This window comes from Saccharopolyspora shandongensis, from assembly GCF_900106995.1.
GTDB lineage: Bacteria > Actinomycetota > Actinomycetes > Mycobacteriales > Pseudonocardiaceae > Saccharopolyspora > Saccharopolyspora shandongensis.
This window is the reverse complement of the sequence record NZ_FNOK01000033.1, coordinates 1-57,671: the sequence shown is the minus strand read 5'-3', so window position 1 is coordinate 57,671 and position 57,671 is coordinate 1. Positions and strand designations below refer to the sequence as shown.

Annotated in this window: 46 protein-coding genes and 3 pseudogenes; 23 read left to right on the top strand and 26 right to left on the bottom strand. The window is 66.1% G+C overall.

Going from position 1 to position 57,671, the window contains the following annotated elements; all coding sequences use genetic code 11:
* Positions 1 to 190 precede the first annotated feature (190 nt).
* Together BLW84_RS28730 and BLW84_RS50395 are read right to left on the bottom strand one after the other, a co-directional pair.
* Positions 191 to 1,219 (bottom strand): adenosylhomocysteinase, encoded by a 1,029-nt coding sequence (locus tag BLW84_RS28730; protein ID WP_218157503.1) that lies wholly within the window; start codon positions 1,217 to 1,219, stop codon positions 191 to 193.
* 47 nt (positions 1,220 to 1,266) lie between these two features.
* Positions 1,267 to 1,362, bottom strand: a pseudogene (locus BLW84_RS50395) (hypothetical protein); the annotation flags it as partial.
* Positions 1,363 to 1,973: 611 nt separating this feature from the next.
* Here BLW84_RS50395 and BLW84_RS28725 point away from each other — a divergent pair.
* The 5 genes and pseudogenes from BLW84_RS28725 to BLW84_RS28705 all read left to right on the top strand — a co-directional run bounded on the left by BLW84_RS28725 (position 1,974) and on the right by BLW84_RS28705 (position 5,521).
* Complete coding sequence (locus BLW84_RS28725) at positions 1,974 to 3,395, top strand: MFS transporter (protein WP_093271432.1); 1,422 nt, start codon at positions 1,974 to 1,976, stop codon at positions 3,393 to 3,395.
* A 4-nt stretch (positions 3,396 to 3,399) separates the two neighbouring features.
* The gene (locus BLW84_RS46545; protein WP_143061134.1) at positions 3,400 to 3,714 is read left to right on the top strand and encodes a hypothetical protein; all 315 of its coding nucleotides are present in this window, start codon (positions 3,400 to 3,402) and stop codon (positions 3,712 to 3,714) included.
* A pseudogene (locus BLW84_RS28715) lies at positions 3,711 to 4,318 on the top strand (histidine phosphatase family protein). The gene BLW84_RS46545 and the pseudogene BLW84_RS28715 overlap by 4 nt, the downstream one beginning before the upstream one ends.
* A 34-nt stretch (positions 4,319 to 4,352) precedes the next feature.
* Positions 4,353 to 5,072, top strand: coding sequence for an HAD family hydrolase (locus tag BLW84_RS28710; RefSeq protein ID WP_177226741.1), 720 nt, complete (start codon positions 4,353 to 4,355; stop codon positions 5,070 to 5,072).
* Entirely contained in the window at positions 5,051 to 5,521 is a 471-nt protein-coding gene (locus BLW84_RS28705) for an adenosylhomocysteinase (protein WP_093271421.1), read from the top strand. Before BLW84_RS28710 ends, BLW84_RS28705 begins: the two co-directional genes overlap by 22 nt.
* A 187-nt stretch (positions 5,522 to 5,708) precedes the next feature.
* Here BLW84_RS28705 and BLW84_RS28700 read toward each other — a convergent pair whose 3' ends face one another.
* Positions 5,709 to 6,524 carry an AfsR/SARP family transcriptional regulator gene (locus BLW84_RS28700; RefSeq protein ID WP_218157502.1) on the bottom strand — a complete coding sequence of 272 codons (816 nt, stop codon included), beginning with the start codon at positions 6,522 to 6,524 and terminating at the stop codon, positions 5,709 to 5,711.
* A 436-nt stretch (positions 6,525 to 6,960) separates the two neighbouring features.
* Positions 6,961 to 7,623 (bottom strand): class I SAM-dependent methyltransferase, encoded by a 663-nt coding sequence (locus BLW84_RS28695; protein WP_177226740.1) that lies wholly within the window; start codon positions 7,621 to 7,623, stop codon positions 6,961 to 6,963.
* 283 nt (positions 7,624 to 7,906) lie between these two features.
* Between BLW84_RS28695 and BLW84_RS28690 the strand changes: the two genes are divergently transcribed.
* On the top strand, positions 7,907 to 9,187 hold the full coding sequence (locus BLW84_RS28690) for an FAD-dependent oxidoreductase (protein WP_093271414.1): 1,281 nt from the start codon (positions 7,907 to 7,909) through the stop codon (positions 9,185 to 9,187).
* Between the two features lie 296 nt (positions 9,188 to 9,483).
* Here BLW84_RS28690 and BLW84_RS28685 read toward each other — a convergent pair whose 3' ends face one another.
* From BLW84_RS28685 to BLW84_RS28650, 9 genes are all read right to left on the bottom strand, one after another.
* Positions 9,484 to 11,034 (bottom strand): SagB family peptide dehydrogenase, encoded by a 1,551-nt coding sequence (locus tag BLW84_RS28685; protein WP_143061132.1) that lies wholly within the window; start codon positions 11,032 to 11,034, stop codon positions 9,484 to 9,486.
* The gene (locus tag BLW84_RS28680; RefSeq protein ID WP_093271409.1) at positions 11,031 to 12,017 is read right to left on the bottom strand and encodes a lantibiotic dehydratase C-terminal domain-containing protein; all 987 of its coding nucleotides are present in this window, start codon (positions 12,015 to 12,017) and stop codon (positions 11,031 to 11,033) included. The genes BLW84_RS28685 and BLW84_RS28680 overlap by 4 nt, the downstream gene beginning before the upstream one ends.
* Positions 12,010 to 14,634, bottom strand: coding sequence for a lantibiotic dehydratase (locus BLW84_RS28675; protein ID WP_093271407.1), 2,625 nt, complete (start codon positions 14,632 to 14,634; stop codon positions 12,010 to 12,012). The genes BLW84_RS28680 and BLW84_RS28675 overlap by 8 nt, the downstream gene beginning before the upstream one ends.
* 16 nt (positions 14,635 to 14,650) lie before the next feature.
* Entirely contained in the window at positions 14,651 to 16,213 is a 1,563-nt protein-coding gene (locus BLW84_RS28670; protein ID WP_177226739.1) for a SagB family peptide dehydrogenase, read from the bottom strand.
* A gap of 19 nt (positions 16,214 to 16,232) precedes the next feature.
* Positions 16,233 to 18,227: a TOMM precursor leader peptide-binding protein gene (locus BLW84_RS28665; RefSeq protein ID WP_177226738.1), complete on the bottom strand. Its 1,995-nt coding sequence runs from the start codon at positions 18,225 to 18,227 to the stop codon at positions 16,233 to 16,235.
* A complete protein-coding gene (locus BLW84_RS28660) occupies positions 18,227 to 20,278 on the bottom strand; it encodes a TOMM precursor leader peptide-binding protein (protein ID WP_093271399.1) in 2,052 nt (683 codons plus the stop codon). The genes BLW84_RS28665 and BLW84_RS28660 overlap by 1 nt, the downstream gene beginning before the upstream one ends.
* Before the next feature lie 376 nt (positions 20,279 to 20,654).
* Complete coding sequence (locus BLW84_RS47770; RefSeq protein ID WP_177226737.1) at positions 20,655 to 20,828, bottom strand: thiomuracin/GE37468 family thiazolyl RiPP peptide; 174 nt, start codon at positions 20,826 to 20,828, stop codon at positions 20,655 to 20,657.
* A 342-nt stretch (positions 20,829 to 21,170) separates the two neighbouring features.
* Positions 21,171 to 22,082, bottom strand: coding sequence for an alpha/beta fold hydrolase (locus tag BLW84_RS28655; RefSeq protein ID WP_093271396.1), 912 nt, complete (start codon positions 22,080 to 22,082; stop codon positions 21,171 to 21,173).
* Positions 22,083 to 22,132: 50 nt separating this feature from the next.
* Positions 22,133 to 23,233 (bottom strand): thiopeptide maturation pyridine synthase, encoded by a 1,101-nt coding sequence (locus BLW84_RS28650; RefSeq protein WP_093271394.1) that lies wholly within the window; start codon positions 23,231 to 23,233, stop codon positions 22,133 to 22,135.
* Positions 23,234 to 23,428: 195 nt separating this feature from the next.
* Here BLW84_RS28650 and BLW84_RS28645 point away from each other — a divergent pair, with 195 nt between their 5' ends.
* Both BLW84_RS28645 and BLW84_RS28640 read left to right on the top strand, forming a co-directional pair.
* Entirely contained in the window at positions 23,429 to 24,643 is a 1,215-nt protein-coding gene (locus BLW84_RS28645) for a macrolide family glycosyltransferase (RefSeq protein WP_093271391.1), read from the top strand.
* Entirely contained in the window at positions 24,636 to 25,397 is a 762-nt protein-coding gene (locus BLW84_RS28640) for an FkbM family methyltransferase (protein WP_093271388.1), read from the top strand. The genes BLW84_RS28645 and BLW84_RS28640 overlap by 8 nt, the downstream gene beginning before the upstream one ends.
* A gap of 166 nt (positions 25,398 to 25,563) precedes the next feature.
* Here BLW84_RS28640 and atpB read toward each other — a convergent pair.
* A pseudogene (gene atpB / locus BLW84_RS28635) lies at positions 25,564 to 26,344 on the bottom strand (F0F1 ATP synthase subunit A).
* Positions 26,345 to 26,627: 283 nt separating this feature from the next.
* Positions 26,628 to 27,260, bottom strand: a complete 633-nt coding sequence (locus tag BLW84_RS28630) for a maleylpyruvate isomerase N-terminal domain-containing protein (RefSeq protein WP_093271386.1) — start codon at positions 27,258 to 27,260, stop codon at positions 26,628 to 26,630.
* Positions 27,261 to 27,550: 290 nt separating this feature from the next.
* Between BLW84_RS28630 and BLW84_RS28625 the strand changes: the two genes are divergently transcribed.
* Positions 27,551 to 28,063, top strand: a complete 513-nt coding sequence (locus BLW84_RS28625; RefSeq protein WP_218157501.1) for a MarR family winged helix-turn-helix transcriptional regulator — start codon at positions 27,551 to 27,553, stop codon at positions 28,061 to 28,063.
* 283 nt (positions 28,064 to 28,346) lie between these two features.
* Here BLW84_RS28625 and BLW84_RS28620 read toward each other — a convergent pair whose 3' ends face one another.
* Complete coding sequence (locus BLW84_RS28620; protein ID WP_093271381.1) at positions 28,347 to 29,843, bottom strand: MFS transporter; 1,497 nt, start codon at positions 29,841 to 29,843, stop codon at positions 28,347 to 28,349.
* Between the two features lie 50 nt (positions 29,844 to 29,893).
* On the opposite strand from BLW84_RS28620, the gene BLW84_RS28615 reads away from it, so the two are divergent.
* Positions 29,894 to 30,592: a TetR/AcrR family transcriptional regulator gene (locus BLW84_RS28615; protein ID WP_093271378.1), complete on the top strand. Its 699-nt coding sequence runs from the start codon at positions 29,894 to 29,896 to the stop codon at positions 30,590 to 30,592.
* A gap of 1,126 nt (positions 30,593 to 31,718) precedes the next feature.
* Here BLW84_RS28615 and BLW84_RS48490 read toward each other — a convergent pair.
* The 3 genes from BLW84_RS48490 to BLW84_RS28600 form a co-directional block, all read right to left on the bottom strand.
* Positions 31,719 to 31,964 (bottom strand): hypothetical protein, encoded by a 246-nt coding sequence (locus BLW84_RS48490; RefSeq protein ID WP_218157499.1) that lies wholly within the window; start codon positions 31,962 to 31,964, stop codon positions 31,719 to 31,721.
* 110 nt (positions 31,965 to 32,074) lie between these two features.
* Positions 32,075 to 32,947, bottom strand: coding sequence for a lyase family protein (locus BLW84_RS28605; RefSeq protein WP_425441766.1), 873 nt, complete (start codon positions 32,945 to 32,947; stop codon positions 32,075 to 32,077).
* A 44-nt stretch (positions 32,948 to 32,991) separates the two neighbouring features.
* Positions 32,992 to 35,178: a GmrSD restriction endonuclease domain-containing protein gene (locus BLW84_RS28600; RefSeq protein ID WP_093271373.1), complete on the bottom strand. Its 2,187-nt coding sequence runs from the start codon at positions 35,176 to 35,178 to the stop codon at positions 32,992 to 32,994.
* A 1,026-nt stretch (positions 35,179 to 36,204) separates the two neighbouring features.
* Here BLW84_RS28600 and BLW84_RS28595 point away from each other — a divergent pair.
* Complete coding sequence (locus BLW84_RS28595) at positions 36,205 to 38,649, top strand: type I restriction-modification system subunit M (protein ID WP_093271370.1); 2,445 nt, start codon at positions 36,205 to 36,207, stop codon at positions 38,647 to 38,649.
* Complete coding sequence (locus tag BLW84_RS46530) at positions 38,646 to 39,992, top strand: restriction endonuclease subunit S (protein WP_143061131.1); 1,347 nt, start codon at positions 38,646 to 38,648, stop codon at positions 39,990 to 39,992. Before BLW84_RS28595 ends, BLW84_RS46530 begins: the two co-directional genes overlap by 4 nt.
* A gap of 650 nt (positions 39,993 to 40,642) precedes the next feature.
* Here the strand turns inward: BLW84_RS46530 and BLW84_RS28585 are convergent.
* Positions 40,643 to 41,335, bottom strand: coding sequence for an integrase core domain-containing protein (locus BLW84_RS28585; RefSeq protein WP_245761448.1), 693 nt, complete (start codon positions 41,333 to 41,335; stop codon positions 40,643 to 40,645).
* A gap of 27 nt (positions 41,336 to 41,362) precedes the next feature.
* On the opposite strand from BLW84_RS28585, the gene BLW84_RS28580 reads away from it, so the two are divergent.
* The 6 genes from BLW84_RS28580 to BLW84_RS28560 all read left to right on the top strand — a co-directional run bounded on the left by BLW84_RS28580 (position 41,363) and on the right by BLW84_RS28560 (position 48,734).
* A complete protein-coding gene (locus BLW84_RS28580; protein WP_093271365.1) occupies positions 41,363 to 41,620 on the top strand; it encodes a hypothetical protein in 258 nt (85 codons plus the stop codon).
* 651 nt (positions 41,621 to 42,271) lie between these two features.
* Entirely contained in the window at positions 42,272 to 44,269 is a 1,998-nt protein-coding gene (locus tag BLW84_RS28575) for an ATP-dependent nuclease (protein ID WP_342743183.1), read from the top strand.
* Positions 44,266 to 46,068, top strand: coding sequence for a UvrD-helicase domain-containing protein (locus BLW84_RS28570; RefSeq protein WP_093271361.1), 1,803 nt, complete (start codon positions 44,266 to 44,268; stop codon positions 46,066 to 46,068). The genes BLW84_RS28575 and BLW84_RS28570 overlap by 4 nt, the downstream gene beginning before the upstream one ends.
* 96 nt (positions 46,069 to 46,164) lie before the next feature.
* Positions 46,165 to 46,842, top strand: coding sequence for a hypothetical protein (locus BLW84_RS49350; RefSeq protein WP_245761447.1), 678 nt, complete (start codon positions 46,165 to 46,167; stop codon positions 46,840 to 46,842).
* The gene (locus tag BLW84_RS48480; protein WP_245761446.1) at positions 46,842 to 47,231 is read left to right on the top strand and encodes an integrase core domain-containing protein; all 390 of its coding nucleotides are present in this window, start codon (positions 46,842 to 46,844) and stop codon (positions 47,229 to 47,231) included. Before BLW84_RS49350 ends, BLW84_RS48480 begins: the two co-directional genes overlap by 1 nt.
* 612 nt (positions 47,232 to 47,843) lie before the next feature.
* On the top strand, positions 47,844 to 48,734 hold the full coding sequence (locus tag BLW84_RS28560; protein WP_143061130.1) for a hypothetical protein: 891 nt from the start codon (positions 47,844 to 47,846) through the stop codon (positions 48,732 to 48,734).
* A gap of 375 nt (positions 48,735 to 49,109) precedes the next feature.
* Here the strand turns inward: BLW84_RS28560 and BLW84_RS28555 are convergent, their stop codons facing one another.
* The 4 genes from BLW84_RS28555 to BLW84_RS28540 all read right to left on the bottom strand — a co-directional run bounded on the left by BLW84_RS28555 (position 49,110) and on the right by BLW84_RS28540 (position 50,881).
* Positions 49,110 to 49,442 carry an RNA polymerase-binding protein RbpA gene (locus BLW84_RS28555; RefSeq protein ID WP_093271356.1) on the bottom strand — a complete coding sequence of 111 codons (333 nt, stop codon included), beginning with the start codon at positions 49,440 to 49,442 and terminating at the stop codon, positions 49,110 to 49,112.
* Complete coding sequence (locus tag BLW84_RS28550) at positions 49,439 to 49,948, bottom strand: hypothetical protein (protein ID WP_093271354.1); 510 nt, start codon at positions 49,946 to 49,948, stop codon at positions 49,439 to 49,441. Before BLW84_RS28550 ends, BLW84_RS28555 begins: the two co-directional genes overlap by 4 nt.
* 112 nt (positions 49,949 to 50,060) lie before the next feature.
* Complete coding sequence (locus BLW84_RS28545) at positions 50,061 to 50,270, bottom strand: hypothetical protein (protein WP_093271350.1); 210 nt, start codon at positions 50,268 to 50,270, stop codon at positions 50,061 to 50,063.
* A 203-nt stretch (positions 50,271 to 50,473) separates the two neighbouring features.
* Positions 50,474 to 50,881, bottom strand: a complete 408-nt coding sequence (locus BLW84_RS28540; RefSeq protein WP_093271347.1) for a hypothetical protein — start codon at positions 50,879 to 50,881, stop codon at positions 50,474 to 50,476.
* A 253-nt stretch (positions 50,882 to 51,134) separates the two neighbouring features.
* On the opposite strand from BLW84_RS28540, the gene BLW84_RS28535 reads away from it, so the two are divergent.
* Both BLW84_RS28535 and BLW84_RS28530 read left to right on the top strand, forming a co-directional pair.
* Positions 51,135 to 52,460 (top strand): NsdA family TPR-like regulatory protein, encoded by a 1,326-nt coding sequence (locus tag BLW84_RS28535; protein ID WP_245761445.1) that lies wholly within the window; start codon positions 51,135 to 51,137, stop codon positions 52,458 to 52,460.
* Positions 52,457 to 53,338, top strand: coding sequence for an aminoglycoside phosphotransferase family protein (locus BLW84_RS28530; RefSeq protein WP_093271566.1), 882 nt, complete (start codon positions 52,457 to 52,459; stop codon positions 53,336 to 53,338). Before BLW84_RS28535 ends, BLW84_RS28530 begins: the two co-directional genes overlap by 4 nt.
* Before the next feature lie 163 nt (positions 53,339 to 53,501).
* On the opposite strand, the gene BLW84_RS28525 is transcribed toward BLW84_RS28530, so the two are convergent.
* The gene (locus tag BLW84_RS28525; RefSeq protein ID WP_093271345.1) at positions 53,502 to 53,723 is read right to left on the bottom strand and encodes a DUF397 domain-containing protein; all 222 of its coding nucleotides are present in this window, start codon (positions 53,721 to 53,723) and stop codon (positions 53,502 to 53,504) included.
* A 5-nt stretch (positions 53,724 to 53,728) separates the two neighbouring features.
* Complete coding sequence (locus tag BLW84_RS28520) at positions 53,729 to 54,622, bottom strand: helix-turn-helix domain-containing protein (RefSeq protein WP_093271342.1); 894 nt, start codon at positions 54,620 to 54,622, stop codon at positions 53,729 to 53,731.
* 1,092 nt (positions 54,623 to 55,714) lie between these two features.
* Between BLW84_RS28520 and BLW84_RS49345 the strand changes: the two genes are divergently transcribed.
* The 3 genes from BLW84_RS49345 to BLW84_RS49985 form a co-directional block, all read left to right on the top strand.
* Positions 55,715 to 55,915, top strand: coding sequence for a hypothetical protein (locus tag BLW84_RS49345; RefSeq protein ID WP_245761444.1), 201 nt, complete (start codon positions 55,715 to 55,717; stop codon positions 55,913 to 55,915).
* Positions 55,916 to 56,578: 663 nt separating this feature from the next.
* Positions 56,579 to 56,938, top strand: a complete 360-nt coding sequence (locus BLW84_RS28500; RefSeq protein ID WP_245761443.1) for a hypothetical protein — start codon at positions 56,579 to 56,581, stop codon at positions 56,936 to 56,938.
* A gap of 419 nt (positions 56,939 to 57,357) precedes the next feature.
* Positions 57,358 to 57,671 (top strand): helix-turn-helix domain-containing protein (locus BLW84_RS49985; RefSeq protein ID WP_342743182.1); only part of this gene is annotated, 314 nt, incomplete at its 3' end.

Genomic DNA, 57,671 nt, shown 5'->3' with positions numbered 1-57,671 from the left:
CGTCGGCCCCGTGGCTGTACGAGAGGAAGCGTCGTACTCGAAGCGATTCGCCGGCGGCTTGGAGTCGCCGCGCATGCCCACACCCCCATGTGGTCCCGCGCGTGATCGCCGGAGCACGCTGCGCGTTGCCGGGACGGTCCCGCCCCGGCCGTCGGGACGACCAGGGCGGGACCGCTGCCGAACGCGACGATCAGGTGCCGACTCGCCAGTCGGTCAGGTACCGCTTCTGCTGGTCGGACAGCTCCTCGATCTCGACGCCGTAGGCGTCCAGCTTCGCCTTCGCCACGCGGTTCTCGATGTCCTTCGGGATGCCGTGCACGCCCGCGGGCAGCGACGCCGCGTTGGCCACCAGGTGTTCGAGCGCCAGCGCCTGGGTCGCGAAGGTCATGTCCATCACCTCGGCCGGGTGCGCCTCCGCCGCCGACTGGCCGACCAGCCGGCCCTCGGCCAGCAGCAGTATCCGGTTGCCCACCGGGAGCCGGTATTCGACGCAGTTCGGGCGGAGCTCGGTGACCTGCTCGGCCTCCTTGCGCAGGTCCTCGACGCCGATCTCGATGTCGAAGTGGCCGGAGTTCGCGACGACCGCGCCGTCCTTCATCTTGCGCATGTGCTCGATCGTGACGACGTCCCGGTTTCCGGTGACCGTCACGAAGATGTCGCCGTGCTCGGCGGCGCGCGACATCGGCATCACGGTCAGGCCGTCGAGCACGGCCTCCAATGCCCGCACCGGGTCGACCTCGACCACGATGACGTTGGCGCCCATGCCCCTGGCGCGCATCGCGACGCCGCGACCGCACCAGCCGTAGCCGACGACGACGAAGGTCGAGCCGGCGAGCAGCATGTTGGTCGCCCGCAGGATGCCGTCGATCGTGTTCTGGCCGGTGCCGTAGCGGTTGTCGAACAGGTGCTTGGTGGCCGCGTCGTTCGTCGGGAACACCGGGTAGCGCAGCGCGCCGTCGTCGGCCATGTTCTTGATCCGGAGGACGCCGGTGGACGTCACCTCGGTGCCGCCGATCACGTCGGTGAGGAGCTCGGCGTGGTCGTTGTGGATCGTGGTGGTGAGGCCCGCGCCGTCGTCGACGACGATGGTCGGACGGGTCTTGAGCACCGCCTGGACGTGCCCGTAGAACGTGTCGCGATCGGCGCCGTACACCGCGAAGACCTCGGCGCCGATGTCCCGCTGGATCGAGGCGGCGACGTCGTCCGGTTGGATCCGCACAGCGCGACCTCGGCGCCGCCCGCGACCAGCGCGCGCACCATGTTCGCCGTCTCCGTGGTGACGTGCAGGCAAGCCGCGATGCGGTGACCGGTGAACGGCTTCGCCTCCGCGAACTGCTCGGTCAGCGTGCGCAGAACCGGCATGCGCCGCGACGCGAAATCTATCTTGCGTTGTCCTTGATCGGCCAGCGCCAGATCGTGCACCATACCCACCGAAAAGCCCTGCTCTCCTCAGTCACGTCAGCCTGGAGCGCACTCCGGAAAGATCGGGGTGCACTCATCCCCGAAAGGCCGCCACGTCATTTTTCACGGGGCGCCGGCGTCGGAGAAGACTCCCGGGACATTGAGCGGGTGAATTCACATTTCTCCAACACTGGAGCCGACCCTGCAGCAGCCCCGCAATGAAGTCGAGCGCGCCATTTGCCCGACCGGCAAGAACGCGTTGCCGAACAAAACCGACATCTGCTGGTTCTTCCACCTGCGCCACGCTGGGCGGTTAGCGGGAGCGAACTCCACGTTCACCCATTCGCTGCAACGCATTACGCGAACCGCCGTCGGAGCGAGCGGAATTCTCGGACGCCCCACACCGAAGCCGAAAGAGCGCACACCGATGTGCGTCAATCGCCAGAACGAGTGGAGCGAAGGGTCAAATCGCATATACAGGGACTTTGGAATATTCCCGACAAAGACCACTGCGGCAGCCGCATTCGCAGGCCATCGAGGCTAAATCGGCCAGCGGAACGCCCCGGACAGCGATGAGCGCATTTCACGAGAGGCCGTCGGAAACCTCGCCCGCTCCCTCGCGCGCGACTAGGATATCCACCGGGTCGCCAACGTCGGCGAAATCGCCACCGGTACGCCCTTCCCGGCTGATCCATCACCTAGGCCGGAACGGACGAGAACACGACAAGGCCACCACCCGGACCGCCAGTCGTTTCCCGCCGCCGATCTCGCAGGAGGTAGAAACAGTGCAGTACGTGGCCATGCTTCGGCAGAAGTATGTCGCTCACCTGCTCGGATCAAGCATTGTCGGCAGATTGCCGAACGGAATGGCTCCGATCGCGATCGCCATCCATCTCCGGCAGCAGCAGGCCGGTTACGCGGTCGCCGGTCTTTTCACCGCGATTTACGCCTTGAGCACCGCGGCCGGTTCCCCACTGCTCGGCAGACTCGTCGACCGGTTCGGCCAACCGATTGTCATGCTCATTTCCGCCGCCGGCTCGGCGATCGGGTTCTTCGCGGCCGCGTTCCTCCCCGTCGACGACTATTTGTTGCTCGGCGCCTCGGTGGTGCTGGCGGGCGCCCTCACCCCGCCGTTGGAGGCGTGCCTGCGCAGCCTGTGGGCGGACATCCTGCCCAAGGAACAGCTCGAAGCCGGCTACGCGCTGGATTCCTCCACCCAGCAGGTCATCTTCATCAGCGGCCCGCTGCTGGTGGCCGGCGGCATCGCCGTCGCACCCTCCGAGTACGTCGTGCTGGCGACCGGGTTGTTCGGCCTGATCGGCGTGGTGGTGTTCTGCCTCGCCCCGCCGGCCTGGCGCTGGCGGCCGGTGCACGCCGAACGGCACTGGCTCGGCCCGCTCCGCTCACCGCTGCTGACCGTCGTGCTGGTGTGCAACTGCGGCGTCGGCGCGGCCATGGGGGCGTTCAGCATCCTCGCCGTCGCCTACTCCGAGCACGTGTCCCTGCCCACCATGAACGGCGTGCTGCTGAGCGCGAACGCGGTCGGCGCGATGATCGGCGGCATCGTCTACGGCGCCAGGGTGTGGAAGAGCCGGGACAGCAAGCGGCTGCTGGTGCTGCTCGGCACGCTGGCCGCGCTGTACCTGCCGCTGATGCTCACGCCCGGCGCCATCGCGATGACCGTCCTCGCGTTCATCGGTGGGCTCTTCCTCGCCCCGGCCCTCACCTGTTCGTACGTGCTGGTGGGCCGGATCTGCCCGCCGGGCACCGTCACGGAAGCGTTCGCCTGGCTGGTGACGATCTTCCTGGTCGGCAACGCGGCGGGCGCGGCGACGGCGGGCGCGGCGGTGAGCTCGCTACCGATCAACCTCTCCTTCGGCGCCATGGCGCTGTTCGCGCTGATCGGGTTCGCGATCTACGTCGTCGGCCTGCGACTGATCGGCCCCGAATCATCAAGCACCCCAACGGAATCCGAGCAGTCGACCGCCCGCTGAGGCGGTGGGACCGCTCGCGCTCGCCGGCGCGGGCGGCCCGCCGCTGTTCGACCACCGCGTCCAGCAGCGTCGCGACTCCGCACTCCTCGTTGGTCGGGACGACGAGGTCCGCCGCCGCGAGCACGGAGTCCGCCGCGAGCCCACCTCGGCCCTACATCGCGGCAGGCCGCGCGGCGGCTACATCGGCGGCACGACGGCGTTCGCACACAAAATGATCCCCCAACGCACTTCGCCCGCTCCCGGCCGCCTCCTGCTCATCCCGGCACGCCCAGACGCGATGCACCGTCGAAGGCAGGTTCAGCGGCGCGCGCGACGCTGACCGCCACCGGCGAGACCAGGGCGCGGCACCTGGCCGACCATCCCGCGCTCGACGGCATCGACCTCGTCCCGAGCAGCCCCGCCACCCGGGCCAGGACGACCGCCGATCTGCTGACTCGCGACACGGATAAGTACGAAGTGGACGATCGGATGTGCGAATTGTCCTTCGGTTCTTGGGATAGCAAAAACCGTCCGATTTGGACGGATACGAGTGCTGCGAATCCTGGAAGCGCAATCCGGCGCCGCACTGCCCGCCGGGCGGCGAATCCGGCCTGGAGGTGGCGGCGCGAGTGGTCGCGGCCGTCCGCGACGCGCTCGAACGGCACCGCGCGGTGGCCGCGGTGACGCACAAGGCCCCGGTCCGGCTCGCCGCGTGGTTCCTGCTGGGCATTCCGCTTTCCCGCTACCGCGATCTGGCCGCGGCACCGGTCGGTTCGGTCACCGAGCTCACCTTCGGCCAGGACCGCGGGCGGCTGCGCGGGCTGGGCGATGTGTCCCACCTCCCACTCGAATGGCGTAGGAATCCGGACGGCACCGGTCCGGGACCGGCACCTTCTGGTAGTAGCTCTCCCCGTGAACGCTCCGCGCCAGAACACGTCCGCTGATTCCGCCGATGCCGCGTGTGGAAAGGAGAACGACTTGACGCGCTTCGCCGAGATCGACCACATCGTGTGGGACTGGAACGGCACGCTTTTCGCCGACACCGCCGCGCTGATCGACGCGACGATCGACATCTTCGCCCGGGCTGGGCTGCCGACCGTCACGCGAGCCCGGTACCAGGAGCACCACACCCAGCCCATCCCGCTGTTCTACGACCGGCTCGCCGAGCGCGATCTCAGCGACGAAGAGCAGCAGTGGCTGGCCGAGGCGTTCCAGGAGACCTACGTCCGCTACCGCCAGAACCTCGGCCTGCACCCGCAGGCCCGCGACGTCCTGCGGCAGTGCGCCGACGCGGGCTTCGCCCAGTCGCTGCTTTCGATGTACCCGCACGAAAAACTGCTGCCGCTGGTGGAGACCGCGGATATCACCGCGTTCTTCCGCCGCATCGACGGGCTGCGCACCGACGAGGCCGCGAAGAAGGCCCCGCACCTCCGGCGGCACCTCGCCGAGATCGGTGCGCGCCCGGAGAGTGTGCTCCTCGTCGGCGACAGCGTGGACGACGCGCTGGCCGCGCGGGAATGCGGCGCGCACTGCGTGCTGTACCACGCGGGCCGAGACGCGCTCCACTCCCGGGAGCACTTCGAGGCGCTGGACGTGCCGATCGCCGAAAACCTGCGCGACGCCGTGACCGCGCTGCTCGGCCACCGACAGCCGAACCAAGACACCGGGAGGCCGACGTGGACCACCACGACACCGTGACCGTTCCCGATTCCGGCGGCGTCGCCGACGAGATGGCGTGGATCCAGCGGAACTCCCCGCTGCTGGACTCCTACGTCCGGGGGCTGGTCGGCGACGGCTCCTTCCAGGGCCTGCGGGTGGCGGTCGCCCTGCACATCGACCCGAAGACGGGATTCCTGGCGACCGTCCTGCAGGACGCCGGGGCCGAGGTCGTGGTGGGCGGCAGCAACCCGCGCACCACCCGGGACGACGTGGTGGCGCACCTCCGAGAGCGCGGGATCGAGACCGTGGGGCGGCGCGGCGAGCCGGTCGAGGACTGGCGCGCGGGCCTGCTGTCCATCGGCGACTCGGAACCGGACCTCGTCCTCGACGACGACGTCGAACTCGTGGTGCTGATGGCCGAGCACCAGCCCGAGAAGCTCGCCAGGGTGCGTTCGACGCCTTCGAACCGGACGGCCGATACGGCCTGACCCAACAACACCGCCCCGGCGTCGGCCCAGAACTCATCCTCGCCCAGCTCGGCCCGGCAGAACTCGGCGCGGCCCTGGAAAACCGGATCGCCGAAGTCCGCGCCGTCGGCTGAAGGGCGCCCCCAGTGCTCGTGAGTGGTTGTTCCGGTAAGAACCGGAGCAACCACTCACGAGCACTCAGATCACTTCAGACCGTCCGCGGGAGTCCGCGTTCGACCGGGAAGTACGTCGACACCTCGATTCTCGCTGGATCCTCGATCAATTCCTGCCGGAGCCGCTGCAGGCAGGCCGACGGTTCGCCACCCAGCGCCCGGCTCAGGTCCTCGAACACCTGCAGCGCCCGGGGCACCGCGCCCGACCGCTGGAGCGCGATCATCAGCAGTGCGCTGGTGTTCTCGTCGGCCGGGTGCGCCGCCACCAGCGTGCGCAGCTCCGGGATCAGCGCCGCGTGCCTGCCCAGGTGGAGGTCCGCGACGATGCGCTGTTCCAGCACGCGGGTGCGGGCATCTTCGATCGTCGCGGCGGCCGCCGCCAAGACCCGGCCCATCGGCACGTCCACCAGGACCGGGCCGCGCCACAGGTCCAACGCCTGGCCCAGGTACCTCGCAGCGCTCTCCGCATCGCACTTCTCCAGGGCGGCGCTGCCGCTCGCGGCCAGCCGGTCGAACTCGGCGAGGTCGAACGAACGCGATGCCGCCACGAGCTGGTAGCCGTTGTAGCTGCGGGCGAGCAACTCCTTGGCCGTCTGCTTGCTGCCGACCGGCAGCGAGCCCTCGATCCGCCGCCGCAGCTGCAACACGTACGTCTGCAGCGTGGTCGGTCCGCTGCGGGGCACCGCATCGCCCCAGATCTCCGACATCAGGGTCGATGCGGAAACCGCGCGCCCGCACCGCAGGGCCAGCAGGGCGAGCACCTGCCGCGGCTTCCCGGCGGTCGGCACGATCGAACAGTTCCGCAGCCGGACCGAAACCGGCCCCAGCACGTTGATTTCCAGTAACGGCATGCCCAGCAACCATCCGCCTACGAATTGGACGAAGTTGTCAGCCGGGACGGGTGATCGCAGCAGCGATCACGCCCGCAACGCGCAGCACGTCCCGAGGTCCCCTGTCCTCCGTCCGGGCAGGATCAGCCGTGGTGCCGGGGAAGACCGGGTGAAGCCGCGACGAAGTGCGTCACCTGGACGCCGGTTCGCCGGGCATCGCGGCCGCCCGCTCGCGGCCGCGCCGATTCGCCGATGCCGTTCGCGTCAGGGTCTGCCGTGAACATCCGGGACGGGGCGGGGCACATCGCCGCCGCCGGGCGCGCCCGGTGAAATCCCCCAGCAGATCACAACTCCCATGCCAACGCCCTCCCGCTCGTCCCCAGGAAAACCCGCGCTACCCGATCACCTTACCCGGCAGATCGCCCGGGCGTCGCCGGAAAATCCCGCCGGCGCTCGCTCAGGCTGCTTTCGCGGCGGTCAGCACCAGCACGAGCGGGCGGCCCACCAGCCACGACGCCCACGGGACCTCGTCGACCATCTGCTCGTCACCGGAAAGCTCGTGCCGCTGGACCTCGGTGAAACCGGCGCCCGCGATCCAGCCCGCATAATCGTCCACTGTGTACGGATGGGCGACCATCTTGAACACCTCCCCGGCGTCCTCGAACTGCGCCGACATCCCGGTCGCCGCCATCTCGGGGTGGAAGACGGAGAACACCAGCCGCCCGCCCGGCCGCAGCACCCGGTGGAATTCGGCGACCGCCCGCGCCGGCTCCTCCAGGTGCTCGCCCAACAGGGCGCACAGCACCGCGTCGAACTCGGCGTCGGCGAACGGCAGCGCCTCCTGCAGGTCGCCCTCGAAGAGCGGGACGCCCGGATGGCTGTGCCGGGCCACGTCGAGCATCCCGGCCGAGAAGTCGACGCCCTGCGGCTCCGCGCCCGCGGCGAGCATCGCGCCGAGGTTGCGCCCGGTTCCGCAGCCCGCGTCCAGGATCCGCTCCCCCGGCTTCGGCGCCAGCAGCCCGATGCTGTGCCGGGAGTCCAGCGACACCACCGGATTCGGCGTTCGTTCGTACGTGCTCGCCCATCGGTCGTATCCGGCTTTGGTCGTTATCTCTTGCATCTGCATCCTGGACCGCCCGAAGGTAATGTGAAACAGTCAGCGGGGGGGAACGTGGTCGAGCCGGGGGGCGAAGCGCACCGAACCGCCGAAAACCCGTGGCACCCGGTCGAAAACATTGCACCGCGATGACTGTCGGCCGATTGCGCGGACCGAGCCGGTCACGCGCAATCGAAGCCTACCGGCCGGGCATTCGGTGGGCAACCGAACGGGTGGCCGCGATCGGCACCCGCGCCCGCTCGACGCGATCCGGGGAATCCGGGAACTACCAGGAGGCCAGCAGGAAATGCCGGAAACATCGTTAAGGGTTCTCGTCATCGGCGGCGGCATCGGCGGCCTCTGCCTGGCACAGGGATTGCGCAAGGCCGGGGTGGACGTCGCGGTCTACGAACGGGATCGCACCCGCACCGATCGCCTGGAGGGCTACCGGATCCACATCGACCCGCACGGGGCGAAGGCGCTGCACGCCTGCCTGCCGGCGGAGACCTGGGAGACCTTCGTGCGCAGCACGGTGGACCTGGGCAGTTTCCGGTTCCTCACCGAGGATCTGCAGGAACTGATGGTGATGGAGCAGGACGCCCGCGGCGCCGCGGGTTCCGGGCCGACCGAGCGCTCCCACGCGATCGACCGGGTGACCCTGCGCGAGGTGCTGCTCGCCGAGCTCGACGAAGTCCTGCACTACGACAAGAAGTTCGAACGCTACGAGCGCGGCCCGGACGGCGAGATCACCGCGCACTTCGCCGACGGCACGACCGCCACCGGCGACGTCCTGGTCGGCGCGGACGGGGTCAACTCCCCGGTGCGCAAGCAGTACCTGCCGCACGTGGAGCGGGTGGACACCGACGCCTACGGCATCGGGCTGAAACTCCCGCTCACCGAGGAGGTTCGCGCCTGGCTGCAGCCGCCGCTGTCCACCGGGCGGAGCATGATCATGGCGCCGGCGCCGTTCTTCCTGTCCATCTCGGTCTTCGACCGCACGGCCGCGATGGACGACCTGCCCGAGACGCGCGGCGACGACGCCTACGTCGGCAGCGCCTTCGTGATCCGCCGCGGCGCGTGCCCGGCCAACATCGAGGCCCTGGACGGGCCCGAGCTGAAGGGCCTGATCGAACGGCTCGTCGGCGACTGGCACCCGCAACTGCGCAGGCTGATCGCCGAATCCGATCCGGAGAGCGCGCTTCTGGTGCCGTACAAGACATCGGTGCCGGTCAAGCCGTGGGAGACCACCAACGTCACGCTGCTCGGCGACGCGGTGCACAGCATGTCGCCGGTCGGCGGCATGGGCGGCAACACCGCGTTGCGCGACGCGGATCTGCTGTGCCGCCAACTGGTTTCGGCGCGCGACGGCAAGGTGGCGACCACCGAGGCGATCCGCGCCTTCGAGGCGGGGATGCTCGAATACGGCTTCGCCGCCGTGCGGAAGGCGCTGCAGTACCAGAAGCAGGGCTTGCAGAGCAACAAGGTCGCGGTGTCGCTGTCGCGGGTCTTCTTCCGCGCCATGAACGGCATGATGCAGCGGAAGCGGCAGCCGGCACGGGAGCCCGCCAGGTCGGGCGCCAGGAGGTGACTTCGGTCCCCGGGAGCGGCGGCGCACCCACCGCTCCCGGGTCGAGGAGTCATCTTGGACGTGCTGGAATGCGGTAGGGCGGGTTTTTGAAGCGGCGAAGGCGCTTAGCCCACCCTCGCAACTTGCACCGCCGCGGGTTCACGGTGCCCACCCCTCCGGGGTTCTCCCAGCGAGGACAGCCCCGACGTGGTGAATTGGCATTCATGAGTCGGGGATCCCACAGCGAGAAGGCGACAGCAACTCCCGCGGGGGGCCGCTACTCGCACCGCCACGCAAAACGGGCCCGGTAAACAGTCTTAATGCCAGCCCGCCTCGTAGAAGTCTCCTGGTGCGCGGCCGGAGCCGATCATCACCTGGAGCAGGCTGGTGAGGCCCGTTCCGTCGATTCCGAGCAGGCGGTTGGTCTGCGGCACGTGGTAGCCGAGGCTGGCGTGGCAGCGCAGCCCGAGCGCCGCCGCGGCCAGGTAGAGCCGCTGCGTCAGGATTCCGGCTTCCATGTTCTGCATCCGGTACCAGCGGTCGCCGTGCGCGCGGAAGCCGCTCTCGTACTCGCCCACCGGGTAGATGCACAGGTTCGTGTGGGTGAGGTTGAAGAGCTTGATCAGCAGCGCCTCCTGGAGTTCGCCGCCGATTCCGGGCGCGGCGCGCACGAGCTCCAGGTCAGCGCGCTCCGGCCGGTAGCGGTAGACGCCGGGCTCCAGGCCGGAAACCCGGTTCACCGCGCAGAGGAGTGCGGTGTGCCGGACCGCGGGTGACGGCCCGTCGAGATCGTTCCGGTAGCCCTCTGCCGCCGCCGCGAGCAGCGCCGCCAGCGCGTCCTGGCCCAGGTCGGACGGGGTGAAGTAGCCCATCGAGGAACGCCGGGCCCGCAACCCGCCGAGCGGGTCGACCCGGCGGCCGGGCAGTGCCACCGTTCCCCCGCCGGGCACGCCCGAGGCACTGATCTCCGGTTTGGCGCCTGCCTCCGGCGGCGACGCGGCGCGCCTGGACGCCTGGTGCACCTCGGCTTGCAGCGGCAATGTCGCGATCGACCAGTCCCGCTCCGCCACCGAACCCGAGCCGGTCCGCGGGCGCTCCGCGCCCGTGACGGGGCGCGATCCGCCCGAGGTGCGTTCGACGGGGCCGAGAGCTATTGCGGCGTAGACGCTTTCCCGCATCGGGTCGAGCCGCAGCAGGCCGTCCAGGGTGTCGTCGGCGAACTGGTACCGCACCCTCGCCTCGGTCTGCTCGCGCGCGGCCACGGCGAGGATCTGTCCGATGAGGACACCGATGTCCAGGCCGCACAGCCGGTACGTCACGTCGCCGTACTTGAACGCGTTCTTCCAGAAGAACGCGGTCGTCAGCAGCGTCAGCTCCGAACGCTCGCCGCCCAGCCCGGCGGCCAGTTCGGGCGTCCAGTCGCCGTCCCGCAACGTCACCAGCGAGTGGTGCGCGGCGTCGTAGTGGTAAACGCCGGGCGGAGCGCCGCTGCCGGGGCCGGCCACCACGTACAGCTCGGCGGGGAACCGCGAACCGCCGGACGGCACCGGCCGCAACGCGTTCCTGGCGAGCTTCGCGCCGCCGCCGGGCTCCGCTCCCCGGGTGCCGATCAACCGGCGCAGCGCGTCGGCCGTCGTCCACCGGTAGCGGGTCACCCCGTAGCAGTCCAGCAGGAGTTGCCCGAGCCGATCGGTGGGCGATGCCTCGGCGGTCGGCGTCGTCCGGTAGCCCAGCGGAATCCGCGGCTTGTCCCGGTAGACCTTGAACTGGGTCGGCGAATCGCCCCAGTCGATCTCCTCGGGAATCGGCATGCCCTCGGCCAGTGCCAGGTACTTGCGGGCGCTCGCGGCCGACTGCTCGGTGTTCAACTCGCACTCCCGGTGATCTCGGAAACCGCCCGCCACAGCAGGTACATCAGGTAGGACTCCTCCGGGAGCGAGATGCCCAGCCGGTTGTTGTTCATGTGCGAGCAGAACAGCAGCACGCTGGCGAGTTCGGCCTCGCGGTGCCGCTGCGGCGGCATCAGCACGTCCTGCACCTCGAACCGGCCGCCCTCCCGGAGCAGCCGCAACTCGTCACGCAGGGTCGTGGTCGCGCCGGCCCACCGCGCCACCGCGGCTCCAGCGCGCTCGGTGGCGCCGGAGTCGACCGCCCGGACCAGCCCTTCGACGACGCCGAGCAGCCGATCCCGCTGCCGCTGGTACTTCGCCTCGAAGTGGGTCTCGGCGGCGTCCGGATCGCCGAACACCAGCCGTCGCCCCCAGTCGCGGTGACCGGTGCCGAGGTAGTCGGCCAGGCCGTCGGAGCCGCCTGCCGCGGTCATCGCGCAGACCAGCATCATCGCCAGCGCCTGCCCGGTGCGCTGATCGCCGGTCGGGCCCTGCGCCAGCAGGTCGGCCACCAGCTCGCTGGACTCGGCGAAGTGCCGTTCGACGACGCCCATGGCCTCGGGAGTGCCGCCGTAGCGCGCGTATTCCGGTTCGTAGGGCACGTGCCGCACGGTGTTGTTCGGTTGCAGCGGTTCGGCCTCGTGCTGGCCCCGCTCGATCCCCACCAGCGGATCGGCCACCTCGCGGTAGTCCTGCTCGGTGACGGTCGCGCGGGACGGGCGGTCGCGGAGGAACTCCCCCACCCGCCGGTCGAGGAGTTCGAGGACCTTGTCGGCGTCGCCGGGCGAACGAGGTTTCACCCGGAGCCGCAGGTGCGGGCCCGCCTGCCAGTGCCGCACGAAGAAGTGCCCGTCGAGTCCGCCGCCCAGCTCCGCCACCAGCGGCCGGACCGCGCCGGTGACGACCGCCTCCAGCGGATCGTGGTAGTGGATGTGCACGCTGATCCACTGCGCTTCAGTCATCGCGTCCTGCCTGCGTCAGCTCGACCACCAGCTCCGTGGCGCGAGCGCCGTCCTCCTCGCCGGGTACCAGGTCCTGCGGTCCCGGCAGCATCTCCTCGAAGACCAGCAGCTGGTCGGTGCTCGCGGCGACCTCCTCGAAGACGTGGCCGAACAGTTCGCTGCCGAAGTCCAGGTAAACGGGCTTGCGCGTCTTGTCGAACAGACCGTCCACACGGGACCGCTGCGAGGCGTTGCCGTGCCCGGCGACGGCGCGGACGAAGCACTGCTGCGGGATCCCGTGGCGGCGCCGCCAGCGGTTCACCTCGATCAGGTGCTCCAGCGCCGAGCCGCCGGCGGCGCGCCTGGGCAGCAGCCCGCTGGGCACCACCCACGCCGCGCGGTTGAGCACCAGGTCACCCAGCGCCAGGCGCGGATACCGGCGGACGCCGTCCACCTCGTCCGCGGGGGCGGCGGTGGACAGCTGCTTGATGAACTCGAAGCGCGGCACGGCCTGGCCGAACATCTGGATGAGGAACCGGTACGCGGGTGGCAGCAGGAACTCGACCATCACGCCCAGGTGCACGGGCATGATCTCCACGCCGTGGCCCTTCGAGACCAGCCGCAACACCCCGGCACCGGGGTCGTGCACGACCAGGAGGTCGCTGAGCGCCAGCCGCCGGTCCGGTGGCCGGTCGCTGGTGCTCGCCGGGTAGCTGATCTCGAAGTGGGTCAGCGGGTGCTTGAGGTTGAGGTTCGAGCCGACGGTCCCAGTGATCTCGGCGTACCGCCGGGGCGCGGTGGCGGCCTCGGGCGGTGCGAAGGCCTCGCCGCCGGTGCGCCGCCCGAGCCGAAGCAGGCGGGCCCGGCTGCGGCCGGATCCCGTCATCAGCTCGTTCAGCACGGCGCGCGGCCGGTCACCGGCGATCGGCTGCAGGTAGCAGGCGACCGATTCGATCGGCGACACGAAATCCGGTAACTGGTCGAGGAATTCGCCGATGGCTCGCGACGACAGGTGCCGCACCCCGGCATCGTCGACCGGCGCTTCGGCCACCGCGGCGACCAACCGCTGCTGCAGGGCGGCCAGCCGATCCAGCCGCTCCAGGCCGATCTGCGGGACCGGGAACGCCCGCTCGTAGCAGGTCGCCAGGTCCGCCCCGCTGACCCGGCTGCCGGTGTCCGCCGGATTGCCCGCCGCCCGGCCGAAGTCTCGGTAGAAGTCCAGGAACGGGATCTGGGCGCCGGCGCCGTAGCGGTCGGCGAAGAACGCCTCGGCGGCGATGCGGCCGGGCAGGAACCGGTCGTACAGCCCGGCCATCCGCCGCACGAGTTCGAGCTGGTCGAACAGCCCGCGCCAGGATTCCAGCCGGCCGGTCACCGCGCCGCCGGTGATCAGCACGTCCTCGTAGAACACCTGCTTCGGGAACTCCGCGCCCGAGTCGTCCCAGCCGAGCCGGGCGTAGACCTGCCGGAGCCGGTCGGTGACCACGGCGGTCTGCTCGAACCGGCTCTCGGGAGCGTCGAGCCGCCCGTAGGTCTCCAGATCGTCGCGCAGCGCCAGCAGTGTGGCCCGGACGTCGGCGACGCGGTCGCCGGGGAAGCCCGCCAGCTCCGCGGCGAGCCTGCCGAGGTGGTCGGTCTCGTTGTCCGGTATGCCAAAACCGATCTCGACCAGGCCGATGTCGATGAGCTGGTCGAGGAATCCCGCGATCTGCGCGCTGCGATCCTCCCGGTCCATCCCGGCCAGCGCACCCACCACGCCGCGGTAGGTCCGGTCGGCGCCGTGTCGGATCTCCCGCAGGAAGCGTTGCAGCGTCGGGGTGTTCGCCAGTTCCAGCACGGCTTCGCCGTCCTTGTGCCCGAGGAACCGCAGCACTTTGCCGTCCTCGACCACGCTGGTGTTGACCGCCAGCGGTAGGTGCGGCCGGATCTCCGGCCAGCCCGCCAGCGCACGCGGGATCTGCTGCTGGGTGAAGGCGTTCAGTTCGACGACGCTGCGGCGCGAGCCGCCCGCGTAGTGCAGCTGCGGGCCATCGTCGGTCCACCGGCCCTCCGCGAAGCCGGTGAACGTGCTGTACGGGCTGGTCTTGGCCGCGGTGCGCGAGAGGTACTTGGCGAGCTTGCGCTCCAGCTTGCGATCCGGCTGGTCCGGCGACGCCTTGCGGAGGCTGAGGTAGAGATCCCGGCTGGCCAGCACCAGGCCGCGCTGGAAGGCCGGGTCGGCGGCCAGCTCGTGCACGGCGTGCCGCTGCCGCGCCACTTCCGCGGGCAGTTCCGCCTCGGCGGCGACGATCAGCGCACCGCGCTCGTGGACGCGGCGCTGCCAGTCGGTGAGCGCCTCGGCCAGCTCCGCGGGCAGCTGGGTCAGCAGTTCGTCGTCGACGCCGGATCGGGGCTGCCTGCCTTGGAACACGTCGCGGCGCAGGTTGATGAGCCGCCTCCGCAGGCCGGTGTCGGTGGTGCGACCGACGACGTCGTGCAGCGCATCGGAGAGCGCGTCGCCGTGCTCTGAAAGCCATTGATCCGCATCGAGGATCTGCTCGACGAGTTCGGCGGTGCGCTCGGTGCGCAGCCGCCGGAGGAAGGCCAGCGGCATTCCGGCCACGCGCACCGCGAAGGCCGGTTCGACGCGGTATGTCATCGGCTCCCGTCCCACCTCAGAAGACGACCGGGAGCCCGTGCTGGACCCCCGGCCGGTTGTGCGCGATCGCGATCTGGAAGAACGGGGTCAGCTTCGCCTCGTCCAGCCGCAGGATCGACTCGACACCGGCCGCGTCATATCCATTGTGGACACGAGCGGCCAGGCCGTGCGCGGCGCTGAGCACGCAGAGCCGCTGCGCGACGATCCCGGCTTCGAGGTTGATCAGCCGGTAGGCGCGGTTGCCGAAGGTGCGGCTGGCCTCGGCGTGGTCCGCGGCCAGGTACAGGACCGCGTTGGACGCGCACAGGTTCAGGTTCGGCACCGGCAGGGTGCCCTGCAGCGGCCGGGAGAAGTCGCCTTCGGCGACCAGGTGCAGGCCGGCGTGCTCCCGGCAGAACCGGTAGACGCCTTTCGCCAGGCCGGCCACGTCCAGCGCCACGACGTGCAGGCTCACCCCCGGCTCGGCGACCCCGTCGCGCAGATCGCTGCGGTACGGATCGGTCGCGTACCGCACGATCTCCCAGAGATCGGCCAGCGGCAGCGTCTTGGCGATCGGGTTGAACAGCACGTTGCCGGAGTTGCGTGCCCGCAACGTCGCGCCGAGGCCGATCGGTTCGCGCCGCGCGGGCGGCATCGGCAGCGTCGGTGTCTCGCCGCTGTCGCAGCGGCGAGACACCGGGAGCTGGCGGGCGCCCTCATCCACGTCGTCCAGCAGGGAGTTCTCGGCGATCGAGGTGAACAGCGCATCGTGCGGGTGCACGTCCCCCTCGGGCCGGACGTAGCGGTGCGAAACCGGCGGGACCGCAACGTCCGGCGCCGGTTCGGCGACCGATCCGTCCCGGCGCAGCGGCAGCGCCGCGAACAGGTGCTCCTCGGAATCCACCAGGCCGAGCAGCCGTCCGGCGCGGCGGTCGGCGAACTGGAAGCCCACCTCGCCGCGCAGCCCCAGCGCGCCGGCGACCATCAGCAGGTTCCCGGCCACCATGCCCGCTTCCTGGGCGCACAGGCGGTAGGAGTAACCCCGGTACTTGAAGGCGTTCTTCCAGAACAGCGACGACAGCAGCAGCACGCTGTGCACGTCGTCGACGTCCGCGCCCAGCAACCGGCCCAGCTCCACGCGGAAGTCGCCTTCCCGGATCAGCGCCAGGGAGTGGTGCAGGGTGTCGTAGTGGTAGATCCCCGCCGGGACCTCGCCGGTGCGGGGCATCCACAGGTAGAGCTCGGTCGGGAAGTAGCACCGGGCCGACGGCACCATCCGGTGGTACGGCCAGACCGCTCCCGGCCCCTCGTCCCAGCGGGAGAATCCGTAGCCGTAGTACAGCAATGCCGACAGCAGCTGCTCCGGCTCGCGCCGAGCCGGCTCGGGCGCGGCGAAGTCGGCGAAGGCGCTGCGCGCATCGCCGATCTCCAGCGGCAGCGCGCCGGGCAGCCGATGCCGCGGCACGTCCCGGTAGATCTTGAACGGCAGCGGATCGGCGCCGATCGGCTCCTCGCCGAGCACCTGCGCGAAGAGTTCCTCGGCCTCGTGCACCGTGCGGCGCAGGTAGTGCTCGCCGATGTCCAGGTCCCAGTTGCCCATTGAACCTCCAGCGCCCGCGTCACGGGAAGGGGTGCGGGTGCGGGTTGATGTCGGCATCGGTCAGCGGCCGGTCCCGGTAGCCGAGCTCGTGCGGAATCCGGTGCAGACGCTCGAAACCCCGGTCGCGGCGCCGCAGGTGCCCGAAGGTCATCGGCAGGCAGCCGGGGATGATCACCTTGACGCAGGCGAAGTCGCCCGCCCGGTGCTCCGGCGTGGTCTGGTCGACCACGACGACGTCCAGCCCGGTGCGCAGGTACTGCTGCAGCGTCTCCGACAGGTCGTCGCGCAGGTCCGCGTTCTTCGGCTTCTGGTAGTAGTCCTTGAACGCCTCGGCGAAGGTCTGCCGGACCGGCGACCCGTTCAGCAGGAAGTCGAACCGGTCGAAGACCTCCGGCGCGCCGTTGAGCGCGGCGTGGTCCTCCATCGACACCACCGCGTCGGGATCGGCGAGCATCTCCTCCACCCGCGGCCGGTTCTGCCGGTGGAACTCCGGCGGCCTGCTCACCAGCGGCCCCAGCTCCATCAACGCGCTGATCAGCGCCTTCTCCGGGTTCAGGTTCGAGCCGGAGGCGCACAGCACCTTGGGCATGTCGGGCATGCCCCGGCGGTCCACCGCCAGCACCCAGAAGCACGGCACGCCCTGCTCCATGGTGATGTTGAAGACCTCGATCGAGTAGCCGGAGAAGCTCTCGATGTGCTCGATGATCAGCGGCACCTCGGGGTTCGGCGCGGATCGCGGATCGATCCTCGGCACCGAGAGCTGGGCGTACCAGGTCATCAGGAACGCGTCCCGCTCGGCGACCTCCAGGATGCCGTGCAGGATCGCCTCCTCCAGGCAGCCGCCCAGGGCGCAGCCGTTGGAGATCTCGTAGACGAACGGGTGGTCCCGGGTGTTGCGGTAGACGGTGCCGTAGTAGGCGTAGTTCTCCGGCACCAGGATCGGCCGCTGCCGGGCGAAGGAGTGGCCCCACACCCAGTTGAAGGTCAGGTCGTGGTGGTAGCGCGGGTACGGGAAGCCCGGCCGGCTGTAGAGCTCGTCGGTGTGCAGGCCCAGCGTGGTGGGGTCCAGCGCATCCGGTCCCAGCTCGTTATAGCTCGCACGGACCGCTGTCCGCTTGCCGCCCGGCTCGATGCCGCCGTAGCGCTCGATGCCCTCGGCGATGGCGGTCAGCTGGCTGGCGGAGAAGTCGAGCTGGTGCCCGTAGCCGACCTCGGTGCGGGTGGTGGCCCGCAGCCCCATCGGCGCGCTCGAACTCGGGAAGACGCTGCGTCCTTCCTTGTAGACGGCGCGCAGCAACCCGGCTTCGGAGTCGACGTAGACGTCGCGCAGCCGGTCGTGCTCGCCCGCCAGGGAACGGACCCTGTAGCCGTCGACGGAGGCCTTCGGCCGGTGCTGCAGCTCGATCTCCGCGCCCTCCCGGGTGTCCAGCGGCAGCCGGCCGCACCGGTCGCACAGCGGATCAGGCAGCCAGCCGTGCGTGCTGGTGCGCAGGTCGTCCAGGGAGAGGCGGATGAGCCCGCCGCGGGTGCTCGGCGTCGCCGGGTCGGCGGCGAACCGGTCGACCTCCCGCGCGATCAACGTGCTGAGCAGGTCCACGGCGAACGCGGTCAGCCACTGCCCGCCGATCGACGCCATCCGCTCGGGATGGGCTTCCAGGACCTTGGCGTAGTCGGTGCCGTCGTTGCGGGCGCGCAGGCGGCGCTGCTCCACGCACTCCAGACAACCTTCGTCCAGAGTGGACAGAAACGGGCCGATGAGTGCCGCACCGGGCGTGACGTAGGCCGGCAGCAGTGGAATCCCGTCGGCACGCGACCGATCGCTCCACCGCCGGTGCCGCTGCCGGTCCCAGCCGTCCTCGACGAGCAGCACGATGTCCACTTCGGATTCGGTCTCGGCGTCCACCACCGCGTACCGCCGGGACACCTCGCGCCACGTCGCCGCGTGGAGCGCGCCCTCGCCCGCGATGCCGACCCGGATGGTCGCGCCGGTTGCCTTGTGCACGTCTTCGGCCACTAGTTCTCTTCTCCGAGCACGACGTTGACGATGTAGGGCAGCACCCGGTTCAGCACCGGGTCGTGGTCCAGCGGCACGGCGACGGGCCGGTGCCCGGCGCCGCCCAGGCGGCTCAGCAGGAGCTCCTGGACCTCGGGCCAGCCGCCCGGCTGCTCTGCGGCGGCGATTGCCGTCTGCGGGCCGCGCAGCTCCGGCGGCAGCTCGGGCAGGTGCGCGGTCCGGGCGGTCGCGTAGCCGGGCCACTCGCCGGCCTGCGCCTGGTGGTGCCGCAGCGCCTGCTCCAGCGCCTCTTCGATCGCCTGACCGATGTCGAATCCCGAAGCGCAGCCGACGGTTTCCGCTCCGACGCAGGCCGCGAAGGTCGGCACGCCGAGCGAGCCGGTGATGTCGTGGATCGCGACCTCGACGCCGACGATGTCGAGCATCTTCCAGTAGCGCTCCGCGCGCTCGGTGCGCGGAGCGGCAGCGGGGTCGACGGCCGGGCGCACCGACTCGGCGACCTCCGCGACGGTGATCCGGTCGGCCAGCGCCAGCAGGCCGCGGCCGACGGCCTCGGCCCAGGTGGAGCCGGAGGCGAGACCGGGCAGGTCCGTCGCGTGCGGCAGCACCCCGCGCAGGGCGGGGAAGACGTCGGCGGCGGGTAGCGAACGCGCCGCCCCGGTGATCAGGTCCAGGCCCCAGGTGCGCGGCTCGTCCGAACCGCTCAACCGGCGCCGGTCGACCGCGCTGGCCGCGTAGAGCTCGCAGGCCCGGCGCGTAGCGCGCTCGCGGGCTTCGGTGAAGTCGGTGGCCACCTCGACGGCCGCCGCGCTCTCCCGCTCAAAGTCCGGCAGCAGCAGCACGTTCGCGTACTCGGCGCGCGACACCTTCAACGGCAGCTGCCCGAAGTCCCCCTCGTCCAGGCTGGCCAGCAGGCCGGTCGACGGCTCGAAGCAGGCGGCCGCGGCGGCCGAGAACTCCTCGCCGGTGATCTCCGGACCGGCCGCGAGTTCGCTTACTGCGGCCAGGAACTCCGCTTCACCGCGCGGCTCCGGGTCGCCGTGCGCGGTGCACAGCGGATGCCGGGTGACCGGGTGGTTCGAGCTCTGCAGGGTCTCCAGGTCCAGCCGCACCAGCGCGCCCGCCGTCTCCACCGGCCCGGCCTCGGTGCGGTGCTTGAACACCTCGAACGACAGCTGGTTGGCCACGATCGCGGCGGTCGGACCGGCCAGGAACTCGCTGGGCGTCGCGTCGGGCCGGTCGGCGAACTCGGCGCCTTCGCGCCTGCCCAGCACCCGCAGCCGCGCGCATTCCCAGCACACGTCGTCGCCCGGCGCCACCAGCGGCCCGATCCACGCCTCGTCACCGTCCACAACGGCCTGGACGAACAGAGTGCCGAGATCGGCGCAGGCCCGGTTCAGCCGCCGCGCGCGGTCGAGCATCGGCTTGTCGGAAACGTGGATGACGGCGTCGAACGAGCCCAGCGCCGCCTTGCACTCCTCGACCGGACCGTCGACGGCGGCGCGGTGCTCGACGATCGACTGCGCCGAGTCGCGCTCGCGGGCGTGCGACAGGTAGGTGTCGAGGCGCGACCGGTCGGTGGCGGCCTCGTCGGTGATCGCGACGTGCACTTCGAGCAGCCCGGCGTGCAGGCAGGCCTGCGCGAGCGCGAGTGCGGTCTGACCGGCGCCGACCAGCAGCACCTTGCTCTCCCGGAACTGCTGGAAGCGGTGCGCGGCCGAGTCCCGGTAGTAGTCGATGAACGCGATCTCGGACTCGTACGCGGCGAGCACGCCGTCGTCGAGCCCATGTGGACGGTCGTCGCCGACGTCCTTGATGAAGCCCTTCTGGACCAGCCCGCCGATCAACCCGACCACCATGCGCTTGCGGTCCTCGGACAGGCTCGCGGTGATCTCGTCGAGCGTGTGCGCACCGGTGAGGAACGGGGCGAGCTTGTCCACCCACTGGTAGATGTGCTTGCCGTCCAGCGTCAACGTTCCGTGGTTGCTCACGAAGTAGATCCCCTCCGCGGAGGGGAGGTACAGCGTGTCGTTCTTGAGCTTCGGCTTCACTAAGGGGTCCTTTCAGAATGCGGCGTCAGCCGCATGCGGTGTGGGACTCAGCTCGCACCGCCGCGGGTTCTCAGACGTCGTCTGGCGAGGACAGCCCCAGCGCCGCGTATTGGGCATACACAAGTCGGGGATCCCGGAGTCCAGGCGGCGTCTGAGGTTCCGCCACCCGCACCGCCACGCAAATCCATCCTGAAATCATCTCTTGGTCCATCCAGGGCAGCAGCAAACGGGATCACGGCGGACGCACGACGAGCACGGGGCCCGCCGGGCTTTTCGCTCGACGAAACCCCGCGCCCGCCTATGCGGAAGACGAGCGAACTCGCCAGTCGGGATCAGCGCAGGGCGCTAGCTCCCGGCTCTCCGCAGGTGGCGCCAATCAGCCACACGGGCAGCAGCAGCAGCTGCAGGTGCAGCAGCAGCAACCGGCGGAAGCGCCGACCTCGGTCATCCCGTGGCCCATGCCCAGGGACTGGAGGTCGCGGTCCGCGTCAGCGCCGAAGGCGAGGCTTTCCACCTGCAGGCTTTCCAGCTCCAACTTCAGATCTTCCATGCCATACCCCACATTCTGGTCAACGGAATAGATGATTTGTCAACGTAATTCCCGGGATCCCGGCGCCGACGTGCCCAGTTCTAGCACGAGATCTGTTGGCATGCCACGAAAAAGTCCAGCGCAACGGTACTGCGATTCCGCCGTGGACCAACAATCCCAGGTAGGGAACGAATAACTAGAGAATCGCTAGAACCTTCGCCCGGCAGATGTTAACGGGAGGTTACGCCGAAAAGAGCAGGGACGGCGATCCAGCACTCGGCTAGACTCCCGCGCCGCGGCAGCCGCCGAGACTTCCTGAGAGATTTATGAGAACAGGCAACGGTTTTCGAGACTCAGGCGTACCTAGGAGATGGACAGGAACTCGAGCACGTGCGGCCAGCTGTCGCGACTGGCCGTCTCATCCGCCACCGGGTCACCGCCCATCACCAGCCGGTCGAAGCCGGCGCCCCGCGGCCGCGCCGCCGTACCCGGAGCACCCAGCAGGTGACCTGCCTCCGGGTAGCACACGTGCCGGTGCGGGAACCTGTGCCCGCGCGCGTCGAGCCGCGCGATGATCCGCTCACCGAACAGCTCGGACGGCCAGAGCCCGTCCCGGCCACCGCTGAGCACCAGCACCGGCCCGTTGATCCGCTCCACCTCGATGCTGGCGGCCGCGACGGCCTCGTCCTGCCCCATGGCGCGCTCGAACGCCGACCGGAACGACACCGGACGACCGCTCAGGAAGCCCTGGAACTCGGCCATTTCGGCGGCGCTGGGCGGCAGCATGGGCACGAACGGGACCGGCTCGCCGCCGCGACTCCACGACGACCGGGGGCCGGCCATCATGGCCCGGGGATCCGACGGCACGGCCTGCCACGCCACGCTGCTGGGTACGTGGGCGACCACCGCCCGCACCAGCTCCGGATGGGCCGCTGCCAGCAACAACGCGAGCTCGCCGCCGCGCGAGCGGCCGAGCACGGCGAGCCGGTCGGCGTCTACCTCGGGACGTCCGGCGAGCCAGCGCAGCGCACCGGAGAAGTACTCGAGCGGGATCTCGATGAGATCCCGCGGCAGCCCCGCCGCGCCGAAGCACGCCACGGCGAGCGCGGCGAAGCCCTGCTCGGCGAGCAGGCGGGCAACGAGCTCGGGCACCGCTCCGGACGAGCCGCCGACCACGAGCACGGCCGGGTGCGGCCCCGGCGACTTCGGACTGCACAGCACCCCGACCAGGTCGGGACGCGAAACCTGAACCGACACCACGCTAGCGTTCTCCACGGCGCCAGCCTAGCCACCCGCCCACGAGCGAGTGGTCCACATTGGACTGATCAGGAGGCGACGAAGTCGTTGGCCGAGATGCCGTAGTGCTCCTCGACGGCGTCGGCGATGAGGTGGCAGAGCAGGAACCGCTCCACCGGCAGCAAGCCGATCCGGTTGAGGTGCAGGTAGAGGTAGTTGAGCGCGAAACGAAACCCGAGGAACCCCGGATCTCGCTGCAGATCGGCCATCCGGCCGCCATCGCCCTGCAACAACCGGTGGAAAGTGCTGTGCTCCAGCATGCCCGGGTCCCAGCTCTGCGCCGCGTCCGGCGCGACCGCGCCCGCGAACGACAGCTCGCCGGAGCCGATCAACGGCTCGGCGGTCGAGCGGAACCGGCCCAGCAGCCGGACCCACTCGGCGACGAACGGCACGTCGGTGCCGCCGCCCGCCACGCAGTCGAGCACGCCGACCAACCGTTCCCGCAGCACAGCGGCCTGCGAGCGGTACTGCTGGACGCAGAACTCGCGCCGCGCGGCGGGGTCGGGAGCACGCACGATGAAGCCCTCGGCGTGCGACCGGTAGGAGATGAAGCCGCGGTCGATGCCCGGCCACATCGCGTGCGCGGTGGCGATCATGAGGTCGGCGGCGAGGCCGACCCGGCTGCGCCCGGCGCGCACCTGGTCGAGCATCTCGAAGACCAGCTCGTTGGTCTCGTGGTAGAAGGCTTCGAGCAGCGCGGCGGCCGCCTCGCCACCGAGCACGTGGATGCGCCGGTCGTGCGGCGCGTGCTGGATCGAGTTGTCCGGGTGGAACGGCGCCAGCGGGCCCGATTCCCGCTCCTGGCGGGCGACTTCGCGATGGGTGGCCAGCAGCTCCCGTTCGTCGATCCGCGCGGTGGAGGGGTGCTCGGCGAGGTACCGGTTCGCCGCGCTCTCCACCTCGGGCCGGATCACCTCCCGGAACACCGGCTCGGGCGCGCGGAAGCACAGCCGCAGGTGCGGGCCGCGAAGCCAGTGGCGGACGAAGAACATCCGCTCGGCGGCCGCCGGCATCCGGGCGAACAGCGGCCGCAGGCAATCCAGGATGAGATCGTCCTTCTCCGCCGCGTAGTAGATCTGCACGCCGTGCCAGGTTCCGGAATCCGGTGGCGCGGACTGGTTCTCGTTCATCGCACTCCCCTGAATCGCGGCTCGGTCCGCATTCAACCAAGAATCTTCCGATGCTGTCCAAGATTCTCCACAGCCGCGCGGAAGTTCGGGTAGGCTCCGCGGCGTCGACCGCCTCGGATCCGGCGCGGTCCGCCGACTTTCCGGCCACTGCGGGGAGTTCGCCGCGCGCTACGAGCGCGGGCGATGGGGAGGATCATGGGCAAGCACTTCGCGTTCGTCTCGCTCGCCGCGCACGGCCATGTGAACCCGACGCTGCCACTGGTGGAGGAACTGGTGGCCCGCGGCCACCGGATCAGCTACGCGACCGGCGGCGATCAGGCCGCGGCGGTCCGGCGGGCGGGCGCGACGCCGGTGGTGATGCCGTGGCACGTCGAGCTGGCCGGGCTGGCGGGTCGCGGCTACACCGCGGCGAACATGATCAAGATGATGGACGCGGGCATCGAAGAGCTGATCACGACGTACGACGAGCTGGCGAGCCCGTTCCGGGCCGACCGCCCGGACTGCGTGTGCTTCGACGTCATGGGGTTGCCCGGCCGCGCCCTCGCCGCCGAACTCGGGGTGCCGGGCGTGGGCCTGGCGCCGAACATGGTCGGCAACGAGCACTTCTCGCTACAGCAGCAGATGTGGCCGGCCGACCTCGACCACACCGATCCGAGGCTGTTCGCGAGCGGCCAGAAGCTCGCCGGATTCGCGCACCGGCGGGGCCTGCCACTGCAGGCGCTGCTGCCGACCGCGGCCCGCGCCGGGCTGAACCTGGTCTTCCTGCCGCGGAAGTTCCAGATCGCGGGCGAGACGTTCGGCCCGGAGTTCCGCTTCCTCGGCCCGGGCCTGCCCGGACGAGCCCGCCCGGACGACTGGTCACCGCCGGCCGCGGACGCGCCGATCCTGCTCATCTCCCTGGGAACGGTGTTCAACGACCGGCCGGACCTGCTGCGGGTGTGCGTCGAAGCGTTCGCCGACACGCCCTGGCACGTGGTCATGGCGACCGGCCGCGCCGACCCGCCGGCGGAGATCCCGGCGAACTTCGAGGTGCACCAGCAAGTCCCGCAGCTGGCGGTGCTGCGGCACGCATCGGCGTTCGTCTCGCACACCGGCATGGGGTCCACAATGGAATCCCTGCTGCACGGCGTCCCGTTGGTGTCGCTCCCGCAGACGCCCGAACAGGCATTCAACGGCAGGCGCGCGGCCGAACTGGGCTTGGGACGAGCGGTGGACCCGGAAGCGGTGACGGCGGCGGAGCTGCGCGCGGCGGTCGAAGAACTCGCGGCGGATCGGGCCGTGCGGGACAACTTGGCAATCTGGCGGGAAGAACTGCGCAGCACCGATGCGGCGGCGCGAGGCGCAGACGCGTTGACGGAGTTCCTGGCCGGCGACCCCGGCTCGGTGGCGAAGGGTGGAGTGGATGTCTGACCTGGACCTCGTCGAGGTGGCCGAGGGATTCGAGTGCTACACCCCGGCGACCGGGAACCCCGTGCTGACCGAGGCGAAGCTGATCTACGCGGAGATCTTCGGCCGGAACACCTACCTGAGCGGCCTGACCCCGATCGACCCGAAGGGCCTGGTGGTCGACGCGGGAGCGAACATCGGCCTGTTCACGCTGTTCATCAAGCACCACTACCCGGAAGCGTCGGTGCTGGCGGTGGAACCGATCCCGCACAACGTCGAAGCCCTGAGAGCGAACCTCCGCCACCACAACGTCTCCGGCGTCACGGTCCACCCCACGGGCCTGTCGGACGCGCCGGGAACGACGGAGTTCTACTTCTTCCCGTCGATGCCGGGAAACTCGACGGCCCACCTGGCGGAAAAGCTCAAGGACAAGCAAACGGTAGCGAAGTACGCGAATCCGGCGATCGCGGAACAGCTCTACCGAAACGAGGCGGTCCAGGTCCCCACCACGCCGCTGTCGGACCTCCTACCCCCGAACGTCGAGATCGACCTGATCAAGATGGACATCGAGGGAAGCGAAGAAGCGGCCCTGAGGGGAATAGCGGAAGAGGACTGGCCCCGAATCAAGCAACTAGCAATAGAGGTCCACGAAACAAGGTCCACACTAGACAGTGTCCTAGAAACCCTGACGACCAGAGGCTTCAAAGCAAGAGCCCAAACCCCCGAAGAAGCCCCAAAAGGAATAGACAACAGAATAGTCTACGCAACCCGCCCCTGACCCGCGCAACAGCACACGGCCGAAGACGAGGACCGAACGGACGGCCACTGACGAGAGCGGGCTGCCCCACGCCGGCCCCGACACCCCACGGAAGAACTTCGCCCCCGGCTTCGATGAGTCGAGGCCGGCCATCAACCGAGTGCGGCGGAAGCACGGAGCGTCCTGGTCAGTGCCCTTCGGAGAGGGCGGCGGCGATGAAGTTCGCAGTCAGCACAGCGAAGATGTACGCCTGCAGCACCTGGATCAGGGCCTCCACGAAGGTCAGGGCGATAGCGAAGGCGAAAGCCACCAGCGAGACGGGCTTGAGCCACGCGCCGGCCTCCAGGAGGAGGTACTGCCCACCGAGGATGAACACCAGCAGGATCAGGTGCCCGGCGAACATCGCAGCGAATACCCGGATCGCCAGGAAGACCGGCTGCAGGACGAACTTCTGGGCGAACTCGATCGGCGACAGCAGGACGTAGATCGACTTGGGCACCCCGGGCGGGAACATGACGTGCTTGAAGTAGCCGACGAAGCCATGTCGTTTGATACCCACGCCATGCATCACCGCGTACACCACGAGGAAGAGCGCGATCGGGAAGCCGATGTGCGACATCGTGGGGAACTGGACGATCGGGATGATGCCGAAGATGTTGTTCACCAGGACGAAGGTGAACAGCGTGAAGATCAGCGGCACGAACGGGCGGAAGTCCTCAGCGCCGATCTGCTCCCGCGCGATCTTGTTGCGGGTGAGGCCGTAGACGGACTCGGCTACGAACTGCGCCCTGCCCGGCACCAGCTTGAGATTCCGGGTGGCGAGCACGAAATAGGCACCCACCATGATCGCCGAGAGCACGACGAGGACCATCGGCTTGGTGACCTCGCCGAAGATCGGCGGAAGGACGAAACTCTCAGCATTCGGTGTCTTGGAACGTTCCGCTGTCCTCCGTAATCAACGCGCCCACTCCGAGCCCTTTCCGCTCTACCCCACGAACTTCGCTTCCGGGATGAATCAAAGAATCCGCGACCAAGGTACCGTGATTCACCCTTGATCTTGCCGATCTTGACACAGTTCTCGACGCAGGAGACTCCTTCGCAAAGCCGGGCTTGATCGAAGGCGCGGCCCTTCTCAGGCAAATCCGACCGCAAGTTGAGGGCGCGTAGCCTTCGCGCGGAGCGCTCACACCCGCCTGGGAACCCCCAGCTCCCAGGCAGGTGTGGCTGATCGGGCTGTCCCCGTGCCGCGGGTCAGCGGAGAACGGGCAGCGGCGACTTGGGGATCCGTCCGGTGGCCGCCTCGATGAACGAAACGGGCTCGGCGATCTCCGCGAGCAGATGGACCGTTTCGCGCAGCGCCGCCGCGGGAACCTCCGGCGCCCGCTCCAGCCCGTCGAGCACATCGAGCAGATGTACCACCGACTCCATCAGCACGATGCGCACTGCCTCATCCCAGGTCGTCACCGCGTTGGCTCCCGGCCAGGGAACGAGGGACGTCGCCCCGCGGTCTCGCAGCGCGGCGACCGCACGCGGCGCGTCGTCGGCGTAGTGGCCGATCAGACCGGCGCGATCAAGGCTGCTCGCCGTGGCCACGGCGGCATGGGCGACCTGGTCGGCCATCTCGTGCGCAACCCCGCCGGGGGCGTTGAACCCACGCAGGATCTCCACTGCGGTGACCGGTGCCGCGGTTGTCTTCACTGCGCCAGCGGGCGGATCGGCGACTGCGGCGGGGAACATGCCCACGTGCGCGTAGAGCGCAGCCACGTCCCAGCCAGGGCAGCGCGTCGCCCTCGACCACTGCTGCTCGGACAGTCCCGCGCCGATCTCGGCCCAGCAAGCCCAAACCGCCTCCAGGGCATCGACCCGCTCACGGTAGCCACCCATCTATCAACCACTCCTCGAAACAGGAAGGACCCGGTCAACAGCCGAAATCACCTCAGTGCGCCCGGAAGCCCCGGCGTGCGGCACCACCAGCGGCGACCCGGAACTGATCACCACGAACCTTCAGCTCGCCATTGGCGAACCTCGACCGACTCGACCACTTATGTCAACCATGGTGTCACAATGACATTCAGGTTGCCAACCCGAAGAGGGGACTCAAGATCGCCACAGCCGGACACCACCCTCCCGGCCGCGCAGCTCTCCGCCCGGGACCGGAACGCGGACCGCTTCAATTGGGCTCACTGTTGCCGAAATGCCATAATGACACCATGGTTGTCAAAATCGACTCCCCGCTGCCGCCGGAGCAGCTCGGCCCGCGACTGGCCGAGATCTATGCCGTGCTCGGCCCGCTCTACCGCAGAGCAACCCGCGTGGTCGAAAACGAAAGCCCGCACACCGGGCTTTCCGTCGGCGTCCGCACCGTCCTCGAACTGCTGGTACGCACCGGGACGGCGGAAACCGTCCCGCAGATCGCCCGAACCCTAGGACTCAGCAGGCAATTCGTGCAGCGCATGGTCAACGACGCGCTGGAGCAAGGATTCGTCGTGCTGAAGAGAAACCCCGCCCACCGTCGATCGTCACTGGTGGAGCTCACCGAGCCCGGCCAAACCGCCATCCGCACGGTCCAGGGGAGCGAACACGAGGTACTGGGTCACGTCGACGGCGACCTCACCGACGCCGAGATCGCAACGACCCTGCGAGTGCTGCGCCGCATGCTCGCCGCGGTAAACGAAATCGACGTCTGACCTTCCGCACCGCACCGAGCACTGACCGGGCGAAGACCAGAGTCGTATCGGGCGTCCATTCCGTCCACTCAGGACACTTTCAGCTGGTCGCCCGTGCCGCAATCGGTGGCCGCAGATCAGGACGGTGATGTCGTGGCAATCGGTGACAGAGTCCCGTGCGGTCGCGAACCAGCCGGGAAGGTCACCGGCACGGCCTTGTACCCGGACGCGGACTACGCCATCGATAGATGTGCCGGCAGCACAGCGACGTGATTGGAATGCCAATCGTCATTGCGGTGGCCTCTCACGGCTTCTGGTGGTCTGGTGCCAGGACGCGCCAGGCGATGACGGCACCGGCGATGGCGAAGGCGGCGCAGATGAACATGGCGATGCTCTGCGCCTGGGTGAACGCGAGGTGCGCGGCGCTGATGAGGTTCTGTTGCTGATCGGTCAGTTCGCCCAGAGTGCTGCCCAGGGACGATCCGGCGTGGACATTCAGCGTCGGGGGCGCGAAGTGCCGGTAACCGGCGGCGACGATGCTGCCGATGAGGGCCACGCCCAAGGCGATGCCGAGTTGCTGGTGCGTGTCGTTGAGGGCTGAGCCCATGCCCGCGCGGTCTGGTGGCACGGCTCCGAGGACAGTGGTGTGGACCGCCGGCGAGGCGAGTCCCGATCCGGCTCCCGCTAGGAACAGTCCCGTGGAGATGACCGCGTAGCCGCTGGCCGGGGTGAGCATGCCGAGGACGGCGAAGCCGACTGCGGTGACGGCGAAGCCGGTCATGATCGAGCGGCGGTAGCCGATGCGGCCGGGGAGCCGTTCACCGATCGGCGAGGCCCCGACCACGCCGATGGCCAAGGGGATGATCGCGAGACCTGCTTGCAGAGGGGTGTACTCCAGGACGTGCTGGAGGTGCTGGGTCAGGATGAACAGCACGCTGCCGGTGCCGATGGCCAAGACAGCGACCGCGACGCTGGCCCCGGCGAACCGGCGATCCCGGTACAGGCTCATCTCGATCATCGGAGACTGCGCACGCCGCTGGCGCACCCAGAACACGACCGCGCCGGCGACAGCCAGGGCGAGGCATGCGAGCACGGCCGGCGATAGCGGCCCGTGATCAGGAGCGAGGATGATCGCGGCGACGAACGAGCCCATGGCCAACGTGACCGCGGCCGCGCCCACCAGATCGATGCGGCGATGCTGCCGGTCGCGGGACTCGGGGACCAGCCAGGCGATCAGCACGCTCGCCGCTGCCGCCAGGACGGCATTGATCACGAAGATCCCCGGCCATCCCCACTGCTCGACCAGCACGCCACCGACGAGCGGTCCGACAGCCATCGCGGCCGAGCCGACCGCCGACCAGACCGCGAACGCCTTGACCCGCTCGCCAGGCTCGAACACGTGCACCAGGATCGCCAGCGTGCCCGGCATCACCAACGCCGCGCCGACACCCATGAGCGTGCGGGCCACGATCAGCCACAACGCCGTAGCCGCGAACGCCGCCGTCACCGAGGTCGCGGCCAGGGTTCCCAGCCCGACGATGACGGCCAATCGGCGGCCGTAACGGTCCGCGATCAGCCCGGCGGCGACCAGGAGCCCGGCGAAGACCACGACATAGGAGTTGAGGACCGCCTGCAACTCGGCAGGGCTCGCCCTGAGCTGCTCCTCGATGGTCGGGATTGCGACGTTGAGGATCGTGTTGTCGACGACGATCACCGTGAGCGCCACGCAGACCGCGCTCAAGATCACCCACCGCCGGGGATCACGCCGGATGCCACTGACCACACTCTCACCTACATTCATGGTTACAAACCTACAGCGTAGGAGAAATTCAGTGCCGATAAGGTGAGGGCATGGTCGTCAAACGCAACGAGGACGTGCCCGGTGCGGTGTGGTTCCGCGAACCGCAGCAACGCCGCAAAGCTCCCGCGCTGAACCGTGCGCGCATCGTCGCGGCTGCTGTCGACCGGCTCGACCGGGAAGGAATCGACGGGCTGAGCCTGCGCAAGATCGCCGGCGATCTCGACGTGCACGCCACGAGCCTGTACTGGCATGTCGCGACCAAAGGCGACGTTCTCGACCTCGCACTCGATGAGGTCTTCGCCGAGATCACGCTTCCCGGCGGACACAGCGCAACGGACTGGAAGGAAGTCGTGCTGACCTACATGCGGCAGCTTCGTGCAATGCTCTTGCGTCACCCGTGGGCAGCGTCGCTCGCCAGCACCCGGCCCCTGGCGGGACCACTCGCGCTGGCACGCTCCGAGACCGTGTACGCCGCGCTCGACAGGGCCGGATTCGAAGGAATCACCCTCTCGGCGGCCGCTGCCGCGATATCGAACCTCGTCATCGCTACCGCCTCATCCCAAGCAGCCTGGGCCGGACAAGCAGAGGCCAACAGCCGGGAAGCCCTGCGCCAGCGCATCGCCCACGATCAGGAGCTCTACCCGACACTGGCCACGCACCTGGCAGCCTTCCTCGGCGACTGGGACTCACAGTTCGAAATCACCGCCCAGACCGTCATCGCAGGCCTCGACGCCAAACGCAAGGAATGACAACGCCGACGCCCGCCGAGCCACCACCAGTTTCAACTGGCTGAGCTTTCGCGATCCCCGCGACCGCACCTACCGCATGGAGGAGGGAGCCCTCGTCCGCGGCAAACAACCCGTCGACGAGCAATACGACCGATATCTGCCCCAGATCAATCGTGATCGCCAGTTGGCAGAGGCCGGGCAAGGCTTACAGAACCCCACAGCCCTGGAAAATCCGACGAACTCGCCCGCGCGGCCGGACGCAAGGGATGACAACGCCCGTCGGCCAGAGCGTGCCCGTCGGCGTCGGTGACGTAGTCGATGCGCGCCGGACGTGCATGCCTCTTCCCCCAGGAAACGTCCATGGGCCGCCAGTACCGGTCGAGCTGGTCGCAGCCAGAATCGTTCCGCCCTATGGGAAGTTGTATCGGCAGCTCGGTTGAAAATGCAGCGTCTTTGAGCTGTTGATCTCGAGATACGTACCGGAAAAGAAAAACCCCAGGCCGAAGACCTGGGGTTTGTTGCTCCTCCGACTGGACTCGAACCAGTAACCCTTCGGTTAACAGGCCGGTCTGCCCGTCAGTCGCCACCGGTCGATCTAGCTGGGATATTTGCGATCGCTCACGCCTTCAATCGGCCACACTCGCCCCCAATCGGTGGCGATTCTGCACCATAAATGCACCCTCGTTCGTGATCTTGCCGCCGAGACGGCTGGCCAACCCCTTGGCCATATTGCACAACCGGGCACGTTGTTCTCGGCATGGGAGCGGGCCACGCCGCAGAGCACCTACACGGCCTCGATGGCGTCGAACCAACAACCGGCTCCAGCAGCGTGATCTGATGGCGCAGAGCGAGGATCTCGATGTCCTTGTCCCGGTCACTCATAGGTAGCAGACGCAGCATGGCGAACGCATTCGCCATGCTGAGGTGGGCCAGTCGCAACAGCACATCGTATGACTTCCGAGATCATGCCTAGACACCGGTGGATCATCCGCCGCTGGGTGTCACGACGAAATTCGTTAGCCAAGTAAGAAAACATGTCCCAAGGACTTAACGAGTTTGCTTGAATGCGGGAAGAAGTCACTGCCGCCAGGACCAGCGACGTCGTGTGCCTGTCAACGATGATCGCGGCGATGGCGCAGGCGTTGGGTCACCCACACGACCAACTCCGCCCCACCGTGGCCCCCACACGCTCGGCATAGTCCAACGCCACCTGGGTCTTGCCCACCCCGGAGACCACTACCGAATCCGAGCTGAATGTCGCCGCTTCGCCGGAGTCCAACACCCGTGCGAACACGCCGGTGGCATCCCAGGCCTGGAACACCGCCGCCCGCGGCGGGAAGCTGCCAGCCCGATACGACAAAACCAACCACCGCACGCCCAGGACTATGGACATGCACGCCACCCTGGATGACCCTGGCCTGCACCACATTCCCGGCGGCACCCGAGCACCCCGGTGCGCTTCCACTGCGATCGCGCACGTCGTCTCGTAACCGAGCTCCGGACTCAGCGCGCACAAAGGGTCGAACCCGCGACGACCGCCCCGAGATGCTCCCTGCGAGCGTCGATCCCCGCCACGCACCGCTCGGCCAGCACCTCAACCCGGCGGCGAGATGGCCCATCCCGACGCTGAGCGCCCGCGCGATGATCGGTTCGAAGGCGTTGAGCTGCAGCGGGCCGCCCCTCCACCGCCAGGGTCACCGTCACGTCGTTGCCGATGATGTCGAAGGCGATCTGGTTGACCATCTCCGAGATCACCGGGTCCACCTTCCCGGGCCTGATCGACGAACCTGCCTGCCGCGTGGGCAGCATGATCTCGCCACACCTGGCCTGCGGCCCGGAGGACAGTAGCCGCAGGTCGTTGCAGATCTTCGAGACCTTGACGGCCGTCCGCTTGAGGACGCCGTACAGCTGCACGAACACCCCGACGTCCTGAGTGGCCTCGACGAGGTTGGTGGCGGAGGCGAACGTGGTGATCCCGGTGATGTCCCGCAGGTGCGCCAGCGCTGCCTCCCGGTAGCCCGGGCGGACGTTGAGCCCTGTGCCGATGGCCAACCCACCGAGGTTGAGCTCGTGCAGCAGCAGCCAGACCTCGGACAGACGGGTTTCGTCCTCCCCGAGGGTCACCGCGAACGCGCCGAACTCCTGGCCGAGCGTCATCGGAACGGCGTCCTGGAGCTGAGTCCCCCGAAGGCGGGCCAGCGCCGCCAGCAGCTCGTCGATGTGCACGTCGAGAGCCAACTTGACCGCCGTCGGGTAGACGTCGTTGGTGCTCTGGCCGAAGTTGACGTGGTCGAGCGGATGCACCGTCGCGTAGTCGCCGCGCGGCCGGCCCAGGATCTCCAGATCGCCGTTGGCGATCACCTCGTTCGCGTTCATGTTCGTCGAGGTGCCCGCCACACCGTCCGTGCTGCTACCCCTTACTACATCGCGAGCTGTTGACTGCCGTCCAGCTCGCCGGAGGCGAGCGCCTGCGCGCGCATGTTGGCGAGGGTCTGGGAAGGGTCCCTGGCGAGTCTCCAGAAGGTCCACCCATTACATGATTGCCGGTTGACGGCGTACATCGCTGCGCGGGAGGGATTGGGAAAGAGCTCGCCGGTGCTCATCTGGATCTTGCCATCGCTTAGTACGCACGCTTCGTGATTCGTTCCTTTGTGCTTACCCACGATCTGCTCACCCGGTCTAAGGAACTCAGCTATAAGGAGATCGCTCAGCGACACGTCGTAGTTGGCGCGCGTACGCCGCGCCTGCCGGCGCTGGGGGCTGACATTCTTCGGGATCGAGAAGCCGAGCCGCTCTGGATCCCAGATGATGTCGCACAGCCGGGTGTAGAGCTGCTGCCGTTGCTCGATCGACTCCTTGGTGAACTCGTCGTAGTGCGTCATTAGCTTGTCGAGCTTGTATGTTTTCAGAAACTTGCGGTATCCCGGGTAATTCCGGTAACTGTCCTTGTTCATCGACCTGGCCAGCGTGTTCTGCCGGAAATAGAACGGCAGCTTGTCGGGGTAGGTCTTGTCGTTGAAGCTTGCATTGTCGGACTTCGGCAGGAGCAGCAGCCCGCCCAGCCTGTTGCGGACCGAGTGAAACGTCTTCTCCGTCTTCACTTCGGCCTGATGGCGTTCGAACTTGTTGGCCCAGACGTGCTCGATCTCGAACGGTGTTTCACCAGCGACGTACCTGACGAACTCGCTGAGCTCGTCACGATCGGTTTCGCACTCGGCTTCGACGAAGGCGGTCAGTCTCGCCAGCAGGTAGCGTATCTGACGCCGGTTGTCCGGCTGGAGCCCGAAGCTCGACATGCCCCTGAACTCGTCGGAAAGCTCGACGATGCGTGCCGACAGGAGCGTGCTGAGCTTCGCAGCCGAGCCGATGCCCCGGATGTCTCGGACGAGTTCGTAGATGTCGTCATCGAGCTCGTTTGGCCGACTGACCGTTCCGTTGACGAGCTTCCGCAGGTAGATGAGATCTAGGAATGAGGCGATCAGCGATGCCTTATACCGGAACTCCGTTTCCGTGTCGCTGGGCTCCACAGCAGCCATGATGAGCAGGTACTGCTTGTCCAAGCCATTCTCGGCGTTGTACCTGATCGCCGCGAACTCCGGGTCCTGGCTGCGTGCCGCTGCAAGCAGAGTCCGGTACCGGAGGGCGAGGTTGACGATAGTGGTCCCGAGGAACTGTCGGTAATCCTCGGAAGTGTGAAGACCGATACGGTCGGCGTTGGCCCGGACCCATTCATGACTAGCGCCAGTGACAGCGGCCCGGTCGTTCTCGTCGTCGACCGTGGCGTACTTCGCCAGCAGAAGAGTCTCGAGGAACTCACCGGGGGTTCGAGTGCCGAGCGCGGAGAGCTGGGTGAGCATCTCGCGCCACTGGTTGTTCAGATCAGTCGTGTCCTGGCGGGCCTTCTCGATGAGGTGCCCCTTCAGCAGGTCGATCGGAGCGAGCCGGACCCCGCGGTCGTTCATGGTGACGAATATTTCCCAGCCGTGCTGGTTGCTGTGCGCCTTAATGCCGACCATGCAGACACGCGTGAGCAACCAATCGGTGAAGTGTAGTAAGGCTTCACCGGCGAGTTCCTCAGGGAAATCTTCCTCCAGGTCCCGCGATCGCTCGTACAAGTTACGCACGGACGGACTTGGATCCGCGGGCAGCTCGTACGGGAAGCATTTGACCAGTGCGCGCAGCAGCTCGTCCCGCTCCGGCGCATGCACAGTGAATGTCGTCTCACCATAGCTGGACGTGGAGATGAGGTTGTGAAGCTTGCCGGCTTCCTCCCCCTCCTCGCGGTCCTTCATCAACCGGTACAGATGGATGAGGAGCAGATGCAGCGTCGTAATCCGCTGCTGACCGTCCACGAGGACGGTGGTTTCTCCGGATTCAACGTAAACAAACGGCCCGAGGAAATACGGATGGTACTCGGCCGTTTCTCGCCGACCATGAGTGGGTTTCCAAGACTTCCTAAAGCTCCGATGGAGATCTCGGACGAGCGTGGCAACATCGCGCCGGTCCCAGCTGTACTCGCGCTGATAGTTGTCTACCTTGAAAGTCCGGTCGCCAGAGAACAGTTGATGTATGGTATACGAGTGTCCTTGGATCGGCGCATCCGCCACGGTACCCCCTCATTACGTGCGGCATTGTGTGATCAAGATCTAGCAGACGTGCACTGGTCCGTCATCCCGCTGAACGGGGCACGGACGGCGAGCGGGTTCCGAGCCGGTGCGCTTCGGCGGTGATGAAGTGCTGCTCCATCCGGACTGCGCGGCGTCGGCCGTTTCGGGACTCCGGTTCTGCGCTGATCCGCTCGCGTCTGTTGAGTGGACTCTTGATTCGCTCGTCACCGAACCACATGGCGAAGGCGCGGCCGTGCCGGTACGAGGTACAGCCGCGACCCGTGGCGAGCATAGGCACCGCGGTGGATCTCGGCGATCTCAGTGGCAGGCTCCTCCTCTGCCGCGGCCCGCTGCGCCCGCGCCAGGGCAGTGTTGATCCACCCATAAAAGCCCTGGCGACGTACATCCAGGACCCGGCACAGCCGCGTGACGCCGAGTGTTCGGAGAGGAACCGGTAGCTGCAGGTCAACGACCCAACTCCACCACCCGCTTACGCAGCTCCTCCCGCTCACCGGCTGCGAGCTCATCCACCCCGCTGGTCTGCGCGCTATCGGCGGCCCGCACCCTGCTCGTGTTTGAGTCCCAACTGGCGGGCAGCCTCCCGCAACGGGCGATCAGAGGAAGGCACCAGCTCAACCGCGTCCTTGAGGAACTGCTCGGGTACTTCGACCGACGTGCCACCCGGCCATCCTTCCCCAGGCCACTACTGCCTGGACTCAAGGTGTCCGACCCGCAGGGGGAACCTCACCTGCCAGGTCTCCCTTCCACTCGTGCAGCAGAGTCAGAGTTCCGTCAGCACCGCAACGCCCGGCCTCCGCGCCACCGATCGCTACCTCCACACCCGCTGATGCGACTTCATACCCTGTGGCCACATGAGCCTCCAGATGGCTCGGACGGCCGTAGGAGGGGCACCACGCTCTGAATGTCGGACAGGGGGCTTAGGCTGAGCCTCTGCTTCGGCGGCTCGCCACACGAGGCGCGGGCGTCAGGAAGTCAGCACAGCAAAGATGACACAGAGAGGACGTCATGGCGGGTACGAAAAGTGGGAGCTCTGGAGCAACGAAACCCAAGTGGACTCCCGACACACCTTTCGGGCCGCCGGACAACCCCGTTCATACGTCAGGCGGGTGGCTGTGGGCTCCTTTGCGCCGAAAGTGGCTTCTGGCGAAGCCTGAGGAAAAAGTACGCCAGGACTTCATCTTTCAGCTACATCGAGACTGGGGATACAGTCTCGAACAAATGGCACAAGAGAAACAGACGCAATCCGGCCGCAAATCTTCGAAGGCTGATATCGTAGTAGCCACTTCCGCCGAGGACCTCGAAAAGAACACAAATTATTCCGTAGTTGTCGAGGTAAAGGCCGAACACGTTCGGATTGACCCAGATGATTACGCTCAGGGCGAATCGTATGCTAGGGCCATGGGTGCTAATTTTCTGGTCATGCATAACATGAAGGAGACATCGTTCTCTTTCCTTGAGCCGGGCGCTCCTGGTCGCCGAATCGAAATCGAGACCATCCCTCACGCGGACGACCTCAGCGATTCAAGGCGCTTGAAACAGATTCAGCGGGCAACAAAGGCATTCACTCGCGACGAGTTTCAGCGGTTGCTATACGAGTGCCACTGCATCCTTCGAGACAACCACAAGATGGACCCAGGTGCAGCCTTCGACGAGATCTCCAAAATCCTCTTCATCAAGATGGCGCACGAGCGGAGAGGACGATCGCAGGTCCTTACCGAAGAAGCCATCAACCGCCAAGCCGAGACTCAAGTCGTAGCACTCGACCCTCGACATTTTCTCGATCAACTTTTTGACTCTACAAAAAAGTATTACCAAGCCGAGAAGCTTTTCGGAAAAGAAGACAGAATTCGAGTCTCACTAGAGACCCTCAAGCGGATCGTAAACAAACTCGAAAAGTTCAATCTATCGGACACCGGCGATGACGTCAAAGGCATCGCATTCGAGAAATTCCTTGGACAAACTTTCCGAGGAGAGCTTGGGCAGTTCTTTACTCCGCGTCCAATCGTAGACTTCATGATCGAATTTCTTAACCCTAAAGAAGGGGATCTCATCTGCGATCCAGCTTCCGGCACGGGAGGCTTTCTTATCAAAGCCTTCGAACACCTGCGTAATCAAGTAGAGCAAGATGTTCATGCCCAAAAAACCGAAAAGCTCGCCAAAGTCGCAGATACCGCAAACCGAGAAGAATGGCCAGAAGAGAAACTCGCCCTCGAAGCAGAACGTATTCAACATGAATACAACAAGCAGCTCGACATCACCGATCGTCAGTCTCGCATGGCCAAGATTGCCGCCGAGCAGATCTTCGGTGTCGACGCAGAGGCTCGGGCTGCCCGAACCAGCAAAATGAATATGATCATGCACGGCGATGGACACGGTGGCATCTACTATCACGATGGCCTACTTGACGTACACGGTGTACACGAAGGCCGATTTGATATCGTCGTCACCAATCCACCTTTTGGAGCCAACGTCGGCAAAGATCAAAGGGTTGGCGCTACAGATCAAACTCGTGTCGATACTGACCAAGCAATCGTGAAGGCGAACACGCTTCGCTATGGCGACAAATGGCTTGAGTCTTACGATAATTTGGCCGAGGCCATGCGCGACCGTCGCCCCATCCTTGAATTGTTTGATATTGGACGCGATCCAATTGCAGGCGAAATAGGTGTCGCAAAGGTTCGCCCCAGTCGCCAAACGGAAACTCTTTTCCTGGAGCGATGCTTGCGACTGTTGAAAAAAGGCGGCCGCATGGGAATTGTATTGCCCGATGGCATTCTCAATAACCCATCGATGTCATGGCTAAGAGAATATGTTGAAGGGCGAGCAAAACTGACCGCCGTAATCTCAATTCCCCAGGATGTCTTCGCTTCATCTAAAGCGACCGTTAAAACGTCACTGGTGTTTCTTGACCGCTTCACAGAGGAGGAAGAGACCAAATGGGCGGAATCGATTGATCAAGCAAGGAAAGAGACAGCATCGGAGCTCGCCGAGAAATACCGGGAACTCGACGAACTTGACTACCGTGTTCGGATCTACGACCGCCCCGAGCTTGCCAACCTTGTTGACGAGATTGACACCCTCACAAACGCCACTCCTCCCAATCAAAAAGATCTGCGCGTCGCCCGATCGAAACTTCGCAGTGCTCTAACCGAGGACGATCGATCCCGGGCCAAGCAATTGAATAAGGAATTGATCTCTCGACGTGCGGAGCTTGACCGACTAGCGGAGGAAATGACGCGTCAACGGGCCCGCGTACTATTTTCCTACCCTGTCTTCATGGCAGAAGTGGAGTCAGCAGGTATCACAGCAACCGGAGAGACAGGAGAGCATGTCTCCAATGGTCTTCCTCGTGTGCTAGCGGACGCTCGAAAGTTCCTCCAGGACAGGGAAGGATTTATGCGGCACAGCCAGGAGAAGCTCAGTATGGCAGACAGCCAGGAAAGCGCATGAGTAGCACAGTTAAAGTCGTGCCGTTTGCGTCACTGCAACGTTGGGATGTCAAGAACGTTCTCACTCGAACGTGGCGACGGACACCTGAACAGCTTGCTCCCTTTGGTGAAGTTGCAGTTCGCCGTATCGAACCGAATTCGGGCGGCCTTCGATACGGATCTGTTCATTTCAACGGCAAGATAACTCAACGCCCAGAATCAAAAGTTATTCAAGGGGCTACATACGTCGCAAGGCCCAACGACGTAGTTTTCTCTCGCATCGATGTGCGTAACGGCGCGATCGGAGTAATGCCCGACTACTATGGACCCCTCGCATTTACCAATGAATATCCGATCTATGACGTAAAGGCTACCGGAAAGATCCTCCCCGAATATGTTCAAATTCTCTGCAGAACGGACACATTTCGCAGTCAGATACAGGCCCTTGTAGTTGGTCACTCCGGACGAAAGCGGGTCTCAGCGGAAAACTTCGAAAGATTTCTTATACCCCTTCCCTCGAAATCCGAACAAAAGTACATCGTCGATCGATACCAAGCGGCGTTTACTAAGGCTCAGGAGCTTCGAGAGGAGGCCGAGGCACGGCTCCAATCTGGAATCGCCGCTATCACTGAAATTCTTGGTCTATCGTCGCCCGATGTGAGTCCAATCGAAGGAACCTTCGCCGCGCCATCACACGCACTTGAACGATGGTCCGTGTTCAACGCAACCGCGGCGGCCCGCGGAATTAGTGACGAACTTACGAGCCGATACGAAGTCAGGCCGCTTGGCGATCCAGAAATCGCCAAGGTTAACTACGGTATTCAGAAAAGCCCCCGAAATCGACCAGATGCACATCCGCGTCCATATTTGCGCGTTGCTAACGTGCAAGACGGATACCTCGATCTTCGCGAAGTAAAATGCATAGAGGTTGCGGATGACCAGATGGACGCGCTTCGCCTTGAGCCGGGAGACGTCTTGTTGTGTGAAGGTAACAGTGCCGAGCTTGTAGGAAGGCCCGCACTTTGGCAAGGAGAAATTAAGGATTGTGTACACCAGAACCACGTCCTAAAGGTCCGCGCAAACACGAACCTACTATTGCCCGAGTACCTTCTTGCCTACATGCAGACAAAGCCTAGCCGGGGACATTTTCGGAGACGAGCAAAGAAGACCACTAACCTCGCGACGATCAGCAGTTCCGATGTGCGTGAACTTCGGATTCCGGTACCACCAATCGATACACAGCGCGAAGTAGGTCAGTTCTGGAGCGAAACCCGAAAGGAAGCCCACGAACTGAATCAAGATTCGGAACGCCTTGAAAAAGAAGTGACACTACAAGTTGAAAAGATGATTGTCGAAGGCTTGTAGTTTGATCACTCCTCGAAGTCACACTATAAGAACTTCGACGTAGCTTCGCCCCCAGGTGGCCGTGTTCTGGCTGGCACACGCCCAGGAGCATGCCAACAAACCGCACTGCTCCTGGTCTAGCCCACTAGATCAGTGGCCCGCCAGTACGAGGTGGCCCGTCGGGCGCGTCTGCCAAGGAGGCCTGCCCTTGCCGATAATCTCATCCGCCTTGGTGAGACGCAGTCGGCACGGCGCACGGGAGGGTCAACCAAGCGGATGCTCTCGCTCTGCCGAGCGCCAAGGCATGCTGATCGACTGTGCTGCTGCGACTGGCCTAACTCGGTGTGACCAACGCGTTCGCCATGCTGCGCCTGCTGCCCATGAGTGACCGGGACAAGGCCATCGAGATCCTCGCCCTGCGCCGTCAGATCACGGTGCTGGAGCGCCAACTCGGCAAGAAAAGGGCGCGTTTCGATCCAAGCGATCGAGCGTTCCTCGCGGCGCTACTGCACCGGCTACCACGGAATCTACTGCCCAGGTTGCGGTTGCTCGTGCGTCCGGACACGGTGCTGCGCTGGCACCGCGACTTGGTCGCACACCGCCATGCGACTTCTTCCAAATCGAAGCGCTCTGGCCGGCCACGCACCGTCCGCTCCATCAGGGCTCTGGTGCTACGCATGGCACAGGAGAACAGTTGCCGTGCAGGTCATGCTGCGCGGTGGGAGGCCACCCAGTCGATCGTGTCGACGTATGTTGAGGGGCTCGAGCTGCTCTGGATCCGTGACCGGTATGGGCAAGGGGCGTAGCGGGCGGGCGTTCGCGATGCCCTGGTGAGGCCGGTGGGAATTGTAGAACTGTTCGAACTCGCGCAAGGCGTGGAGCAGGTGGCGCTGGTTCCAGATCAAGGTGCGGTCCAGCAATTCGCGTCGGCAGGTCTGTACCCACCTTTCCATGATTGAGTTCATTCTCGGCATCTGGACGCCGCTGAGTACGACCTCGATCCCGGTATCCGACAGGACGGTATCGAACAGGGCGGGGAACTTCCCGTCCCGATCCCGGATGAGGTACCGCGCCCGACACCCGGTGTCTTCGAGGTCCATGACGAGATTCTTTGCGGCTTGGGTGACCCACGATGCTGTCGGGTGCGCGGTGGCACCCAGGATCCGGATCCGGCGACTGGCGTGCTCGATCACCGCCAGCACGTACATTCGCGCCCCAGACAGGGTGATCGTCTCGAAGAAGTCCCACGCCAGCAAGGCATCGGCCTGGGAGCGCAGGAAGTCGGCCCATGTGCTGGAGTTGCGTTCGGGTGCGGGGTCAATCCCGGCCGTCTGCAAGATCTCCCAGACCGTGGAGGCGGCCACTTTCACTCCCCGGACGAGCAATTCGCCGTGACGTCGGCGTTATCCTGCACGGATGCGGTTTTCGGCAAGGGCAACGCTATGAGGGTGCTGTGTGAGTACGCGGACCACTTCAACACCCACCGTCCACATCAGAGCCTCGACCAACACCCGCCGGAGCACGATCCCACAGCGGTGATTACGGATGACGCTCCCATCCTCCGCCGCAAGGTCCTCGTCGGCTTGATCAACGAATCTGCCGAGCCGCTTGAAACCAATCAAAAACCCCAGGTCAGACCCATGTTCTGAGTTTTGGCACCGTAGAGGCACATGAGCCGCCGCGTTCGCACCATGGCGCGACGCGGCGAGATCGACCTCCCCAGCCAAACAACCTCATTCCAGACCCTGCGGAGCTCGCGGGATGAGCCACGTCAACGAACCCCCAAACGACCGCTCACCAGCCACACCAACACGGATGCCGGCAATCCCGGTCATCCTGGGCGGCACAAGCATCAGCAGCGCTGCAGCAGCATGGGCGAACGCACCTTGGTGGGCGATCACGCTCTGCACGTTGGGCGGCGTGCTCTGTACCGTGCTCCACACGGTGTTTCCCCACGAGTCAGGCAACAAGCTGTCGTGGTGGAAAGATCTCCGCCGACACCGGGAACGCCTTCGCAACGACGCCCAAGGGCACGGAATCACCTACGAACCGCAGGATCCCACTATCGCAGGCCACTGCACGCGCAGACGGCGCATCCGCGGTGCAGCACCCACTCGGAGTTGCCCACCACCGCGACGCCGACTCCAGAGGATCCGCGACGCATGGAGCCAACGTGGTCTAGCTGAGGGAACGCGACATCCCCGCCCCGAGGTCCCGGCCGATCACGATCGTGAACAAACCGATGGCCGATACAAGCGCGGAAATCACGAGCTTGACCACACCCGGTAACGCACGGCATCGTGATCGCGACGCACAACGTAGACGATCACTGCACGTCCTCCGTGCGAGCGCGCGCAGGTGGGGTGCCCTGGTCCGCGAGCAGAGGGGATATCGTGCGGCTCAAGTCAGTCGACGCTGCGGGCTTCCGATCACTAATTTCCGTGACAGTTCCGCTACGTGAGCATCTTACCGTGGTCATTGGGGAGAACAACGGCGGCAAGTCCAACCTGCTAGACGCTATCCGGCTGCTCACCGATCCTCTCGACGGCAGGCGCGATCGCTACTGGGACGCCAATGATATCTCCCGCGCGCCCGATGTCACGGCCGCTACTCTGGCAGCAGAATACGAGATCACCGACCCCGAGCAACTCGGCACCTACAGTCAGGGCGTGCTCGCGGATATGTCGACGGTGCGCTACCAGCTCACGTTCACGGCGCCTACCGGTGTACACACGCGTGGGCGGATCACCTGGGTCGCCGGGCAAGATACCAGCACTGACCGCGACCCCGAACCTGAAGCTCGGGAACGCCTACGACACGTCTACCTCCCGCCGCTGCGTGATGCGCAGCGGGAACTTAGCTCGGGGTCCGGCCAGCGCCTGCGCATCATCCTGCGGTACCTGCTCGCCGAGGAGGGGCTAGCCGAAGACGACTTTGTCGAGGACGTGAAGAGGAAATTCGACGAGATCCGTCAGCACAAAATCCTCGATCAGGTCAACAACGCCGTCCGCGCCCCGCTGGCTGACGTGACCGCCGGCGCCAGTCCGCAGGACGCCGATGTCGCCGTGGCCGACCCGGACCTGCTGTCCATCGCACGGTCGCTGCGTTTACGGATGAATGACCGCGGCCTCGATCCCCGCGACATCGCTGAGTCCGGACTCGGCTACGCCAACCTGTTGTTCATCGCGACGGTGCTCGCCGAGCTCCGCGCGGCACGCGACCACGACCTGACAATCTTCCTGGTAGAAGAGCCCGAGGCGCACCTGCATCCCCAGCTGCAGACATTGCTGGTGGAGTACTTGCGGGACGCGGCCGAAGGCGCAGCGTGGCAACCCACACCCGGCGACTACGCCGGACGGATCCAGGTTGTGGTCACCACCCACTCGCCGCTCATCGCCGCGTCCACCAACATCGCTGACCTTGTTATCCTCAAACGGAACCCGCTACCACCCGCGCAGCCACCAGACGAGCGCACCCTGACTGCCCACCCAGAGCCGGACCAGGCAGCCACGGATCGCGGCAGCGCCTACGAAACGAAAGCAGTCCCGCTGGCCGAGATTGACCTTCGCCGTGCGGATGACAAGCTCAAGCGCTACCTGGACGCGACCCGCAGCGCAATGCTGTTCGGCCCCCGCGTCGTGTTGGTTGAAGGCATCGCCGAAGCGCTCCTCATTCCCGCGTTCGCGCGTCGCGTCCTGCCCCGACCCGATCCAGCGCCGCTGTTCGACCTGCACGACGACCAGCAGGAAGCACCAGATCAGGCCCGCGCCCGCGCTGCCTGGGCACGATTCGTCGGCAGTACCCTGGTGCCGATCGACGGTGTGGACTTCGAGCCCTACGTCCGGGTCTTGCTAACCGCGCACCACGGTGGACGCGTTGCCGAACGGGTCGCGGTGATCACCGACGAGGACCCCGCAGTTTCTGGAGACCGGAAACAACGGCTCCAGCAGCTCGCCACTACGTTGGGGGCTGCCGACCGATTCAAAGTGTTCCTCGGGTGCCCTACGTTGGAACCGGAACTGATGCAGGCGGGCCCGAACAACCACGAGGTGATCGGCAAGGCCTACACAAAGCAGCGTCCCCAAGCGGGTCCCGCAGAGTGGGCGGGCATTGTCGAGGCCGAGGATCCGGCTACTCGGGTCGAGCGGTTCATGACGAGCTTCAAAAAGCACGACCTCAAGAAGGGTGATTTTGCGCAGGCCGTGGCTGAACTGAGCGCCGCGACAGGCGACTTCGTTGTACCGCAGTACATTCAGGACGCGATCCGGTGGATTGCCGAAGTGGATGACACCCCATGACGAGCATCGAGCAACGCCGTACCCTCGCGATCAAACAACAACAGCGCGTCGTGGACACTGCGGCGCCGATGTACGTGCAGGCGTGCCCCGGCGCCGGCAAAACCCGCGTCATCGTAGAACGCCACCTCACCCGTCCCACCACCGGCGCACGCCGAGGACGCGCACTGGTGTCGTTCACAAACGTCGCCTGCGCCGAAATTCAACAACGTTGCACGAAAAGCACCCGAGGTGACTTGCTGCGGTTCCCTCACTTCGTCGGCACCATAGACACCTTCCTGTGGAGATACCTAGTCCGACCGTTCATCGAGCCCGACCGACGACGACACCGCATCGACTCGTGGGACCGCATCAACGCCGTCGTCACCGTCAGGGGAAAAAGCCACGATCACAAGATCCGGCTCAGTGACTTCCAGTTCCGCCACGACCTCGACACCGGCCAGTGCACTGCGCAGGTGCAACAGTCCAACCGGGTTTACCCAGTTCTACGCCAGCTCAAGGAGGAAGGGCTGGTCCAACAGGCTGAGGTCGAGGCTGTTCGCATACGGACCGACTACGCGCGGCACCGCGGCTACGTCACCGGGCACGAGATCCGCGTCCTGGCACGGCACTACCTGCGGACTCGGCACGCGGATGTAGTTTCCCTGCTGCGCACCCGGTTCGAAGAAATCATCATCGATGAAGCACAGGACTGCTCTAACCTCGACCTAGCCATCCTCGAAGACCTCCGCGACGGCTACATCCCGCTGGTGTTCATCGGGGATCCGGATCAGGCTATCTACGAGTTTCGCGGAGCTGAGCCGGACAGCGTTCGAGCCTTCGGCGCCACACTCACCGAACCGATCGAACTGACCGGCAACTGGCGCAGCACCCCTGCTATCTGTCAGACCGCCGCAACCTTGCGGCCAAGGCGGTTCGCACGGCCCGCCGACGACCCCATCGGCGACCACCACGACGACGCCATGGGCGTCCTACTCATCCGAGCCAACGCACCCTCCGAGGTCGACGCCGCCGTCACCACCTTCATCGCCCAGGCCCGGGACCTGGATATCCCCGCCGAACAACAACTTGTTCTCGCTCATGCCGGTCGGCGCCTACCCAAAGGAAGCGCCAGCTCCAGTCAGCCCCCAGCAAGCCCGGCAGCGGCGCGCGTCGCATGGGCGGCTGCCGTGCTGTCCGATTCACCCCCACAGCGGACCCGTGACGTCGCCTACGACATCCTCGAAAGAGCCCTGATCACATTCTGGTACAGCGATACCGACGGCGCCACGATCGATGTGCTGTGTGACAGGTACGGCCTCGACCGAATCGCGTTCCGCCGCCAGGCCGCCCGAGCTGGCTCCAGGCTGCCCGGCGTCGATCAGGGCACCTTCACCGAGTGGTGCAAGGCAGCGAACTCGGTCCTCAAACAACACCCTCCAAACCCAGGCCAGACGCGCGCGAGTCAAAGCGGCAGCCTGAGAGCCGGTACGGCGAAAAGCAAGGCCCCGCGGAAGGTGGCCGCGGTGTCCGCTGGCGGCGGTGCCGGGGAGATCAGGGCCTCCGTAATACACCAAGTCAAAGGCGAACAAGCTGACGCCGTGCTCGTAATCGTCCCCGAGGATGACCGCACCACCGGCATGGTCGATGCCTGGAGGAGCGGCGAACATCCACCGGAGGTCGCCGAAAGCCTGCGCGTACTGTATGTCGCCGTCACCCGAGCACGCCGTCTACTAGCACTCGCGCTCCCCGATTCCGTCTATGAACCAGTGCAAAACCATCTGAAAGCGGAAGGGGTCACCACTCTCACAGCAGAAACCTGAGCGCAGCCCCGCAGCCTGTGGGGTTCCACAAGTCGGTCCACGTCCTGCGACCTGCACCTTTCGGCGCCACCGACAGACAGGCCATGATCGCAGGTCATGTCACTACGCCTGCTTTACCTGATCTTCGTGCGGATCGGGGGCCGGTTGTCGCTGCTCGGCCGCTCATCGGCGTCCAAAGACGTCGAAATCCTGGTGCTGCGTCACGAGGTGGCCGTACTGCGCAGAACCAACCCGAAACCCCGGATGAACTGGGCCGACCGGGCGGTCTTCGCCGCGCTGATCCGGTTGCTACCGAAGGTGCTGCGGGCCCACCGATTGATCACCCCGGGCACGTTCCTGCGCTGGCATCGCCGCTTGGTAGCCAGGAAGTGGACGTACCCGAACCACACCGGGCGCCCGCCCGTCGATCACGCTATCGCCGTGTTGATCGAGCGAATGGCCAGGGAAAATCACACCTGGGGATACAAGAGGATCCAGGGCGAACTGCTCAGGCTCGGCTATCGAGTGGGTGCCTCGACGATCCGCCGCGTCCTCAAACGAGTACGCATCCCACCGGCGCCACGCCGGTGCACGGATACGACCTGGCAGCAGTTCCTGCGCACCCAGGCGTCGACCATGCTGGCATGCGACTTCTTCCACGTCGACTGCGCGGTCACCCTCAAACGGATCTACGCATTCTTCGTACTGGAAGCCGGCAGCCGATACGTGCACCTGCTCGGCGCGACGACGAATCCAGACGGGCGTGGACCACTCAGCAGGCACGCAACCTGCTGATGGACCTCGGCGATCGCGCCACCGAATTCCGGTTTCTCATCCGAGATCGGGCAGGCCAGTTCACCGCATCGTTCGATGCGGTCCTTGCCGATGTGGACATCGGCGTAGTCATGACTCCCCCGCGGTGCCCGCTGGTGAACTGTTTCGCCGAACGGTTCGTACGCACTGTCAGAGCCGAACTCACCGACCGTCTGTTGATTTTCGGTGAACGGCACGCGCGTGCGGTGCTTGCGGAGTACGTCCGGCACTACAACGGTCGCCGGCCACACCGTGCCCGCGAACTTCGCCCGCCACGGCCAATCCACCCCCTTGCGGACCTCCGCCATGAGCAGATCAAGCGCCGACCGGCCCTGGGTGGCTTGATCAACGAGTATGAGCGCATAGCGTAAAACCGCTGGTCATCGTTGGTAGCCGACTTCTGGAACCTCACAGGCTCCGGCGACTCGGCATCCGGCATCCGGGATCCGGAGTTCTTCGGCGATCTTCTTGACCAGTTCAAGACCCGCGGCGGTGTCACCGACGCTGCCGTGGAACGCCCACTTGACCGCACGTGGGGCGCGTTTGTTGTTCGGGTGTCCACGTCGGCTGCAGCGTCGTTTCGTCGACATAAACCCACCCGGTTGACCTGTCGAAAGACGTCGGGAACCTGCGGGGGCCATAGCGACGAGCAGTCAGCGACCAAAACACGAAGTAGTAGCCGTCGGCGCTTTCCTTGCCCTGGTTGTAGGGCTCTTGGCGCCAGTGCGATTCCGACGGCCATTGATCTTGCCATTCGTCGGGAAGGGCGTTGTAAGCGTCGTCGACCGAGCGCCGTGCGGTTCTGTGATGACGCGGCCCCTCTGGAGGAGGAGGGCCTGCGGAGCACCCGATGCCAAGTTCGCCGTACATCGCCCGATCAGATCAAGATCACGAAGTGCGATCTGCGCGCAGATAGTCACCGACCATGACGGGCCGTGATTTTTGCTGGTACCTTCGCATGCGGGCATGTCGAGCGAAGGAGCATGATCTCGTTGGCCGATACGACCATCGCTGCAGCCGTTTCTCCGGCGACTCGCGATCTGCGCAAGGAGTCCATTGAGGACGTTCTTGGTCGTGTGGAGCGCGGGTTCGGTGTGTGTCTTGACCGTGCGCCTGATGCGGTGGTGCGGAAGCGGCGCTCAGCAGGAGCTCGGACCGACCGGGGAACGTGGGTGCGTATCGAGCGTCGCTCTATCGCCAAGATCGCCGAACAAGGGCAAACGGCCAATGGCATGGAGGCCGCCGCGCTCCTGGACGGCATCGCCAACCCCGCGTGGTACCGCTCGCTGTGCTGGCAGGATTTCGACGAGATGACCCTCTGGCGTGCCGACGAGGTGCAACTCATCGCGGAGCCCCCAGTCCAGCGCGGTCCTCTTCGCGAAGGCATCGCGCTTTCCGATGCCTGGTGGGCCACGCTGAATACCTCCTTGGATGCGCTCGCTCGCCAGCACACGACCCGGACTGCCACCCCGGATACTGAGGTGATGACCGAAGGGCTCGTGGCTCGCGAGATCGAGCGGGCGTTTCCGGGCCGGGTCGACACGTCCATCGGCGATCCGTGGGTTCCTGCACATGCCGATCTGAACTGGGCCAACCTCACCGGTCCTGGCGAGTGCTGGATCTTGGACTGGGAAGACCACGGCCTGGCCCCGAGGGGGTTGGACGCCGCGAACCTGTGGGCAAGCTCGCTGACCATTCCCGTGCTGGCCAACCGTGTGTGGAGCGAGCGGCGGGCCGATCTGGAAACGTCCACGGGCCGGCTTATGGCGTTGTTCTGCCTGGCGAAGATCATCAACGACTCCTCGGTTCCGGCGCCGTTGCATGAGGCGGCCACCGGTGAAGCAGAGGCGCTGATCGCTGCCCTCGGCCGCTGATTGCAGCGGGCGTTCACGGCGTTTCGCTGATCAGCTCGCGGTAGCGAGTGATTGCCGGATCGCTGACGGGCATGTCGGTTGCGGCGACGAGTTCTCGAAGGTGCGTGTGGTCGCTTGTGCCGACTGCGACTATTCTTGGAGATTCCGGGTGTCGCCACGTCGTTGGAGCAGCACCCGGCCACGGCCCGCACTCCGGTGTGGTGATACCGGTAGCGGGTCGAGATCATGGGGAACTTTCAAACCTGCACGATCGTCGGCCGTAGTCGTAGCCGTCGAGCTCGCCTTGCTGGTATCCGTGGTGGAAGGCGAGCATGAGCAGGACGAAGCAGAGAATCGAAAAGGGGACGATTTTTTCAAGTGTCGACTCGGCACGCTTCAACGCGCATTCACCCGCCGCTTCCACAACAGTGTCAGCCGCTCGGCGAGCAGGTTCTCCAACTGCGGGAGCGTGCGTCGCTCCAGCAGCATGTCCCAGTGGGTACGAGGCGGCTTAGCAATCCTCTGCTCCGGTTCGCCGCCGTCGAGGCACAACGACTCGGTGCCGTGCATACGGCATTCCCAGGCCGGAGGTACCTCAGCGTCGCCGGAGAACTGCATCTCGAACTCGTGGTTCTTGGGGCAGGCGTAGCGCACCACCCGGCGCGGTGCTGCACGTTGATCGCTTGCCTTGGAGAGGCTGGGCTCGATGCCGTGGTCGCGCAGGTTCACGCGACCTCCCCGAGCACGTCCGGCATGGTCGACTCGCCAGTTAGCGTCCAGCTAGACTCCGCTCGCGTCCCTGGCAGGTAGGAACTGCCAGGGCCGTTTTCGTTGGCGGGTCTGGTCGGCGGCACAGCCATCGCGCGCTCGAACGACTTGATGCGCTTCGCGAGGCCCGGCATCTGCAGGGTCGCCACCCTCTCGATGGCGCGCCGTCCCGTGACCGTTTCCTCTTCTCCGTACGGACGTGCAGCGCGTGGTTCCACGAGATCGGTGACCCATGGCGGAGCAGCGGCCAGGCACGCGAGGTGCGGCTGGTAGCCAGGCCAGCGGGACGCCGGGAGGTACCCGGTACAGGTCTCCGGCTCCTCTACAACCTCGTGCTCGCACAGCAGACCGTCGCCGGGGCCGCGGGCGTGGATCACGGACTCGCTTGGGCTCGCCACCCACGTCAAGTCGTCGATCTCGGCCGGTTCCGTGGAGGATGACCGGATCGGCAGACGCGGGTGGCTCACTTTTTTCCCTCCGGCCGCTCCGAATCCACTCCGCCGAGGAGCAGCCACCACAAACCCGTTCCCAGCGTGACGGCGAGAACCACCACGAGCAGAAAGGCGAACGTCAGATCGCTCATGCCCGCACCGCCTCACGGCGCGCGGTCTGCAGGGCTGCGACCTGAATGCCGATGGCAACGTACAACTCCTCGGCCTGCCCGATGTCCAGCAATCGCTCCTCGCCGGCCACGCGCAGCCACACGGCCGAGGACATGCGACCGACCACGACGTCCCCATCCCGGCCGGCGCGATCGCGACAGGAAACTTCTCTCAACTCTTCCAACATGCTTTCCTCCTCTTGAAAACGGCCGGGTGGTACCGGACGGGGGCACCGGCTTCCCAGCCGGTTCTAGGACCTCACCGTCCGCAAAGGAGTCCCTTGAGAAGCGCGGGGAGGCTGCTCGATCCGACAGTCACGAGCCGTCGGCGCCAACGGCCGAGCCCTCTTAGAAAACCCAGCTACAGGAACGCAATCACCGCGCAGCGGCGTCAGGAAAGGCCGATGCCGCCGAACGTCGACCGCGCAAGCGGGGGCACCCACAGGTCGCTGGGTCCCGAAAGCGCGAGGCTCGGGGCGCCCGGGGAACCGTGCGGCGGCAGTTGCAGCAGCTCGCCGATCACGTCAGTGACCGAACCGCACGCCTGCCACAACTGGCGCGGCCGACCGAAGTCGAGAACGAACCGAGACCCGATCGCTTCCGTCGCCGAGCCCGCGCAGTACCAGTCAGTGGCCCCATGCGCGGAGTGGAATGCCTGCAACATCGTCAGGTTCTCCAAGTTCGGAAGGTAGAGAAACCTGTATCCAGCTCGACATGTGTCCTCGATCGCCTGGATGTGCTGTTCGAGCCACGCAGGCAGCATGCCGAGCTCGAGGAAGGTGTTCGCCGGATTGGTCATCGAACTGATGCCTCCCCTGCCGCAATCGCTTTCGCCGGCTCACTGCGCGCCCATAGCACCTGTGCAGCCTCCGTCTCTGCTGTCCGACGTCCCGACATGAAGCCGACTCTGCCGGTGATGTGGAGGCACCGGAACGGTGCATAACTGGGTTGTCAAGGGGATGTTTGCGGGAGGATAGCTGGGAGCTTCAAACGTGACGCCGGTTACTCATTGTGCAAACATGGGCACGCTCCGCCCTTCAAGGAGAACAACCGTGTCTGAGCCCAACGATCTACTTCGCCGCGCCCGTGAGCGCTCCGCGTCACCGAATGCAACGGGCGAAGCGCTTTCGCGCGAAGAGCTTGCCGACCTGGTCAACACGTGGGTCTACGAGCACACAAACCCACCTCGCGTGACCGCGCTGAACGCGAACTACATCGGCAAACTTGAACAGGGAAAGATCCGATGGCCACAAGACGCCGACCGGCGCGCAGGACTACGCGCAGTACTCGGAGTCCGTACCGATCGGGAGTTGGGGTTTCGACGTCCTCGACGCAGCCGTTCTACGGTGGCTGACGTGGACCGTCAGGAATTCTTGCGTGCGGCCGTCGGCGTCAGCACTGCCGCCTTAGTCGGCCCTTCGATCCTCGACATGCTCGCCCCTAGCGAGCCGACTCCAGTTCCATCCGTCGTTGGCGCGTCCGAGGTGGCAGACGTTCGTGCCGCCGCCCAAGCCTTCGGCGGCTGGGATGCTCGCTACGGGGGTGGCTTGGTCCGGGAAGCAGTAGCCTCGCAATTGCGTTATTCCGCGGAGCTTCTCAACGGACGGTGCGCTCCAGCAGTTCGGAATGACTTGTTCTCGGCGGTTGGATATCTAGCTCACGTCACAGGTTTTATGGCGTTTGACGCCTACGCCCATGACGACGCCCACCGTATGTTCCGCTTTGCTCTGGCGTGCGCCGAGGAGGCCGGAGACTGGCACCTGCGTGCCAAAGTCCTGTCCTCGATGGCACGGCAGGCGATTTGGTGTGGAGACCCTGACGCAGGATTGACCTACACCGAACTGGCGCTCGTTCGAGCCGACCGGCTCGTACCCACTGAACGCGCCATGCTGCACACCGCCCGAGCCCGTGCTCTCGGAAAGCTCGGTCGGACCCAGGACACCCTGACCGCGGTCGGGCTCGCCGATGACTCATTCAGCAACGCGAATCCAGCAGAGAACCCACCATGGATGATGTACTACGACGCTGCCCAGCATGCTGGCGACACAGGACATGCGTTGTGGGAACTCGGGGTGCGTGGACAGTTCATCACGGAGGCTCGAAGCCGTCTCGCGGCGTCTGTGGCTGCACACGCCGACGCCCACGCTCGATCACGTGTGATCAGTCAGACAAAGCTCGCATCTCTGACGATGGTCGCCGGCGACCCAACCGAGGCCGCTCAACTAGGCACCCAAGCGCTTCAGGAGGCGGGGCCGATCAAGTCACGGCGAGCAGCTGACGATCTCAGGGAACTTCGCCGGGCGGGCAAGCCCCATGTGCGCCTCGACGAGGTCGCCGAGCTTTGCAGCCGGATCGGTTCCGCAGTGGCGACGACATGAACGACTTGTCTCTTGCAGCAGTGCTCAACGCAGCAAGCACCCGGGTCGGCCTGCGGGCCGCCGGCGCCGAGGTGATCCGGCTCGGCGAGAACGCTCTCTTCCGTCTTCCCAACGGCGTAGTCGCACGCATCGCACGATCAGGCCAAGACGCGGCGGCGGCAAAGGAAATCAAAGTCGCCACCTGGCTGGAGGATAACGGCGTGGCTGCCGTCCGCCCTCTTCGCGACGTCGAACAGCCTGTCGCCGCCTTCGGTCGCGCGGTCACGTTCTGGCATGAGTTGCCACCACACAGCCAAGGAACGACCTCCGACGTCGCTACTGTGCTACGCGACTTTCACAGCCTTCCGACTCCCGGGTTCAGCCTTCCCGAACTGGCTCCGTTCGTTCGTCTGGCGGATCGGATCGACAACGCGCGCGCGTTGTCCTCGGGTGATCGTGCGTGGATGAGCCAACGGCTGTCTGAGCTTGAAAGCGCTTACGCTGACCTGCCGGAAGGTATGACCCGACGTGTCGTCCACGGGGACGCATGGCGGGGAAACGTCGCGTTGACAGCGGCCGGCCCCGTTCTCCATGACTTCGAACGCTGCTCGTTCGGGCCTCCTGAGTGGGACCTCGTGTCGACCGCGGTCGGGTACGTCACAACGCAAATGATCGACTCTGAAGCATGGCTTGCCTACTGCAAGATCTACGGCTACGACGTCACAAAGTGGGACGGCTTCGAGGTCCTACGAGACATCCGCGAGCTGCGGATGACCACTATGGCAGCACAGATCGCCAGCACAAACCCCGCGATCCAACCCCAGTTGGCCCACCGCCTCGCCTGCCTACGCGGCGAACACGGAAGCCGACCCTGGCCAGGGTGGCACCCCGTCCCATGAACGCGAAGTCAGGATCAAAAATCGCCGAGACGAAGGAAGCTGGACAGCCTTCTGATCAAGCACCCATTCCGAGCGGATCGCCCCGGTCCAGCCGACAGGCAGCCGCCCGACGCAGGCGCGATGAGTTGCGCCTGCGTAGGGCACGCCTGCGAGGTGGGGCGTCCTACCGGCGCCCGTCGAACGCCTCGGCCTTCACACCTGCCAGGAAACCGTGGAACTGGCGCTCGGTGAACTCGAGAACAGGGCTGGCTGTGCCCAGCTTCGAATCACGGAGGCCAACGATCCCGGCTAAGGCAGCGAGCTCGACGCAGTTGCCCTGGTCAGTACCGCTGTAGGACGACTTGGTGAACTCGACCTGGGTCCAATCGGTATCTGTGCTGGCCATGCGGCTCAGTCCTTCCCTACGTTGCTTCCAGCGAGCTGGTCGGCCACTTCGAGCACGAAGTTACGCGATTCGACCGGCCCCAAGGCGATGCCGTAGAGCTGACTGAGCAAGTCGGTGTAGCGGCGTACGGCCTCGGGCGGCTTGTCGATGTAGATCGCGTCGCCGTAGATCTCGATGTAGACGATGTCGGTGCTGGTGTCCTGGTCGAAGCGGAAGATGACGAAGTCGTAGCCGACGTCGACGTAGGACCGGGTGCTAAACGGGATGACTTGGAGGGTGACGTTGGGCAGGAGCGCAACCTCCGCCAGGTAGGCCAGCTGCTCGCGCATGACCGTGGGATCGCCGATCTGGCGGCGCAGCGTGGATTCGCTGAGCACAAATGAAAAGTGCGGGGCGCTCTCGCGGGTAAGGATCGCCCGGCGTTCCTGGCGGATACGAACGGTGTCTTCGACGGCCTTTCCGTTGGGGTCGTTGCCCCGGCCAGCGAACATCGCACGGATGTAGTCCTCAGTCTGCAAGATCCCTGGGGTTACCTCGGAGGCCACCATCATCACCTGGGTCGCGCTCTGCTCAAAGTCTCGGAACGCGCGGAACCACTTCGGTCCCAGATAGAGCGCCGCCTCGTCGCGTGGTCGACCGCGGTGGCGCCGAGCGCCTTTGGCCAACTCGCGACACCAAACCTTGTCCTTCTCCGAAGCCTGGTAGAGCGAAAGGAGCGCTTCCAGCTCCACCTTGGCGATGCTGACCTTGCCGTTCTCCACACGGCTGATCTTGTTGTGCGCCTTCCCGAGGTGCTGAGCTGCCTCCTCCTGCGTCAGGCCGGCGGCATCGCGGAGCTTTCGAAGCTCGTTGCCAAGCTGGCGCTGCTGCATCGTGATCGCCGCGGATGATGTTGACATCCCGGTCCTTTCCGTATCGACACTGAGCAGTGGTACGACGTCACCAGAAAGTTGTATTTACAGACTGTACTTACAGTTTTATTGTCGTTTACATCGGCACAGCACGAACAAGGGAGTACAAGATGTACATCCAGTTTATCTGGAGGCCTTCGAGCCCGGACTCCGCGGTCGACTTGACGGGAAGACGCCTGTCCACCGCTACCGGTCACCAGCGGACACCTCGCTAGCGCCCCTCCCCCAGAGGCGATGGCGTTCACCGTGCGGCACCGCCAACTGGACCGCTCCACTGTGGCCTCGGCAATCGCACCGCGTCGGACGAAGTGCAGTCAACCGGGGCCTCTTCAAGACGAGTTAACGGGCTCTGGCTTTCGCTGGAATGGAGGCGACGAATGTCCACAGAGGATAATATCTTCAACAACCAAGGGCACGAGGTCGGGTGCACCGACGTAATGGGCCGCAACCGGGGCCTACGGGTTCTCCCTCTCACCCATGGCCGCGTGGGTGTGCAGTCGCCGCCTGGTGAGTGGTTCGAGGTGAACGCCGAGCAGCTTCGCGACTTGCTCGCTGCGGCCCGGGAGGCGATCTGGGAGTCACACGCGAACTACGACCCCACGCCTCGAACGATCGTGGTGGGTGGCACGTGTTTCTGAGGGAGCTCTACACATCGGTGCGGCAACGTCTGGACGACGTGGCGCGAGTGGTGAGCGATGGTGATGACCGGGCGGTGACCGCGGTTGCTCGTTCGGAGGTGCCGCACCTCATCGACGCCGTGCGGACCCTGATGGCCGAACACGAGCCGAACGAGATCGGTGAGTGCCCAGCATGTTCTCGAAGCTTGTGGCGATGGCAGAAACCGTGGCGGCGACCGAAAACCCCGTGCAAGCCCTACCTCTCGGTACGGCGAGCCCTGTTCGACGAGACCGACGCACCGCGTCACGCCCTGCGCTAACCCCATGATCTGGCTCAGCTCCCAGCACTCCCCCGGCCCGGGAGCCGAGCCGCCGGCTGGCGACACGTCGCCGGGCTGTACCCCCGAACAGCCATGACCACGATGACGTGTCGCCGGCCGGACCCTTTCCCAAGGAGCACGCAGTGATTTCCGTTCACCTCTCCCAGGAGTTCCTGGAACAGCTGGCGGCGGACGTGCTGTTCAACTGGTGGCCGAACATTGCTGGAACCACCGTGCACATCCCCGGCGTCGACGACGGATACGCGCGGATGACCGAAGTACAGCCCGGCGAGTGGATTCCCGTGGCGAGGTGCCGGGCTGGATCCAGCCACCGTGCGCGATGAAGCCACCCAAAAGCCCACTACCCCGGTGCGAGCAGTGCGTCGGCTACCTCACGATCACAGGCCGACCAGATCCCGCCGAGCTCGCCTCGCGGACCGACCTGCGACGCCCACCCGCCGGTGTGCGCCCTGGGTTGTCGCCTGCTCTCGGCCCCTGATGACAGGTCCTGTCAAAATTCAGGGCCGAGCGCGGTGAACTTCCGACGCAAGTGGCCCACCAGGTTCCCAGCAGAGGAGTGAGGTCGATGTGGTGCCGAAGCCGCGGACTTTCAGTGCTGGCAGTCCTCTTCCGCCTTGGGCGTCCGCACGACCGCTACACATGGACGATCTCCTGCCACGACGTACGGGAAAGAAGGGCTCGGCTGTACGTGGGGTTGGCGCCGACCGGGGTGACGCTGACGGCGAGCCGGCCCGGGCCGATCACATTGACGCCGATGGAAGCTGGGCGGCTGCGGGCCGCCGTACGCGAAGCCATCTCGACACACGCTCCGCTGGCGGCACCAGGAGCCCGATCCCGCCATCGCCGGACCGGAACACCGCTTTTCGGGGTGTTTTTCGAGTTCGGCGTGGACCACCAATCCGTACCCACGAACTCCGCGAAGTGGCCATCGTCAAACAAGGAACGGGAAGACCACCATGCCACCCCAGCACAGAAGGATCCTCGGTATGCCACCGAGGGAAGCCGCCGACGCCCGGCGGCTTGATCTGGTCGCCGCCGCGGACTGGTACCGGCTGAAGTTGGGCTGGTCGGTGACTTTCGATGCAGTACACCGCCGCTTGACCCTGCGCACCGGCGAAGCAGTCGACGCCGTGGCCCTGCCGGACTGGCTGGCCACCCCGGTCGTCCAGGACCTCGAACATCACCTGCAGGCAGGTCCGGTGTGCATCGACATCACCAAAACCTGGTGGACCGTCCTCACCGACCCCTGCCCACGAGCACACAAGAACCCCGCCGGATCCCACGCGCATGCAGCTGGTGGCGCTCGCGATCTGGCCCGCCAGCCGAGCTGGACTTCGGGCCAGTAGAGCCACCTTCCAGCCGCCGGCAACCGAGTACTCCAGCAGGCGTTAGGGGCATTCGCCGAAGCGGTGAGTGATGCCGCAATGACATGCTCAGCCGCCATCTGCGTGGCAGCGGTGCTCGCGCTGCGATTCCTGCCCAAGCCGTAGCTTTCGCTGATCTCTACGTGACAACTGTTCTCACCGGGAAGAGCACAAGGGGACCAGCTGCCGCTGACCGCAACGTCAGGTCAGCGTGTGTGCTACAGTGGTCGGTCGCGTTGGGCCGTGGCTTCGGCACGGACTGCCTCGGCGAATGCCTCATCGTGCTCGGCATCACGGCGTTCGTAGTCCTCGTGGTCGGTGTGCCCATCCAACTCGCTGTCGTCGAGCCCGGCTCGTACTCTTGGACGCAAGATCACTTAATGATCTTTTGGTTATAGGGTGTGTCGTTGTGCTTGGTTTGTGTTGCCCGGTGGGATGATTGTGGCGTGGCGAGGTCTTCACGATCGACGGGTAAGCAGTCCCGTGAGAACAAATCTGGCGCCGCTAGGCGGGATTTCGAGGCGCTGCGTGAGCGGCGGAGGCGGGCGGCGGAGATGTTCGAGCGGGGCGAGCGGCAGGTCGATGTGGCCTCGGCGTTGGGGGTATCACAGCAGACCGCATCGAAGTGGCACCGGGCGTGGTTGACAGGTGGCCACGAGGCGCTGGAGGGCGCCGGTCGTGCCGGGCGGATGCCCAGGCTGTCCAATGAGCAGCT

Bases quoted from the DNA above. Each gene is read 5' to 3' on its own strand.
- BLW84_RS28615 (WP_093271378.1), top strand. From the start codon at position 29,894: ATGGTCGTCAAACGCAACGAGGACGTGCCCGGTGCGGTGTGGTTCCGC.
- BLW84_RS28605 (WP_425441766.1), bottom strand. From the start codon at position 32,947: ATGAACGCGAACGAGGTGATCGCCAACGGCGATCTGGAGATCCTGGGC.
- BLW84_RS28650 (WP_093271394.1), bottom strand. From the start codon at position 23,233: ATGAACGAGAACCAGTCCGCGCCACCGGATTCCGGAACCTGGCACGGC.
- BLW84_RS28670 (WP_177226739.1), bottom strand. From the start codon at position 16,213: ATGGGCAACTGGGACCTGGACATCGGCGAGCACTACCTGCGCCGCACG.
- BLW84_RS28640 (WP_093271388.1), top strand. From the start codon at position 24,636: ATGTCTGACCTGGACCTCGTCGAGGTGGCCGAGGGATTCGAGTGCTAC.
- BLW84_RS48490 (WP_218157499.1), bottom strand. From the start codon at position 31,964: ATGTCCATAGTCCTGGGCGTGCGGTGGTTGGTTTTGTCGTATCGGGCT.
- BLW84_RS28695 (WP_177226740.1), bottom strand. From the start codon at position 7,623: ATGCAAGAGATAACGACCAAAGCCGGATACGACCGATGGGCGAGCACG.
- BLW84_RS28690 (WP_093271414.1), top strand. From the start codon at position 7,907: ATGCCGGAAACATCGTTAAGGGTTCTCGTCATCGGCGGCGGCATCGGC.
- BLW84_RS28520 (WP_093271342.1), bottom strand. From the start codon at position 54,622: ATGTCAACATCATCCGCGGCGATCACGATGCAGCAGCGCCAGCTTGGC.
- BLW84_RS28500 (WP_245761443.1), top strand. From the start codon at position 56,579: ATGCCACCGAGGGAAGCCGCCGACGCCCGGCGGCTTGATCTGGTCGCC.
- BLW84_RS46530 (WP_143061131.1), top strand. From the start codon at position 38,646: ATGAGTAGCACAGTTAAAGTCGTGCCGTTTGCGTCACTGCAACGTTGG.
- BLW84_RS28530 (WP_093271566.1), top strand. From the start codon at position 52,457: ATGAACGACTTGTCTCTTGCAGCAGTGCTCAACGCAGCAAGCACCCGG.
- BLW84_RS47770 (WP_177226737.1), bottom strand. From the start codon at position 20,828: ATGGAAGATCTGAAGTTGGAGCTGGAAAGCCTGCAGGTGGAAAGCCTC.
- BLW84_RS28620 (WP_093271381.1), bottom strand. From the start codon at position 29,843: ATGAATGTAGGTGAGAGTGTGGTCAGTGGCATCCGGCGTGATCCCCGG.
- BLW84_RS28645 (WP_093271391.1), top strand. From the start codon at position 23,429: ATGGGCAAGCACTTCGCGTTCGTCTCGCTCGCCGCGCACGGCCATGTG.
- BLW84_RS28570 (WP_093271361.1), top strand. From the start codon at position 44,266: ATGACGAGCATCGAGCAACGCCGTACCCTCGCGATCAAACAACAACAG.
- BLW84_RS28630 (WP_093271386.1), bottom strand. From the start codon at position 27,260: ATGGGTGGCTACCGTGAGCGGGTCGATGCCCTGGAGGCGGTTTGGGCT.
- BLW84_RS28680 (WP_093271409.1), bottom strand. From the start codon at position 12,017: ATGACTGAAGCGCAGTGGATCAGCGTGCACATCCACTACCACGATCCG.
- BLW84_RS28525 (WP_093271345.1), bottom strand. From the start codon at position 53,723: ATGGCCAGCACAGATACCGATTGGACCCAGGTCGAGTTCACCAAGTCG.
- BLW84_RS28540 (WP_093271347.1), bottom strand. From the start codon at position 50,881: ATGACCAATCCGGCGAACACCTTCCTCGAGCTCGGCATGCTGCCTGCG.
- BLW84_RS28595 (WP_093271370.1), top strand. From the start codon at position 36,205: ATGGCGGGTACGAAAAGTGGGAGCTCTGGAGCAACGAAACCCAAGTGG.
- BLW84_RS49350 (WP_245761447.1), top strand. From the start codon at position 46,165: ATGTCACTACGCCTGCTTTACCTGATCTTCGTGCGGATCGGGGGCCGG.
- BLW84_RS48480 (WP_245761446.1), top strand. From the start codon at position 46,842: ATGGACCTCGGCGATCGCGCCACCGAATTCCGGTTTCTCATCCGAGAT.
- BLW84_RS28700 (WP_218157502.1), bottom strand. From the start codon at position 6,524: ATGCCGTTACTGGAAATCAACGTGCTGGGGCCGGTTTCGGTCCGGCTG.
- BLW84_RS28675 (WP_093271407.1), bottom strand. From the start codon at position 14,634: ATGACATACCGCGTCGAACCGGCCTTCGCGGTGCGCGTGGCCGGAATG.
- BLW84_RS28725 (WP_093271432.1), top strand. From the start codon at position 1,974: ATGAGCGCATTTCACGAGAGGCCGTCGGAAACCTCGCCCGCTCCCTCG.
- BLW84_RS28545 (WP_093271350.1), bottom strand. From the start codon at position 50,270: ATGTTGGAAGAGTTGAGAGAAGTTTCCTGTCGCGATCGCGCCGGCCGG.
- BLW84_RS28560 (WP_143061130.1), top strand. From the start codon at position 47,844: ATGATCTCGTTGGCCGATACGACCATCGCTGCAGCCGTTTCTCCGGCG.